44 protein-coding genes, 1 tRNA gene, 1 rRNA gene and 1 other RNA gene (1 of these 47 running past the window's edge) are annotated in these 46,931 nt (G+C 68.6%); 27 read left to right on the plus strand and 20 right to left on the minus strand.

Going from position 1 to position 46,931, the window contains the following annotated elements; all coding sequences use genetic code 11:
• Positions 1–955, minus strand: partial view of an SLC13 family permease gene (locus DWQ67_RS10975; protein ID WP_121485646.1) — the 5' portion only. 485 nt of this gene lie to the left of the window's left edge; only the first 955 of its 1,440 coding nucleotides appear in the window; it begins with the start codon at positions 953–955; its stop codon lies off the left edge, out of view.
• A 136-nt stretch (positions 956–1,091) separates the two neighbouring features.
• Between DWQ67_RS10975 and DWQ67_RS10980 the strand changes: the two genes are divergently transcribed.
• Entirely contained in the window at positions 1,092–1,844 is a 753-nt protein-coding gene (locus tag DWQ67_RS10980) for an IclR family transcriptional regulator (RefSeq protein WP_121485647.1), read from the plus strand.
• Between the two features lie 7 nt (positions 1,845–1,851).
• Here DWQ67_RS10980 and DWQ67_RS10985 read toward each other — a convergent pair whose 3' ends face one another.
• Entirely contained in the window at positions 1,852–2,610 is a 759-nt protein-coding gene (locus DWQ67_RS10985) for a DsbA family oxidoreductase (protein WP_158595440.1), read from the minus strand.
• Between the two features lie 224 nt (positions 2,611–2,834).
• On the opposite strand from DWQ67_RS10985, the gene aroD reads away from it, so the two are divergent.
• Together aroD and DWQ67_RS10995 are read left to right on the plus strand one after the other, a co-directional pair.
• Positions 2,835–3,692 carry a type I 3-dehydroquinate dehydratase gene (aroD, locus tag DWQ67_RS10990; RefSeq protein WP_121485649.1) on the plus strand — a complete coding sequence of 286 codons (858 nt, stop codon included), beginning with the start codon at positions 2,835–2,837 and terminating at the stop codon, positions 3,690–3,692.
• A 67-nt stretch (positions 3,693–3,759) separates the two neighbouring features.
• Positions 3,760–5,226 carry an ABC transporter permease gene (locus DWQ67_RS10995; RefSeq protein ID WP_121485650.1) on the plus strand — a complete coding sequence of 489 codons (1,467 nt, stop codon included), beginning with the start codon at positions 3,760–3,762 and terminating at the stop codon, positions 5,224–5,226.
• On the opposite strand, the gene DWQ67_RS11000 is transcribed toward DWQ67_RS10995, so the two are convergent.
• Both DWQ67_RS11000 and DWQ67_RS11005 read right to left on the minus strand, forming a co-directional pair.
• Positions 5,208–5,750: a LytR C-terminal domain-containing protein gene (locus DWQ67_RS11000; protein WP_158595441.1), complete on the minus strand. Its 543-nt coding sequence runs from the start codon at positions 5,748–5,750 to the stop codon at positions 5,208–5,210. The genes DWQ67_RS10995 and DWQ67_RS11000 overlap by 19 nt on opposite strands.
• A gap of 103 nt (positions 5,751–5,853) precedes the next feature.
• On the minus strand, positions 5,854–6,177 hold the full coding sequence (locus DWQ67_RS11005) for a type II toxin-antitoxin system VapB family antitoxin (RefSeq protein WP_121485652.1): 324 nt from the start codon (positions 6,175–6,177) through the stop codon (positions 5,854–5,856).
• Positions 6,178–6,472: 295 nt separating this feature from the next.
• Here DWQ67_RS11005 and DWQ67_RS11010 point away from each other — a divergent pair, with 295 nt between their 5' ends.
• The gene (locus DWQ67_RS11010; protein WP_121485653.1) at positions 6,473–7,528 is read left to right on the plus strand and encodes an isopenicillin N synthase family dioxygenase; all 1,056 of its coding nucleotides are present in this window, start codon (positions 6,473–6,475) and stop codon (positions 7,526–7,528) included.
• A gap of 145 nt (positions 7,529–7,673) precedes the next feature.
• Here the strand turns inward: DWQ67_RS11010 and DWQ67_RS11015 are convergent, their stop codons facing one another.
• From DWQ67_RS11015 to DWQ67_RS11025, 3 genes are all read right to left on the minus strand, one after another.
• The gene (locus DWQ67_RS11015) at positions 7,674–8,324 is read right to left on the minus strand and encodes a DUF4282 domain-containing protein (protein WP_158595442.1); all 651 of its coding nucleotides are present in this window, start codon (positions 8,322–8,324) and stop codon (positions 7,674–7,676) included.
• A 122-nt stretch (positions 8,325–8,446) separates the two neighbouring features.
• Positions 8,447–9,745, minus strand: a complete 1,299-nt coding sequence (locus DWQ67_RS11020) for a zf-HC2 domain-containing protein (protein WP_158595443.1) — start codon at positions 9,743–9,745, stop codon at positions 8,447–8,449.
• Positions 9,702–10,274, minus strand: a complete 573-nt coding sequence (locus tag DWQ67_RS11025; RefSeq protein WP_121485656.1) for an RNA polymerase sigma factor — start codon at positions 10,272–10,274, stop codon at positions 9,702–9,704. Before DWQ67_RS11025 ends, DWQ67_RS11020 begins: the two co-directional genes overlap by 44 nt.
• A gap of 580 nt (positions 10,275–10,854) precedes the next feature.
• On the opposite strand from DWQ67_RS11025, the gene DWQ67_RS11030 reads away from it, so the two are divergent.
• Positions 10,855–11,979: a fatty acid desaturase family protein gene (locus tag DWQ67_RS11030; RefSeq protein ID WP_121485657.1), complete on the plus strand. Its 1,125-nt coding sequence runs from the start codon at positions 10,855–10,857 to the stop codon at positions 11,977–11,979.
• 171 nt (positions 11,980–12,150) lie between these two features.
• Here DWQ67_RS11030 and DWQ67_RS11035 read toward each other — a convergent pair whose 3' ends face one another.
• Positions 12,151–13,719, minus strand: coding sequence for an Ig-like domain-containing protein (locus tag DWQ67_RS11035; protein WP_147433681.1), 1,569 nt, complete (start codon positions 13,717–13,719; stop codon positions 12,151–12,153).
• Positions 13,720–14,149: 430 nt separating this feature from the next.
• A tRNA-Ser gene (locus DWQ67_RS11040) sits at positions 14,150–14,234 on the minus strand.
• A gap of 116 nt (positions 14,235–14,350) precedes the next feature.
• Between DWQ67_RS11040 and ffs the strand changes: the two genes are divergently transcribed.
• Positions 14,351–14,447: signal recognition particle sRNA small type (ffs, locus tag DWQ67_RS11045), an RNA gene on the plus strand.
• A gap of 16 nt (positions 14,448–14,463) precedes the next feature.
• Entirely contained in the window at positions 14,464–15,363 is a 900-nt protein-coding gene (gene gluQRS / locus DWQ67_RS11050; protein WP_121485659.1) for a tRNA glutamyl-Q(34) synthetase GluQRS, read from the plus strand.
• 23 nt (positions 15,364–15,386) lie between these two features.
• Here the strand turns inward: gluQRS and DWQ67_RS11055 are convergent, their stop codons facing one another.
• Both DWQ67_RS11055 and DWQ67_RS11060 read right to left on the minus strand, forming a co-directional pair.
• Positions 15,387–16,013 (minus strand): CoA transferase subunit B, encoded by a 627-nt coding sequence (locus tag DWQ67_RS11055; protein ID WP_121485660.1) that lies wholly within the window; start codon positions 16,011–16,013, stop codon positions 15,387–15,389.
• A 2-nt stretch (positions 16,014–16,015) separates the two neighbouring features.
• Positions 16,016–16,807 carry a CoA transferase subunit A gene (locus tag DWQ67_RS11060; RefSeq protein WP_121485661.1) on the minus strand — a complete coding sequence of 264 codons (792 nt, stop codon included), beginning with the start codon at positions 16,805–16,807 and terminating at the stop codon, positions 16,016–16,018.
• Positions 16,808–17,213: 406 nt separating this feature from the next.
• Between DWQ67_RS11060 and DWQ67_RS11065 the strand changes: the two genes are divergently transcribed.
• The 3 genes from DWQ67_RS11065 to recR are packed head-to-tail and all read left to right on the plus strand — an operon-like array spanning position 17,214 to position 22,404.
• On the plus strand, positions 17,214–17,900 hold the full coding sequence (locus DWQ67_RS11065; protein WP_158595444.1) for a TetR/AcrR family transcriptional regulator: 687 nt from the start codon (positions 17,214–17,216) through the stop codon (positions 17,898–17,900).
• Positions 17,901–17,950: 50 nt separating this feature from the next.
• Positions 17,951–21,775 carry a DNA polymerase III subunit gamma and tau gene (locus DWQ67_RS11070; protein ID WP_121485663.1) on the plus strand — a complete coding sequence of 1,275 codons (3,825 nt, stop codon included), beginning with the start codon at positions 17,951–17,953 and terminating at the stop codon, positions 21,773–21,775.
• Positions 21,776–21,804: 29 nt separating this feature from the next.
• The gene (recR, locus tag DWQ67_RS11075; RefSeq protein ID WP_121485664.1) at positions 21,805–22,404 is read left to right on the plus strand and encodes a recombination mediator RecR; all 600 of its coding nucleotides are present in this window, start codon (positions 21,805–21,807) and stop codon (positions 22,402–22,404) included.
• Positions 22,405–22,420: 16 nt separating this feature from the next.
• Here recR and DWQ67_RS11080 read toward each other — a convergent pair whose 3' ends face one another.
• Positions 22,421–23,317 (minus strand): GAP family protein, encoded by an 897-nt coding sequence (locus tag DWQ67_RS11080; protein WP_121485665.1) that lies wholly within the window; start codon positions 23,315–23,317, stop codon positions 22,421–22,423.
• A 109-nt stretch (positions 23,318–23,426) separates the two neighbouring features.
• On the opposite strand from DWQ67_RS11080, the gene DWQ67_RS11085 reads away from it, so the two are divergent.
• Together DWQ67_RS11085 and DWQ67_RS11090 are read left to right on the plus strand one after the other, a co-directional pair.
• On the plus strand, positions 23,427–24,752 hold the full coding sequence (locus DWQ67_RS11085) for a sensor histidine kinase (RefSeq protein ID WP_147433682.1): 1,326 nt from the start codon (positions 23,427–23,429) through the stop codon (positions 24,750–24,752).
• Positions 24,749–25,402: a response regulator gene (locus DWQ67_RS11090; RefSeq protein ID WP_121485667.1), complete on the plus strand. Its 654-nt coding sequence runs from the start codon at positions 24,749–24,751 to the stop codon at positions 25,400–25,402. Before DWQ67_RS11085 ends, DWQ67_RS11090 begins: the two co-directional genes overlap by 4 nt.
• A gap of 42 nt (positions 25,403–25,444) precedes the next feature.
• On the opposite strand, the gene DWQ67_RS11095 is transcribed toward DWQ67_RS11090, so the two are convergent.
• On the minus strand, positions 25,445–26,350 hold the full coding sequence (locus DWQ67_RS11095) for a polysaccharide deacetylase family protein (protein WP_147433683.1): 906 nt from the start codon (positions 26,348–26,350) through the stop codon (positions 25,445–25,447).
• 432 nt (positions 26,351–26,782) lie between these two features.
• Here DWQ67_RS11095 and DWQ67_RS11100 point away from each other — a divergent pair, with 432 nt between their 5' ends.
• The 3 genes from DWQ67_RS11100 (at position 26,783) to DWQ67_RS11110 (ending at position 29,221) form a co-directional block, all read left to right on the plus strand.
• Positions 26,783–27,340, plus strand: a complete 558-nt coding sequence (locus tag DWQ67_RS11100; RefSeq protein WP_121485669.1) for a dihydrofolate reductase family protein — start codon at positions 26,783–26,785, stop codon at positions 27,338–27,340.
• Positions 27,341–27,343: 3 nt separating this feature from the next.
• Positions 27,344–27,766, plus strand: coding sequence for an ASCH domain-containing protein (locus DWQ67_RS11105; protein ID WP_233556061.1), 423 nt, complete (start codon positions 27,344–27,346; stop codon positions 27,764–27,766).
• Between the two features lie 168 nt (positions 27,767–27,934).
• Positions 27,935–29,221 carry an aspartate kinase gene (locus DWQ67_RS11110; RefSeq protein ID WP_121485708.1) on the plus strand — a complete coding sequence of 429 codons (1,287 nt, stop codon included), beginning with the start codon at positions 27,935–27,937 and terminating at the stop codon, positions 29,219–29,221.
• Between the two features lie 116 nt (positions 29,222–29,337).
• On the opposite strand, the gene DWQ67_RS11115 is transcribed toward DWQ67_RS11110, so the two are convergent.
• Entirely contained in the window at positions 29,338–29,637 is a 300-nt protein-coding gene (locus tag DWQ67_RS11115) for a hypothetical protein (protein ID WP_147433684.1), read from the minus strand.
• Between the two features lie 205 nt (positions 29,638–29,842).
• On the opposite strand from DWQ67_RS11115, the gene DWQ67_RS11120 reads away from it, so the two are divergent.
• The 3 genes from DWQ67_RS11120 (at position 29,843) to DWQ67_RS11130 (ending at position 33,237) form a co-directional block, all read left to right on the plus strand.
• A complete protein-coding gene (locus tag DWQ67_RS11120; RefSeq protein ID WP_121485671.1) occupies positions 29,843–31,249 on the plus strand; it encodes an aspartate ammonia-lyase in 1,407 nt (468 codons plus the stop codon).
• A 124-nt stretch (positions 31,250–31,373) separates the two neighbouring features.
• Positions 31,374–32,246 (plus strand): class I SAM-dependent methyltransferase, encoded by an 873-nt coding sequence (locus DWQ67_RS11125; protein WP_121485672.1) that lies wholly within the window; start codon positions 31,374–31,376, stop codon positions 32,244–32,246.
• Positions 32,247–32,313: 67 nt separating this feature from the next.
• On the plus strand, positions 32,314–33,237 hold the full coding sequence (locus tag DWQ67_RS11130; RefSeq protein ID WP_121485673.1) for a 3-methyladenine DNA glycosylase: 924 nt from the start codon (positions 32,314–32,316) through the stop codon (positions 33,235–33,237).
• 27 nt (positions 33,238–33,264) lie between these two features.
• Here the strand turns inward: DWQ67_RS11130 and DWQ67_RS11135 are convergent, their stop codons facing one another.
• Positions 33,265–34,635, minus strand: a complete 1,371-nt coding sequence (locus DWQ67_RS11135) for an FAD-binding oxidoreductase (RefSeq protein WP_121485674.1) — start codon at positions 34,633–34,635, stop codon at positions 33,265–33,267.
• A 183-nt stretch (positions 34,636–34,818) separates the two neighbouring features.
• Here DWQ67_RS11135 and DWQ67_RS11140 point away from each other — a divergent pair, with 183 nt between their 5' ends.
• Together DWQ67_RS11140 and DWQ67_RS11145 are read left to right on the plus strand one after the other, a co-directional pair.
• A complete protein-coding gene (locus DWQ67_RS11140) occupies positions 34,819–35,256 on the plus strand; it encodes a hypothetical protein (RefSeq protein ID WP_121485675.1) in 438 nt (145 codons plus the stop codon).
• Between the two features lie 70 nt (positions 35,257–35,326).
• Complete coding sequence (locus tag DWQ67_RS11145; protein ID WP_121485676.1) at positions 35,327–36,901, plus strand: Na+/H+ antiporter; 1,575 nt, start codon at positions 35,327–35,329, stop codon at positions 36,899–36,901.
• Between the two features lie 43 nt (positions 36,902–36,944).
• Here the strand turns inward: DWQ67_RS11145 and DWQ67_RS11150 are convergent, their stop codons facing one another.
• The gene (locus DWQ67_RS11150) at positions 36,945–37,598 is read right to left on the minus strand and encodes a TetR/AcrR family transcriptional regulator (protein ID WP_121485677.1); all 654 of its coding nucleotides are present in this window, start codon (positions 37,596–37,598) and stop codon (positions 36,945–36,947) included.
• A gap of 85 nt (positions 37,599–37,683) precedes the next feature.
• On the opposite strand from DWQ67_RS11150, the gene DWQ67_RS11155 reads away from it, so the two are divergent.
• From DWQ67_RS11155 to DWQ67_RS11170, 4 genes are all read left to right on the plus strand, one after another.
• Complete coding sequence (locus DWQ67_RS11155) at positions 37,684–38,280, plus strand: NAD(P)H-dependent oxidoreductase (RefSeq protein ID WP_121485678.1); 597 nt, start codon at positions 37,684–37,686, stop codon at positions 38,278–38,280.
• Positions 38,281–38,354: 74 nt separating this feature from the next.
• The gene (locus tag DWQ67_RS11160) at positions 38,355–39,617 is read left to right on the plus strand and encodes a winged helix-turn-helix domain-containing protein (RefSeq protein ID WP_233556062.1); all 1,263 of its coding nucleotides are present in this window, start codon (positions 38,355–38,357) and stop codon (positions 39,615–39,617) included.
• 4 nt (positions 39,618–39,621) lie between these two features.
• On the plus strand, positions 39,622–40,314 hold the full coding sequence (locus tag DWQ67_RS11165; RefSeq protein ID WP_121485680.1) for a DUF3159 domain-containing protein: 693 nt from the start codon (positions 39,622–39,624) through the stop codon (positions 40,312–40,314).
• 9 nt (positions 40,315–40,323) lie between these two features.
• Positions 40,324–41,028: a Type 1 glutamine amidotransferase-like domain-containing protein gene (locus DWQ67_RS11170; protein WP_121485681.1), complete on the plus strand. Its 705-nt coding sequence runs from the start codon at positions 40,324–40,326 to the stop codon at positions 41,026–41,028.
• A 7-nt stretch (positions 41,029–41,035) separates the two neighbouring features.
• Here DWQ67_RS11170 and DWQ67_RS11175 read toward each other — a convergent pair whose 3' ends face one another.
• The 3 genes from DWQ67_RS11175 to DWQ67_RS11185 form a co-directional block, all read right to left on the minus strand.
• Entirely contained in the window at positions 41,036–41,431 is a 396-nt protein-coding gene (locus DWQ67_RS11175) for a YchJ family protein (RefSeq protein WP_121485682.1), read from the minus strand.
• The gene (locus DWQ67_RS11180; RefSeq protein ID WP_121485683.1) at positions 41,428–41,736 is read right to left on the minus strand and encodes a hypothetical protein; all 309 of its coding nucleotides are present in this window, start codon (positions 41,734–41,736) and stop codon (positions 41,428–41,430) included. The genes DWQ67_RS11175 and DWQ67_RS11180 overlap by 4 nt, the downstream gene beginning before the upstream one ends.
• 156 nt (positions 41,737–41,892) lie before the next feature.
• Positions 41,893–42,621, minus strand: coding sequence for a hypothetical protein (locus DWQ67_RS11185; protein ID WP_121485684.1), 729 nt, complete (start codon positions 42,619–42,621; stop codon positions 41,893–41,895).
• Between the two features lie 340 nt (positions 42,622–42,961).
• On the opposite strand from DWQ67_RS11185, the gene purS reads away from it, so the two are divergent.
• The 3 genes from purS to purL are packed head-to-tail and all read left to right on the plus strand — an operon-like array spanning position 42,962 to position 46,284.
• Positions 42,962–43,219, plus strand: coding sequence for a phosphoribosylformylglycinamidine synthase subunit PurS (purS, locus tag DWQ67_RS11190; RefSeq protein WP_121485685.1), 258 nt, complete (start codon positions 42,962–42,964; stop codon positions 43,217–43,219).
• 3 nt (positions 43,220–43,222) lie between these two features.
• Entirely contained in the window at positions 43,223–43,981 is a 759-nt protein-coding gene (gene purQ, locus DWQ67_RS11195; RefSeq protein ID WP_121485686.1) for a phosphoribosylformylglycinamidine synthase subunit PurQ, read from the plus strand.
• A complete protein-coding gene (gene purL, locus DWQ67_RS11200; RefSeq protein WP_121485687.1) occupies positions 43,978–46,284 on the plus strand; it encodes a phosphoribosylformylglycinamidine synthase subunit PurL in 2,307 nt (768 codons plus the stop codon). Before purQ ends, purL begins: the two co-directional genes overlap by 4 nt.
• 337 nt (positions 46,285–46,621) lie before the next feature.
• Here purL and rrf read toward each other — a convergent pair.
• Positions 46,622–46,738, minus strand: a 5S ribosomal RNA gene (rrf, locus tag DWQ67_RS11205).
• Positions 46,739–46,931 lie beyond the last annotated feature (193 nt).

Here is a 46,931-nt window from a genome sequence, read left to right on the forward strand (position 1 = left end):
TCAGGACGGTCGCGAACGCAAAACACAGCACCCCAATATCCGGGTCAAGCCCCACCAGCGCCAGCACCACCACGGAGACAATCAGCCCACCCATACACAGCAGGGTCACCACTTGCTCCATCTTCAGTGGGGCCGGGCGTGAGCCCCGCCCCGCCGCCGCCGCGTCAGGCGACGCCGCGCTCTGAGCCGACCCTGCGGCGTCGCCCGGGGTAGTCATGCCCGACGCCGCGAGGGCGGAGGTCACGCGCGCATTGGCCGCGGCCAGGCCCTCGCGTTCAAAGGGGTGACCGGTGAGTGCGGGGCGCTGCGCCAGTTGCGGGCCGCGCCACCGTGCCGGCGCCGAGCCGCGCGTGCGGCGCCACAGATCGCGGCCGCCAAAGATGAGGTACGCGGCGATGATGAGCAGCACGTTGAAGGCGAAGGCCACCGCGAAGAGCACCAGTGGATTCAGGTCGATGTCCACAGAGTGGGCCGTGCCGTAGGTGACGATGCCAAAGAGTGAGGTCGGCGCGAACCCACCGGCGGAGACGCCGGAGCAGATGCTGATGCCCATCAGGAGCGGGTCGATGGCGTACTTGCGCGCCAGCGGCATGCCGATGGGGACCATGACCAGGCCGGCCAGCGGTGCGCCCATCGCGGAGATGCCGGTGGTGATGAGGAAAAACACGAACGGAAGGGCGAATGCGCGATCGCCCACGCGGCGGATGGCCGCGTCCACGATCCGGTCCACCGTGCCGTTGTCTTGCGCAATGGCAAAGAAGTACGTCACGCCCACCAGCAGCACAAGGATGGAGATGGGGAAGCCCTCCACCACCTCGGAGAGCTTCATCCCTGCGAGCCAGATGCCCACCCCGGCGGCTGCGGCAAACATCATCACGCCGAGGTGCACCTTGCGCAGGGTGGCAAGGGCGAATACCGCGACAAAGAGCGCCAGGGCTATCACTTGCTGGGTCATGATCGGCCTTCCTACGTGTGGTTCACGTGGTGAACCACTGGTTCATTCTTGCGAATTGAAGGTAAGGTAGATCACAGCCGCAGGGGACGCAAGAGCATCGTGAGGGGAATCTTGACCCTCGGAAGTGGAGGGGCGCATGGCAACGCAAAGCGTCGTGACGGCCATTCGCTGCCTTGAGTGCATCGCCGAGCACGGCAACATTGGCCTCTCGGAACTGGCCCGCAACACCGGACTCTCCAAGGCCACGCTGCTGCGCGCGCTGGCCACGCTGGAGGAATTGCGGTGGGTTCAGCAGTCGGCACCGCCGCTGTCCACCTGGTCACTCACGGTGCACGCGCACCGCGTCACGTCCCAAGGACAGGTGGGCTCAACCTTGCGAGAGGCCGCGATGGCGCAGCTGAACGGCCTGCAGTTGGACACGGGAGAGACCATTCACCTGTGCCAGCCGGACGGCGAAGTGCTGGTGGTCACCGAGCGCCTTGACTCATCCCACGCACTGCGCGCCTTCCTGGCGTTGGGCACGCGCATCCCCCTGCACGCCTCTGGCACCGGGTTGGCGTACCTGTCCGCGCAGAAGGAGGACTGGGTGCGCCGCTACCTAGACGGGCCGCTGGAGCGCCGGACCAGATTGTCCCTGGCCGAGCCCACAGAGGTGTGGGCGGAGCTGGCAGCCATCAGGGCGCGCGGCTACTCCGTGAACGAGGAGGGCCTCAGCCCAGGCATTACCTCCCTGGGTGCGCCCGTCCGCGACGCCGCAGGGGAGGCCGTGGCGGCCATCTCCATCTCCGGGCCCACCTCCCGCATCACGCCGGCGCGCTTTGAGGACTACGGCACAGCCGTGCGCGAATGCGCCGGGCGGATCAGCGCGGCCCTCGGCTACCGCGGCTGACGGGCGATCAGCAGCCGTTGGGGCCGCAGGTCTCGCCATCCTGACCCACAGCGCCGCCAAGAGGGGCCAGCTTGGGCTGAGGGTTCAGCTCGTCAAAGACCTGAGTGAGGGCCTGGGAGAACACCTCCTCCGGCTGGGCACCAGAGACGCCGTAGCGGTTATCGATCACGTAAAACGGCACGCCGGAGATGCCCAGGCGTGAGGCCTGCGAGATGTCCTCAGAGACCTCGGCACGGAAGGCCTCCGGATCCGCGAGCACCGCATCTGTCAGGTCTTGGGGAAGGCCGGCCGCGAGCACCACGGCGCGGAGCTGCTCCGGATCACCCACGTCCTTGCCCTGCTCAAAGTAGGCGGAGAAGAGCGCGTCCACGACCTGGGCCTGCACCCCGGCACCGGCGGCGGCCTGGATGAGGCGGTGCGCGGTGAAGGTGTTGGACGGGACGGCGGAGGCCTCGTCAAAGTGAATGCCGAGCTCAGACCCCATGTTCTGCAGGTGCTCCTGAGCCGCGCGCAGCTTCTCCGGATCCATGCCGCGGCTGGCCAGGTACTCGGGCTGGGTCATGGTGGAGCGCTCCGGCGCATTCGGATCCAGCTGGAAGGAGTGGAAGCGCACGTCCACGTCCTCCTTGAAGGGCAGGTCCTTCAGGACCTTGTCGAAGCGGCGCTCGCCCACCAGGCACCAGGGGCACGCCACATCCAGCCAAATGTCCACGCCAAGGCGGCGCGGCCCCTCGGTGGAGGCATCGGCGGAGGGCACGGTTGGCATCGGAGTCTCACTCATACCCTGGGCAACCGGCCGCCGGGCCGCGCTATTCCCGCTGACGCCGGGTCGGTGATGTGGCTCGCGCCACGGCAGGACAGCGCGACGGCGCAAAGACCCAAGGCACGACGGCGCGACGGCGCGACGGCGCGACGCGGTGTGCGCGGTTCGCCGCCGGTCGGGAACAATGGGGGGCACACCCTCAGGACCCCGCCAGCACAGGAGCGATCGTGGAGACACCCAGCACCGGCCCCGCGCACTCCCCCGCCCAACGCACCGGATCCACCGAGCCACACCAACCCAACCGCCCTGCCGACTCGGGCTGGCCCACCGAGCCCACCCCAGGCGTCGTGCGCATTGCGGGCGTGGAACTGGGCGCTGGCCGCCCCAAGATTGTGGTGCCGCTGATGCCCCGCGCGTCCTCGGAGGTGGCCGCGGCGGTCGCGGCGCTGCACGGCCAGCCCGTGGACGTGATCGAGTGGCGGGTGGATCACGTCACCGATCCCGAGCGCGCGGCGGCCGTGGGCGTGGCCCTGCGCACCGAGACGGGCCTGCCGGTGCTGATGACCTACCGCACAGATCGCGAGGGCGGCCAGGGCACGTTGGCAGATGCCGACTACGCCGCGTTGCTGCGGCGCCTGCTGCGACTGGATCTGGCGGATGCAGTGGACGTGGAGTACCGGCGCGATCCGGTGGCCGTCGCCTCGGTGGTGAACGCCGCTCATGCGGCGGGGCTGCCGGTAATCACCTCTTTCCACGACTTTGATTCGACGCCGGATCTCGAGTCGCTGCTCGGCACGCTGCGGGAGCAGGCCGCGTCCGGCGGGGACGTGTTGAAGATGGCGGTCACCCCCCGTACGGCACTGGACGTCGCCACGCTGCTGACCGCCTCCGCCACGGCCGCGAGCCACCTGCCCCAGCACCCCCTGATCAGCATCTCCATGGGTTCCCTTGGGCTCGTGAGCCGGGTGGCCGCGGAAACCTTTGGCTCCTGTGCCACGTTTGCCTCCGTGGGAGAGTCCTCTGCCCCCGGGCAGCTTCCGGCGGCCACGCTCGCGCCGTTGCTCGGCCTGTTCTCCCGCGACTAGCCAGCAGGTCCCGGGGCCGCCGGGCGGCCGGACTGCCGGGCACACCCTGGGAGTACCCTGAACTCCTATGGCACACGCGGAACAAGAACCTCAGACCAGCACCCCGGGCGCCCCTCAGGACGCCCCCGGAACCACCGCCGCGGCGGAGGTGGTGCATACGCCGCCGCAGAAAAAGTCCACGTATCGCCGTTGGTTTGGCACCTTGAATCCCTCACTGCAGCTGGTCTTGCTGCAGCTGTGGATGCCGGTCTTCATGGCCGTGATGTTTGTGGTGTGTTACGTGGGCGCGTTCCAGCACATTGCCCCGCACGATGTCCCTGTCGGGATCGTGGGCAGCGCCCAGGCCGCGCAGCCCTATCAGCAGATCGCGGATCAAAAAGCGCCGGGCGCCTTTGCCTTCAGCCAGGTGGCCACCGTGGAAGAGGCCAAGGAGAAGGTCCGTTCCGGTGAGTTCGGGGTGGCCTATGACCGCCCCAGCAACACCCTCATCGTGGCCGGCGCGCACCAGGCGCAGGCCGCCACGCTGTTGCCCACCCTTGTGACGCCGCTTCTGGGGGCGGATACCCCACCCAAGCACCAGGACATTGCCCCGCTCCCCGCGGGAGACATCGGCATGACACCCATGTACCTGATGCTCGCCTGGTGCATCTCCGGCTACTTGGCCGCCATGTTCATTGGCCTCATGGGCGGCCCGCTCAGCCGTCGCGTGCGTTTTGGCGTGATCTTTGGCGTGGGCCTGGGCCTTTCTGGCCTGATGGCGCTGCTGGTGGATCCCGTCATCGGCGCCATTCACGGCCACTTCTGGGCCTTGTGGGGGTTGGGCTGGGTGTGGTCCTCCGCGATTGGCCTGGCCGTGAACGGCCTCTCCTACTTCTGCGGGCGCTTCATCGCCGCACCGGCCATGACCATCTTCATCTTCCTCTCCATCCCCTCCTCCGGCGCCGCCTTGCCGCAGTGGCTCATGCCGGAGCCCTTCCGCTGGCTCAACCACGTGGTGGTGGGTTCCGGGATCACGGAGATGCTCAAGCGCATGGTTTACGACGTGGGCCCGGGTTACGGGCGCGGCTGGATCATGCTGGCCTGCTACGCGGTCTTTGGCCTGCTCCTGACGCTGGTGGGCAAGCGCTACTGGCAGCTGCGCCGCGTGCGCCGCATGCTGACCGGCCGCACCACCATGATGATGGACGCGCAGCGCGCCAGCGGCCGCGTCCACGAGCGCGAGACCGACTCGGTCTTGGCCTCCTTTGACCTTGCCAAGCGCGACGACGGCGCGATTGTCCGCGTGCCTGCGCACCCTCGCCACGGGGCCGGGTCTTCAGGCCACGAGCGGGCCGACGGCGCGCGGCAAGACAGCGCGCGGGCGGAAGCCGAGCGGGCGGACGGCGCGGCTCTCGCCGAGTCCATCGAGGAACCAAGTGGCCTGGGGATGTCCATGGGACGGCCGCTGGAGCACGAGCTACTCATGCGCCCGGACACCCGGCCAAACAGCCGGCCGGATACCCGTTCTGACGAGGATCAGCCCGAGAACACCTGACGCGAGCAGTCGAGGCGGCCTGGCGCGTGACTCACGCGTTTTTTGGACGTGAGCCCGTGGAAGCCATCGCCCAGGATGAGGTCAATGGAGCTCTCGCTGCGACCGGCCTGGATCACGATCTTGGCCCGGGGAAGCTGACGTTGCACGGCCAGGGCCTCCGCGGCTGAGTCCTGCCCGGCCACGATGAAGCCCTCCGCGGTGCTCACACGGTCCTCCAACTTGGCGTTGGCCACCGCGCCCTCCTGGAATCCCCGATCGCGCAGGGTCCGCGCCGTGGTGGCGCCGATTCCTTCGTGGATGCTCCCGTTATAGACGTTGACCTTGACCTGGTCAGCGTCGGCGGGTTGCACCATCTGCACCGGGCATACGACGCCGTCTCGGGCGCCCCACGAAGGATTCCAGAGGCCCGTCTTTTGCCAGGTGATGCCCAGTGCCACAGCGGCAAGGGAGAGCACCAGTAAAACAATCAGGATGATGCGGCGCATGCGCCGGGCACCGGCCGCGGCGACTGGATCAATCAGCACCGCCTCCGCTGGTCCAATGGGCGCCCCCGGGCTGACAAGCCCCACCGGCACGGCGGTCCCGTTCCGATCGGTCGGCCCGTTCTGATCGGTCGGCCCGGTCTGCTCAGCGGGCCCCACTGGCACCGCCCCGGGCATCCAGGTCCAGCACGCGGGCGTGCATGATGGAGCGGTGGTGCAGAGCGGTCCGGACGGCGCGGTGCAGCCCGTCCTCGAGGTAGTACTCGCCCTTGAAGAGCACCACATGGGGAAAGAGATCACCGTAGAAGGTGGAGTCCTCCGCCAGCAGCGCCGTGAGGTCAAGGGTGGCCTTGGTGGTCGTGAGATCTTCCAGGCGCACCTGCCGCGGCGGGGTGCCAGCCCAGTCGCGGGTGGTCACGAGGCCATGGTCCGGATATGGACGCCCCTCACCGACGGACTTGAAGATCATGAGTCAAGGTTACGTGGTTTGCGGCGCTGGCAGGTCTGCGCCGCCCGCGGCGAGTGCCCCCTCTGCGGAGAGTGCCCCCTGCGGCGAGTGTCACCTCCCCAGGCGCACGACGCCGCCCGGCGGATCCACCGGCTCCCTGTGTCACCCAGGCACCCCAGCCGGCCAAGCGCCGTCGGGCACCGTAGTGTCCTCCGGGCAGTGGACCGAGTCAAGGATTTGTCACGTTGGCTTAGCGGAACATCATCTATCGACACAGTTCTGCGAGTGTGACGCCGCGTGGGACCAACATGACAGCATGACGAATCTGACCGAGCCCACCGCAGCGGCACCCCGCTCGGAGCTTCCCGTCCTGGACCTTTCCACCGCCCGCGCGGCAGATGGCGGCTTCTCCCCCGCCTTCCTGGAGCAATTGCGCGACGCGGCCCACAACGTCGGCTTCTTCCAGCTCACCGGGTTTGGTGCTCGCCCCGAACAGGCGCAGGAACTGCTGGACATTGTGGGCGAGTTCTTCCGCCGCCCGCTAGAGGAGCGGATGGAACTGGACAACCGCGCCACGCCCACGTTCCGCGGCTACACCCGCCTGGGGGCCGAGGTCACCAAGGGGCGCGCTGACGCCCGCGAGCAGATTGACTACGGACCGGACCGCGAGCCCCCGGCCTCCGTGCCCGCCGGCTCCGAGTACATGAAACTGCAGGGGCACAACCGCTTCCCGGAGCAGTTCCCGGTGCTGGAGACCGTCGCCATGGACTGGGCCCAGCTCATGAGCGTGGTGGGCGCCGAGCTGCTGGCCGCCCTGACCGCTGCCCTCGGCCTGCCGGAGGATCACTTTGCCTCCGCCTTTGAACGCACCCCGGCGTGGATGGGCAAGCTGGTCCACTACGTCGGCGGCGATCAGGTGCCCGGCGCCGGCACGCAGGGCGTGGGCGCGCACGCGGATTACGGCTTTGTCACCCTGCTTTTGCAGGACTCCGTGGGTGGGCTGGAGGTGCAGCCGCACGGCCAGAGTGAGTGGATTGCGGTTCCCCCGGTGCCCGGCGCGCTGGTGGTCAATCTGGGCGAGATGCTGGAGGTCGCTACCAACGGCTACCTCATGGCCACCGTGCACCGCGTGACCTCCCCGCCGCCCGGCGTGGACCGCTACTCGGTGCCGTTCTTCTGGGCGCCTCGCCTTGACTCCACCGTGGATGCGGCGCAGCTCCCCGCGGAGTTGGCTGCCCAGGCGCGCGGCGTCAGCGACGACCCCAACAACCCGCTGCTGAGCAGCTACGGCGCCAACATGCTCAAGGGCTTCCTGCGCGCACACCCCGAGACGGCCGCGCGCCACTACTCGGAGCTGCTCTCCTCGCACTGACGCTTGGCCGGCTTCCGGCAGGCCGTGTTGCCGGGTGCCCGGCGGGCTGAGCTTTCGAATGCCCGACGACGCGGGGCCAGGTGGACTGTCCACCTGGCCCCGCGTCGTTGTTGCGTGAACGGACGCGACCGCTCAGTGGCTCTCTTTACTTCTCGGCGCGGTCCACCAGGATGGTGGTGTTCTGAGCCGTGCGAATCGTGGCGACCACAAACTCCAGCAGCACCCGCCACACCACCACGGTGATCAGTAGGCCAATGGCCCCGAAGAGCAACACGCCGAAGCCCACGGCCGGGCCCCTCAGGAAGGCCACGGCGGCGCCAAAGAGCAACGCCAGCGTGGAGACCACGATGGCGATGACGTACAGGACCCCAACGAATCTGGGCGTCACGAACTCGCGGAACTCCATGTCAAAGAGCGCCTGAAAGAAGTTGGGCCGGACGGCGCCCTGCGGCGGCTGCCCGTACGGGGAGGCCGGGCCGCCGAACGGCGCACCGTACCCGGGTCCACCCGGCCCGGCGGGTCCGGAGGGTCCGGAGGGTCCGGAGGGTCCGGAGGGTCCGGAGGGAAGCCCGGGACCCATCGCGGGGCCCTGGGAGCCCTGGTGGCCCGTGTAGCCCTGGTCCGGCTGCGCCGCGTAGGTGGGGTTCGTGCCATACGTTCCCTGCGGCGTCGACCCGTGGTCTGGAGCTCCCTGCGCAAAGGGGTTTGACTCCGGCGTCCTGCCATACCCGTCCGGGCGGTAGGGATCCTGCGGGGTGCCCTCGTCGGGACGGGGGTGCTGGCCGTGCTCGCTCATGCGTAAATCCTCCCAATAGTGCCGTCGACGCAGACGCGGTGGTGACTCATCCATCGGCCGCTCTCCCCGAGATACTGTCAGGAATTCCTCGCCGCGGGTACCACTTCGGGGGCAGGACCGGCTTAGGCGCAGGCGATCCAGGCGCGCGAGACGATCTGCCCCTCAACCGCCGGGGACTCCTTCTTGGGCTCCCCGCCCGCGGTCACGGAGAGCTGGTAGGTGCCGAACCGCAAATACTTCACTGTCTGCGCCCAGGTGCCGTCCGGCCGCACCTTGGCGACGTAGCGGCGCGTCTCCTTCCCCCACGGCGAGCACCACTTGGTGTAGCGGCCAGGCGTGACCTCAATGGTGACCATGCTGCCGACCGGCGCGGTGCCCTTGACCGTCACGGTGCCGGTGTAGGTCTCGATGCTGGGCAGTGTGAGCACCGGAGCCGCCCAGATGGGCGTCGGGGTCACAGTCGGGGTCACAGTCGGGGTCACGGTCGGAGTGACCGGAGGCGTGGTGGTGGGACTCGTGGGAGTCGACGTCGTTGGGGTGTGCTCGGTCGGTTCACTGGACGATGCCGACGTGGTCTTGGTCGACGGTCCGGGGTCTGGCGTCGGCTGGATGGTTGGTTCGGTCGTCGTCTCGGGCGCCGACGTGGGGCGGGGTACCACCGGGCTGGGCTCGGCGATACTGGACTCGGCGATACTGGGCACGGCGGGGCTGGACGCCAGCTCGTCCTGAGCGTCGGCGCGCGGCGGCACCACGGGCACCACGGGAGCGGGCACCAGCGCCGGCACGCTGACCTGCGCCGAACTGGCCGCCGGCGGCGCTGACTTGCGATCGGAAGGGCCAGCGGAAGGTGCGCTGGGGCGCTGAGGCGACGCCGCGGCGTCGGGCACCGAAGACTGGGGCTGCTGCGTCGAGGAGCCCGCCACAACCCGCGGGGAAGGCTCGGTGTGCGGGTTCACCGCATAGGCAACCACTGCGGTGGTCGCGGCGGCCGCCACGAGCGCGGCGCCCACCAGCCACAGCTGCGGACCTGCCACGGCTCCCAGCAGGGTCCCCGAGGACGCCGCCGACCCGGTGCCTGCAGAGGCACCGACGCTCGCGCCGACCCCGGCAGCGGCACCGGCTCCGGCCCATCCGCCGTACTTCGCGGCGGCCACCACGCCGAGCACGGCGGGCAGCAAAACGAATCCGAGCGAACGCGTCACCACGCGCAGCTCCTCAGACAAAATGCGGCAGTCAACGCAGCTTTCCAGGTGCCGATTGACCATGTCCTGCTCTTCGGCGCTGGCGGTCTCCGCGATAAACGCAGGAATGGCGGCGAGGCAGATGCGGCACTCGGCGGGCGCACCCACGGCCGCGACGTGCTGCGCAACCCACGCCTCACGCAGCGCCCGGCGCACCCACGGCCGCGACGTGCTGCGCAACCCACGCCTCACGCAGCGCCCGGCGCGCCCGGGTGGCCCGCGCGGAGACCGTGTTGGGCTTGAGGCCCAGCAGCAACGCGACCTCCCGCGGCTTGAGGCTTTCCACCTCCGTGTACCAAAGAATGGCCTGCGTCCGCTGCGGCAGGGACGCATAGGCGCTGGCCAGCACGCCCTGGCCCAGCTTGCGCTGAATCACCTGATCCGGCTGCTCAGCCGGGTCCTGCAGCTCCGCCGCACTGTCCAGGTCCGTGGTCCGCGGGTCCCTGAGGTCCTGCTTGGCCTGGTTGCGCACGATCGTGAAGTAATAGGGGCGGAAGGCGCCGGTGGGCCCACCCTGATTGCGCACCTGCTCGAGGACGCGAACAAAGGCCTCTGAGGCCAGCCCCTCGGGGTCCGTGACCCCGGGCTGCGCCGCAGCCGCGGTCACCCCGGAGCGATAGTGGCGCTTCCACAGCTCCGCGGCGGCAGGCGAATCCCCGTCATGCAAAAGGGCAAGCAGATCGTGGTCGCTAGCTCTGCGCAAAGACATGGATCACTCGGTTCGGGGGGACAGCGGGTGTATGGAGAAAGCGGACCACGCGGGGGGACACGTGGGTGATGCGTGGGGTGCATCTGAAGTTTTTGGTGGGTTCAGAAGCGTAGCCCCCAAGGCTAGTGCTCCGGCAATTCTACGGCGGCAGCTACGACACTTCTCAACCCATCCACCTACCAAGAGTGCATTTGGGCCAAAACGTGACACGGGCGGGTACTTTTTCTTGAAAGATATTTTGGAAGGGGGTTGCTGGTGCCGGCACAGCGCGGCCCAGGGGCGCCTGTGGACGCAGGCGGCACCGACCTCCGGGGCGCCCACAAAAGGCCGTGGTGTAACCTCAAAAGAACCGCAAATCGGCGTGATTGCCAGTGATTGACGGCCACAACGCTCCGCCGAGTATTCACGCTCGGCGTGACCTCCCACCGCTCAGAGCAGCGGCCGGCGCGGAAACCGCCACACGGTTGACGCCTTCACTCCCACCCCCCACGAGCCCTGGCTCTGCTCACCTGTTGCAGGGTGGCCGCTCCGCCTTCACTCGTCACCGAGTGCCCCGTCCTCCAAGGAGAGAAGCGCGATCATGAATCCCCAGCACACCGGCGAGCACCCCCAGCGCCGCGAAACCGCCGCCGTCGCGGCGTCGGGCTCCTTCGTAGACCAGGACTCCTACCCCGTGCACGCGCGCGCCTACTTAGAGGTGTCCCAGGCAGTGAAGGAGCGCGGACTCATGCGCCGCGCTCCCCTGTTCTACTGGGGCGTCGGGGCGGCCCTGCTGCTGGCCTTTGGCGGCTGCATCGCGGCCTTTGTCCTGGTGGGGCAATCCTGGTTCCAGCTGCTGATCGCTGCGGCCCTTGGGCTGCTGTTCACCCAAGCGGCGTTCATTGCCCACGAGGCCGCGCACCGCCAGATTCTCAGCTTTGGCCCGGCCAATGACCGCCTGGCCAAACTTCTGACCGGCTCACTTGGCCTGAGCTACTCCTGGTGGAACTCCAAGCACTCTCGCCACCACGCCAACCCCAACAAGGCCGGCAAGGATCCGGACATTGAGGCAGGCACCATCTCCTTCCTTGAGACGGACGCCGCCAAGACGCGCGGCCTGCACCGCCGGATTGCGGCCCGGCAAGGCTGGCTCTTCTTCCCCCTCCTGACGCTGGAGGGGCTCAACCTTCACGTCCAGAGCTACAAGCACCTGATGAGCCGCGGCCGGGTCAAGGGCCGGTGGATGGAACTGTCCATGATCACCGCCCGCTTCGCGTGCCTACTCATCCCGCTGCTGCTGCTCTTGCCGCTGGGCATGGCGTTCGCCTTCATCGGCGTGCAGCTCGCAGTCTTTGGCGTGTATATGGGCGCGTCCTTTGCCCCGAACCACAAGGGCATGCCGATCATCTCCCCCACGGCCAAGCTGGACTTCTTCTCCAAGCAGGTCCGCACCTCCCGCAACATCAAGGGCGGATGGTGGGCCACCGCCCTCCTGGGCGGGCTGAACTACCAAGTGGAGCACCACCTCTTCCCCAGCATGGCCCGGAATCACCTGGCGCAGACCCAGCAGATTGTGCGCGCCTACTGCCAGGAGCACAACGTTCCCTACACGGAGACCACCCTGGCCGAGTCCTACGCCATCGTGGTCCAGTACCTCAACCGCGTGGGCATTGCTGCCCGAGACCCCTTTGACTGCCCCACCGCGGCGCAGTTTGGGCGCCGCTGAGGGTTCCAGCGATAGCCCCGCGGGAGCAGGGCCAGGGAGCAGGCGGCAGGGGCAGGCGGCAGGCGGCAGGTGGCAGGTGGCAGACACAGTCAAAGGGGTGGCCGCAGATCTTTCGTCTCTTCAGACGTTGATCCGCGGCCACCCCTTTGCTGCTGCCGTGCCGGTGGTTCGTTACTGGTGGCGGCGGCGCTTGCCGAGCAGGAGCGAGCCTGCACCAGCCAGGACCAACAGAGCGGCGATCAACGCCATCACGGTCACGGCCGCACCCGTGTGCGCCAGCGGGGGCTCACTCGGCGTCGTCGACTGTGCGGCGTGGCTCGGCTGCGTCGGCTCGGCCGGCGTCGTGGGCTCCGTGGGAACCGTCGGTTCGGTCGGCTGCGTCGGCTCAGTCGGCGTCGTGGGCTGCGTGGGCTCAGTCGGCGTCGTGGGCTCGGTCGGAACCGTCGGCGGCACTGTGGGCTCCGGGGAGTTCGTGATGTCGCCAAAGGTGACGTTCAGGTGCGTCCCGTCCACCACCACCTTCTTGCCGACCTTGGCCTTGACGTAGCCGGCCGGGGCCTTGGTCTCCGTCAGGGTGTAGGTACCCCAGGCAATGCCGGTGATCTTGAGCTTGCCGACCGCCGGATCCTTGTCATTCTCACCGTTATCCACCACGGGAGCTGCGGTGCCGTCCGGCCCGGTGACGGACCACTCGGAACCCGCCAGCGCCTTGCCGTCCGGGTCCACCTTGTTCCACGTGACGACGCCGACCTTCTGGTCGCCGCCACCCTCGCCGTCGGCAGTCTGGTGCGTATAGGTCGTCTCAACGAAGTCCTTGCCATCGGCCTGGACCCTGTTGGAGAACTTGGTCCCCGCCACCGTGCCGGCCGGGATTGGCGTGGAGTACACCACGCGGTAGAGCTTGTCGGGGTCGGCGCCGTGGATGTTGAGGGTGTAGTTATTGGTACCAAAGTCCACGCTGTACTGACCGCTCGCGGAACCCTTGGACAGCGGCGTCCACGTGCCGGCCTGATACTGCGCCGGGGTGGCCGTCTCCACGCCGAAGCTGGTCTGATCCAGGCTCAGGCGCTGGTCATAGGTATCCACCAACGTGACGGGGTTTCCGCCCGGCGTCACCAGATCCTTGCCCAGAAGCGTGACCTGCCAGGCGATGCTCTTGCCATCCGCGGTCCGCCAGGCTGACTTGAAGCTGTCCTGGGGGATCTTCGGATCGTAGGGGCCAACACCGCCGTCAACGTGGCTCTTGACCTCGTGCTCAGTGCCCTCGTTCCACGTCCAGGTTTCCACGTCCGTCTCCTTCACAGCCTGCGCTGCGAAGCGCAGGGAGCCGGTGACGTTGTCGTGGGTCTCCACGTAGTCGGTGAAGGTGCAGACGATCTTGGTGTCCTGGACCTTGCAGGTACCGACCAAGGCGCCCGCCTTGTCCTTCAGGTCAAAGGAGGCAGGATTGCCCTTGATCACGTCCGGGAACGTGAGCTCAAAGGTGTCCCCCGCCTTGGCGTCCGCGGGTGCTTTCCACTCCGCCTGGATCTTGACGCCCTGGTACAGGTTGATGGGCTTGCCGTCCGGATTGCCGTTGGCATCCGGGTTGACGACCACCTTGGTGATCGCGTCAACGGTTGCGGCGTACGACGCCGCGGGGGCCACTCCCAGCAGAAGGAGGGTCAGCGCGGCGACAGCGGCGGAAAGCTTGCCCCAGCGCTTGGTAGTCCTTGAATGGTGTTCGAGTCTTGCCCTCACGAGGCACTCCGATGCTCGGCGACAGGTGTCGCATAGTTACCTAGGAAAGAGGCCGACGAATCAGCCTTGTGCAGGGTAGGAGTCGGGAGGGGGCGACTTCTGGTGTGGATGTGACGGGGATCACAAAATGGAGGTCATGGGCTGGCTCCCGCTCGCGGTGCGCCGCCGCCGACGCTCACTTCTCCCGTGGACCTCGCTTGACACGGCCGCGTGAAGAGTCCCCCAAAGAACCATGTTCAACCCCCAAGGTGAACTGTTTTTTGCAACACGACTGAACGCCATATAGGCGAAGCGGTGATGTTGCTCCCTGTACTGAAACTGAAGCATATTTCGGAACACCCCCTCCGACTAGGGGGAGTCTCACCAGGCAACACAAGGGCACAAAAAAAGACCCGGCTCCCACGATGATTCGTGGGAGCCGGGTCAAGCGCGGAGGATGGGGGATTTGAACCCCCGAGGGCGTGAACCCAACACGCGTTCCAGGCGTGCGCCATAGGCCGCTAGGCGAATCCTCCTTGGCTTGCCCGCGTGAAGCAGGCTTGAACAGCTTAACCTAAACACCACCGCACCTCCCAATCGGGGCGCCGCACCCTCCGATTCGGCCCCACCCGCGGGAGCCTCTATACTGATTCTTGGCCCCTCACGTGGTGTCATCTCGTCGAACTCCCCCAGGGCAGGAATGCAGCAAGGGTAGATGGGCTCTGGCAGGTGCGTGAGGGGTCTTTAACGTCCTCAGGAGGAATCATGGGTGCCGGCCGCTACGCCCCTAGCCCGTCCGGAGATCTGCATGTTGGCAATCTCCGTACCGCGATGCTGGCCTGGCTCTTTGCCCGCTGCAGCGATCGCGAGCTGATCCTGCGCATGGAGGACCTGGACACCGCACGCACCGTGGCCGGGTCAGAGCAGCGGCAACTGGAGGACCTCCAGGCCCTTGGCCTGACCTTTGACCGCGTCTCCCCGCGCCAGTCCGAGCGCCTCGAGGTCTACACGCAGGCTTTGGACACGCTGCGCCAACGCGGCCTGCTCTACGAATGCTTCTGCACCCGGCGCGACATCTTGGATGCCCCGCGCGCCCCGCACACGCCGCCCGGGGCGTACCCCGGCACCTGCCGCAACCTTTCCGAGCAGGAGCGGGCCACGCGCCGTCGGGCACGCCCTGCCGCCTGGCGCCTGCGCACCGACGGCGGCCAGAACACGGTGCAGGATCGCCTGCTTGGCCCCATCACGAGCGCGATTGACGACGTGGTCGTGGTGCGCAACGACGGGACGCCCGCGTACAACCTGGCCGTGGTGGTGGATGATCACCTCTCCGGCGTGAATCAGGTGGTCCGCGCGGACGACCTGGCATCCTCCTCCCCGCGCCAGGCGCACCTGCGGGGCCTGCTCTACGGCGACGCGGCGCGCGATGAGGTGGAGTACGCGCACGTTCCGTTGGTGATCAACGCGCAGGGCGCACGGCTGGCCAAGCGGGACGGCGCGGTGACGCTGCGTTCCCTGCTCGACGCCGGGTACTCGGCTGAGCGGGTGCGGCACCTGCTCCTTGGCTCGCTTGGGCTGCCGGCCGATTCGCTCGAAAGCGCGCTGGGTGCCTTTGACGCCGACGCGCTCCCGAGCGAACCGTGGGTGTTCACTCCGCCCAGCTGAGCCGGCGCGCGGCGCCACACGCTCTACAGCAGCCGGGCGCCCGTGGCGGCGCGCACCGCTTCCTCGGTGACCCCCGGGGCGCACTCGATCAGCCGCAGCCCCTCCTCTGTCACATCGATCACGGCCAGGTCAGTGATGATCCGGTCCACCACACCGCGCCCGGTCAGCGGCAGCGAACACTCCTGAACCACCTTGGCGGTGCCGTCCTTGGCCACGTGCTCCATCAGCACGATCACCCGCCGGGCGCCGTGCACCAGGTCCATGGCACCGCCGGGGCCCTTGACCATCTTTCCCGGGATCATCCAATTGGCCAGGTCCCCGGCCGCGGAGACCTGCATGGCACCCAGGATCGCGGCGTCGATCTTGCCGGCGCGGATCATGCCAAAGCTCATGGCGGAGTCAAAGAAACTGGCGCCCGGGAGCACCGTGACCGTCTCCTTGCCCGCGTTGATCAGGTCCGGATCCACCTGATCCTCCGTGGGGTACGGCCCCACACCCAAGATCCCATTCTCAGATTGCAGCACCACGGTGCGGCCCTCCGGCAGGTAGTTGGGCACCAGCGTGGGCAGCCCAATCCCCAGGTTCACGTACTCGCTGTCCTGCAATTCCTGCGCCGCGCGTGCGGCCATCTGCTCGCGTGTCAGTGCCATGTTCAGGCCTCGCTTCCGGCTGCGGGCGCCGGCTGGCGCACCGTTCGCTTCTCAATGCGCTTCTCGATCTGCCCCACCTCCACCACGCGGTGCACGTACACCCCGGGGAGATGGACGGCGTCCGGGTTGATGCGCCCCGGCTCCACGAGCTTCTCCACCTGGGCGATGCAGACCTTGCCTGCCATCGCGGCCACAGGGGAAAACTGCCGGGCCGCCTCGTGGAACACCAGGTTGCCGTGGGTGTCCCCGATCGCGGCGTGGATCAGCGCGTAGTCCGCAACGATCGCCTCCTCCAGGACGTACTCCCCCGCCTCCCCGCCGGGTGAAAAGGTGCGCACCTCCTTAGGCTCGCTGGCCTGCACCACATTCCCCGCGGCGTCGTACCGCTGAGGCAGCCCGCCCTCCGCGACCTGCGTGCCCGTGCCGGTGCGGGTGTAGAAGGCGGCGACGCCGGAACCGCCGGCACGCAGCTTCTCCGCGAGGGTCCCCTGCGGCATGAGTTCCAGCTCCAATTCCCCAGAGAGATACTGGCGCGCAAACTCCTTGTTTTCGCCGACGTAAGAGGCATGGACCTTGGCGATGCGGCCGGCGGAGAGCAGCACGCCAAGCCCCCAACCATCCACGCCGCAGTTGTTGGAGGTGATCTCCAGGTCTTTGGTTCCCTGCGCCAGAACCGCCTCAATCAGCTGAATCGGATTTCCGGAGAGGCCAAAGCCGCCCACAGCCAGTGAGGCGCCATCTGGGATGTCCGCCACCGCCTGGGCCGCGCTCGCCACCGTTTTGTCCATTGCCATGAGGCGTTCCTCCTTGGGTCCTGTGCTCCCGATGCGCTGGGACGGGCTCGGGGCGTGCACCCCGGGTTCTCGGTGGCGCACATCACACACTCTTGCCGCCCGCGCCGCCGATGTCACGTCCGGGGCGGTTTTGGGTGGGGCCGCGGCCGAGTTGGCGCCTCTCACGGCCCTGCTTGCGGCGCGGCTTGCGGCGCGGCGCCCCCTTGGCTGGCGCCCGCGCGGGTGAGTAGCACGCAAGCGGTTGCGGATGCAAAAAATTGTTATGAAAGCCCCTTCCCACTGCCTGAACTGAACGGTACAGTTCACAAATGAGCAGAAGGTTCCCGGGCAGGCAACATTTGGGAGAGCCCGGGGGTCTTCGCAAGCTCAAGTTATCGCCGGATAGGGTGCGCACCCTCTGATGGCGATGGAGTCACGCCCCGAAGCACAGCGCCCGTCCCCCAGCCCTGAGGGCGGGGATCGCTCGGAGGCAACGCGCGCACGGATCCTGACCATGGCCACCGAGGTGTTCCTGGAACACGGGGGCTCCGTCAGCATGGACCGGATGGCCGCGGAAATTGATGTTTCCAAGGTGACCATCTACAAACACTTCGGCTCCAAACTGGCGCTCCTCTTTGCGTGCATTGAACACAGGCTGGACATCAGCGTCGAGTTCTTCAACTCACTCGGCGGCTCCGGATTGGCCGCGTACCCGACTCTGCGCGTCGCCTTCGAGTCCATGACCTACCAGTGGATCGAAGCGCTGGCGCAGCCCGGCTACCTGTCGCTGCGCACCATGGTGTACTCGGAGGCGCTGCGCTCCCCAGAGATTGCGCAGCTCTGGGCAGAACGCGGGCCAAGCACCGCCAATCGGCTGGCGGAACGGCTGCTGAAGGGCCTGGTCAAGGCCGGACTGCTCAAGATCGATGACATGGAACTGGCCGTGATCGAGATCAGCACGGTCATGCTTGGCCCCGACCTGTTGCGCGCCCAGCTGGGCAGGCCGCCCACGCCGGAGCTCACTCAACGCCTGGTGAAACACGCGGTGGAGATGTACCTGACGGCGTATGCCACGGTCCCCATGGACGCCCCGCTTCACACGCCTCACGACTGATCATCCACAGCCCCTCAGCGAGGTGTCGGCCGAGTCGGTAGGCTGGTCTGGTGACTACCGCCCTGTACCGCCGCTACCGCCCCGACACCTTTGAAGAGGTCATCGGGCAGGACCACGTCACGGTTCCGCTGCGCACGGCGCTGAAGAAGAACCGCGTGAACCACGCGTACCTCTTCTCCGGTCCCCGCGGCTGCGGCAAGACCACCTCCGCACGCATCCTGGCCAGGTGCCTGAACTGCGAGCAGGGCCCCACCCCCACCCCCTGCGGCGTGTGTGACTCCTGCGTTGACTTGGCCACCGGGGGCGCCGGTTCGCTGGATGTCATCGAGATTGACGCGGCCAGCCACGGCGGCGTGGATGACGCCCGCGACCTGCGGGAGCGCGCCACCTTTGCCCCGGCCAGGGACCGGTTCAAGATCTTCATCATTGACGAGGCCCACATGGTCACGTCCGCCGGATTTAACGCGCTGCTCAAGATCGTGGAAGAGCCGCCGGAGCACATCAAGTTCATCTTCGCCACGACCGAGCCTGAGAAGGTCATCGGCACCATCCGCTCACGCACCCACCACTACCCGTTCCGGCTCATCCCGCCGGAGCCCATGATGGCGTACGTGCAGCACCTGTCTGACGAGGAGCACATCGCCGTGGCTCCGGGCGTGCTGCCCCTGGTGGTGCGCGCCGGCGGCGGTTCCGGCCGCGACACCCTGTCCGTTCTTGATCAGCTCATGGCCGGCGCCAGCCAAGAGGGTATTTCTTACGATTTGGCGGTGTCCCTGCTGGGATACACGCACGCGGAGCTGCTGGATGATGTGGTGGACGCGCTGGCGGCTCAGGACGCGGCCACCGTCTTTGGCGCCGTGGATCGCGTGATCCAGTCGGGTCTGGATCCGCGCCGCTTTGTTGAGGATTTGCTGGAGCGCTTCCGCGACCTGATCGTGGTGCGCGCCATTCCTGAGAACGCCGCGCAGGTGTTGCACGGTGTGCCGCAGGACCAGCTGGAGCGCATGTCAGCGCAGGCCGTCGTTCTTGGCCCCTCGGAGCTTTCGCGCTGGGGAGACGTCACCAATACGGCCCTGTCAGAGATGACCGGCGCCACGAGCCCCCGCCTGCACCTTGAGCTGTTGTGCGCGCGCCTCATGCTGCCCTCCGCGGATCACGAGGAGCGCGGCGTGGCCGCGCGCGTGGACCGCCTGGAGCGCCATCTCAGCTTTGGAGGCGCCCCGGTGGAGGCCGGTACGCCTGCCACGTCGACGCGCGAGGGTGCAGCGGGCCCGGTTCAGGGCGCGGGGACGGGGGCACCTGCCAGTGCCCCGCCCGACGCCGTGGGGTCCGGTTGGGGCGGCCCCTCCGGTGCCGCCGCGGCACGGCAGGCGCTGCGCTCCGCCCAAGGCACGGGTCAGGGCACGGATCTGGGCACCGGCCAAGGCACGGATCAGCGCACGGGTCAGGGCACCGGCCAAGCCGGCGGCCACGCTGACGGCGAGGCTCCCGGGGCTCAGCCCCCAGAGGCTGCCTCGCAGGCTCCGGCGGCTCCGTCCCCGGTTGCACCCCAGAACGCGGACCCAGCGGTGGCTCCGGCTCCGACACCGGCACCGGCGGCACCCGCTCCGGCCAGCCCGGCAGCAGCAGCTCCGGCACCCGCACCCGCACCCGCACCCGCACCGAACCAGGAGCGCACCGCTCCCGTGCCGGAGCGTGCCGCCGCGCCCGTACCCAAGGGCGCGGACGCCGTCGAGCAGGTTGCCCCTGCACCCGAGTCGCCCCAGCGCGCCTCCACGCAGCCCGCCACCGAGCATCCCGCCACCGAGCAGCCCAACGCGCCGGAGTCGAACGACGAGCCGGTCGCGGCGGTGTCAGACTTTGTGCCCTCCGCCGAGGAACTCTCGGAGTTGCAGGACGACGAGGGCGAGTTTGAGCCGGTCGACTACGACGACGGTGCGCCGTTTGTCGCAGACCCGGCCGTGGCCGCCGCCGCTGCAGCGCCGGCCCCTGCGGCTCCTGCCCCCTCCGCGACGGAGCCCGTGTCCGGCACCGATTCTGCCGAGGCCAAGCCAGGCTCTGACGAAGAGGCCGAGCCTCCGCGCAAGCCGATTCCGCCGGTCAACCCGGACGTGGCGCAGAAGCTGGAGGATGCGGTGTTGCCCTCCGGCAGCGAGCCCGCCCCCGCCATGAACGCCGCCATGGCGCAATACCTTGGCCTGCAGCCGCAGCAGGGCGGGACCGTTCAGCAACCAGCCGCGCCAGTCGCGCCGTCGACGCCGGCCCCGGCGCCCGCGCCCGCGCCGACACGACCTCAGGCGTCCACCCCCGAACCGCAGTCAGCGGCCCGGGAAGGCCAGCACCCGGCCTCGGCGTCCGCGCCGACACAACCTCAGGCGTCCGCCTCCGGATCCGGGCAGAACCCCTCGCAGGGTTCCGCGGCGGAGCCCGATTCCGCGCAGCTGCCGCATCCACAGGGCGGGCAAGGATCGGTGGAGATGTTCCGCCGGGCCTGGCCGCAGATCATGGACCACCTCAAGGACTCGCGCAGATTCGTGTGGTCCATGGTCAACCCGAACGTCTCCATCGCCGGCTTCGATGGCCGGACCCTGGTCCTTGCCTTTGCCAACCAGGGGCCCATGTTGGCCTTCCGGCAGCGACCGGAGGCCGTGGATCTGGTGCGCGCCAGCATCCGCGAGGTGCTGGGCGTTGACCCCGCGATTGACGTGACCTCGGGAGGTTCCGGTCCCTCGGGTGATGGCGGCCCAAAAGCTGACGGCCGGCCCACGCCGGCCGTAGCCGAACAGCCCGCGCCCGCCGGGGCGTCTGCGCCAGCCAAGGAGTCCGCGCCCGCTGAAGTGGCAGCGCGCCCCGTGGAGGAACCTGCCGCGCCGGCCGTGCCCACGAAACCGGCCTCCGGCACTGATGTCCACGCGGCCACGGCCGATGCGCCCGAGCCGCAGGCGGAACCGAAGCCACAGGCGGAGCCGAAGCAACAGGCGGTAGCACCCAGCCCCGCCGCGACCCCGGTTGTGCCAAAGCCCGCCGCGCCGAAGCCCGCGGTAGCGGCGACCCCGGCTGCGCCGAAGCCCGCTGCGCCGAAGCCAGTTGCACCTTCGCCCACCGCCTCTGCACCGGCACCGGCGCCAGTTCCGGCTCCGACGCCGGCGCCGGCATCTTCTGCGAGCGGACGGGTGATCGACCCGAGCCTGATCATCGACCGCGAGGAACCGTGGGATGACTGGGCGGACGGCCCCGCGCCCGAGGACGAGGCATGGGCTGCACCGCCGCGCCGTGGCGGGCAGCAGGCCTCCAACGACTCCGTGCCGTCCACGCCCGAACCCGCGGCAGCGCCTCAGCCTGCGGCACCTCAGCCGGCCACTTCACAGCCGGAACCTTCACAGCCGACGGCACCCGCACCCGCGGCACCGGCGCCCGCGGCACCGGCGCCCGCGGCACCCCGGCCCAACACGGCGCCGTCGAGCACAGCGCCGTCCGGCGTCGGCACCGAAGCCCCCGCCGCCCCGGTACCCGGCCGCGGCGGCTGGGACCAGGCGCCCACGGCGGGCTGGGGCGCGGCCCCGGAGGAAGTGGAGGCCCCGGCCCCGGCTCGGCCCAGCCGCTCGGGCCCGCGCAGCAAGTACCAGCAGCTCATGGACCAAGCCAAGAGCGCGGGCCCCGCCGACGCCTGGGGTTCAGCGCCCAGCGCGAACACGGGAGCCGAACGTCAGGGCCCACCCGTAGACTTGAACCCGGACGAGTTTGTTCCCAGCGATGATGATGAGGAGCTGGAGAACTCGACCACGTTCGGCCGTGCGGCGTTGGAGCGAATGCTCGACGCCAAACTGATCGAGGAACTGGATCACCACGGCCATCCCCTGCCGCAACGCAGGTGAATTTCCCTGTCATGAGAGAGCGGTGAGCGGTGTACGAGGGTGCGGTTCAGGACCTCATTGACGAGCTGGGACGCTTGCCGGGCATTGGCCCCAAGTCCGCTCAGCGCATCGCCTTCCACATCCTGGAGGCGGACAAGGACGATATGCAGCGCCTTGCGGAGTCCATCCAGACGGTGAAGGACAAGGTGCACTTCTGCGAGGTCTGCTTCAACGTGACCGAGCAAGATCGCTGCGCCATCTGCCGCGATGATCGCCGCGACGAGACCGTGCTGTGCGTCGTGGAGGAATCCAAGGACGTCATGGTCATTGAGCGCACGCGCAGCTTCCGCGGCAAGTACCACGTGCTGGGCGGCTCCATTAATCCCATGGCCGGCATCGGCCCGGAACAGCTGCACATCCGCGAGCTGCTCACGCGCCTCTCCGATGACCGGCTGCAAGAGGTCATCATCGCCACCGACCCCAACCTGGAGGGTGAGGCCACGGCGACCTACCTGGCCCGCACCCTCAAGACCCTGGGCATTCAGGTCACGCGCCTGGCCTCCGGCCTACCGGTCGGCGGGGACCTTGAATACGCAGACGAGGTCACGCTCGGCCGGGCCTTTGAGGGTCGACGCAGCTTGATTGGCTAAGTGCCCCGCGTCCCGTTCAGCGCTGGAAGATGTTCTCAAAGAACTCGCCGACCCCTACGCCGCCCGGTCCGGACGAGGCCCACCGCACCGCCAGAATGCCCACAATCGCGGCCACCCACTTGGCGGACTCGCTCATGTACTCCCCCAGTTTGGTGCCGATGCGGCCAAACCAGGAGTCGGCCCGGCTACCCAACAGCATCCGTGTGCCAAACAACACCAGCGCCGGCAGCATCATCACCACGCAATAGCCCGCCAAGGTCAGCACCTGCGTAGCCAACGGCATCCCCGAGGCCACCAGAATGCCAGAGGCGGCCAGGTACGGAAGCATGGTGGGGACCTCTAGCAGCCCCGCCACCAGCGCCAACCCCACCAGTGCCGCCGGGGTGCGCAGCGCGGCGTCGATCCGGCTGCCCCACCCACCCTGGACCGCGGCCAGACGCGCGGCCGCGTCGTCTGGCGCATCCCCAGCCTGGGCGCCAGCGGCAGCGCCAGCGGCAACGCCCACGACTCCGGGGCCGCTGACGGATCCGACCCGGCTGGCTTCCTTGGCGCGGAGGGCCGCGGACTTCTTCTCCGCGGCCTTCGCCCGGTCCGCTTTGCTCCACGGCCCGGAGAATCCGTAGGCAATCAGCGCGATGCCCACGGCGAGCGCCGCCCAGCGAAAGCCGCCGGACTGCACCAGGGCCCGCACCCACTCCCCATAGCGCTCCACCACCACATGCCCGCCGGTCAGCAACGCCACCCCCAGCGCAAAGTAGAAGCCCCCAAGGACGGCCAGATACAGGCCCACCTTGCGAGCCAACCCCGCCGTTCCACGCCGCAAAAGCAGCCACAACGGGATCACGAGGGTGCCAAGGCTGGTGCTGTCGATCAGGGCAAGAATGACGAGCTGGAGGCCGGTTTCCGGGTTCATGTCTCCAGCCTGTCCGGCGCGAGCACGCGGGCGTCAGACCGGAAGGACTGGCACCGTCTCATCCCTTAGTACCGATCCGCCGCCGGCCCGGTCGGGTTCAATGGTCACTATGGACGCCTCACCCGCTCAGCCGGCACCGTCGGCATGGGGCACACCCGCCCCGCGTGCCTCGGTGACTGCCTCCGCGCCTGCCGCCGTGCCTGCCCCCGCGCCCTGGTGGTCCACCACCCGCGGAGACCTTTTCCTGGCGGGCACGGATGCGCTGCTGGTGGCCTCCACCGCGCTCACCGGTGTTGGCGTGCTGTCCTGGGGCCAGGCCCATTCGCCCTGGCTGCCCATGGCGCTGGCGCTTCCGGGCCTGCTCGGCGTGAGCCTTCGACACCGGCATCTGACCTGGGCGGTGGCACTCATCGGCGCCTCGACGGTGGCCACGGCGGTGCTGGGGCACTCCGTGGCGGCCTTTGTGTTGCTCTTCGAGTTCTTTTTCACCCTGACGCTGCTGGGCTCCGAGCGCGTTCGCGCCGCCACTCGAGTCCTGGCCTGCGCACTGACGGCGGCCTTCGTCGTGGGGACCGTCGCCTCTGGGGGCGGGCTGGGCCAGGCACTGACGGCCGCGCTCGGAGGCGCCCTTTGCCTGGGACTGCCGGTCGCCTGGGCGTCCGACCTTCGAGTCTCCGACCGGCTCCGCGCAGTGGAAGCCAGGCGCGCCGATGAGGCGGCCTCCTCCGCCGCGGCCCATACCGAGCTGGCCCTGGTCAGGGAGCGCACCCGCATGGCCGGAGAGCTCCACGATTCCGTCTCCGGCCACTTGAGTGCCATTGCTCTGCAGTCTCAGGCCGCCCTGAACGCCTCTGACCCGGCGGTGCGGGACGCGGTGCTTGGCCAGATCCGTAGCGCCTCGGTGGAAGCCCTTGCCCACATGCGCTCCCTGATCGATGTGCTGCACGCGGGCGGGCAGCAGGCCGAGCCGCTTGGCACGCTGGCGGACCTCCCCGCCCTTGCTGAGCGGGCCAGGGCCGCGGGCCATCAGGTCACCCTGCGCGTGAGTGAGCCGCTTCCGGGGCTCAGCCGCGCGGCGGAGGCCGCTGCCTTCCGTGCCGCCAGCGAGGGCGTCACCAACGCGCTCAAACACGCGCCCCGCCGCGCCGTCGAGCTGGTGGTTGGCCCTGTTCCCGGCGGCCTTGAGTTGCGCGTCGCCAACCGGGGCGCGCCGGGCGGCGGTCCCGGTGTGGGGGCCCCTGGCCATCAGCACCCCCTGCCCGACGACGCGGGGTCGGGTGCCGCCGCCACCCCGCCTGGGGGCGGGAATGGGTTGGGGCTGCGCCAGCTGGCGGCGCGGCTGGATTCCGTCGGCGGCACGCTGCGTGCCGGTCCGGAAGCGGAGGGCTGGGTGCTCTCCGCCCGGGTGCCCACCCTGGAGGAGGAGGCAACGTGACCACAGTGCTGCTCGTGGATGATCATTCCGCCGTGCGCGCGGGGCTTCGACTGTTGCTGGAGGCCACGGGAATCGTCGTGGTGGGCGAGGCGGCGGAGGGGACCACCGGCGTCTCCATGGCCCGCACCCTGCGCCCCGACGTGGTGCTCATGGACGTGAGGATGCCGGGCATGGATGGGATCGAGGCCACCCGCCGAATCGTGGAGGAATCCCTCTCCAAGGTCCTGATCGTCACCACCTTTGAACTGGACGAGTACGTCCAAGGCGCCGTCCGCGCGGGTGCCGCCGGCTACGTGCTCAAGTCCGCGGAGGCTGAGGTGCTTGCCGGGGCCATCGCCCAGGTGGCTGCGGGCCGCGGATTCATTGACCCCGGTGTGGTTCCGACGCTGTTGCGGCAGGCCGCGGCGAGCGGGGCGACAGGCGGCGCGACAGGCGGGGCGGCGAGCACCTGGCCACCCCTGGGCCTGACCGAACGCGAGCTTGACGTCCTGCGCGCGCTGGGAGCGGGCCTGGGCAACCGGGACATCGCCAAGCACCTTGGCCTCGCCGAGACCACCGTCAAGACGCACGTCTCCAACGCCCTGGCCAAGCTGGGGCTGCGCTCGCGCGTGCAGGCCGCCCTCTGGTGGAGCGAAAACGCCCCGGGCTAGGTGAAGCTAGACATAGCTAGTGTCGCCCGCGCTGACACCGGACTACGGGCGCTTGCCCCAGCCGTAACCCACACCGTCCTTGGGGTGCGAGCCAATGAGCTCAGAGATCGTCACCAGGTGAATGCCCTTGGCCTGCAGATTCTTGACGATCTGCGGCACCGCCGCGGCGCTCTGCGGGTGGATGTCATGCATCAGGACAATGTCGCCGGCCTTGGCCTGGGAGGCCGCCTTGATGGTGGCCTGTTTGTTGCGCGTCTTCCAATCCAGGGTGTCCACTCCCCAGTACGCCAGCGGGCGGTGCAGCGTGTTCTTCTGCGCCTTGGTCAGGGCGCCCTCCGGCGGGCGCACGAACCGCGGCGTGACGCCGGTCAGGGACTTCACTTCCTGGTCCACGCGGGAGAATTCGCGCCGCACCTGGGCCATGCTCAGACCCTCCAGATTGGGGTGGTCCCAGGAGTGGTTGCCCAGCTCCATGCCGGCCTTGACCTGCGCCTTCACCAGGCCGGGGTGCGCCTTCACCTGCGTGCCCACCAGAAAGAAGGTGGCGCGTGCGCCGGCCGACTCCAGCGTGTTCAGCACCTGCTGGGTGTACGGGCCGGGCCCGTCGTCGAAGGTGAGGGCCACGCACTTGACCTTGGCGCAGTTCACGCTGCCCGCTGGCAGCGGCTGGCCGGGCTTGGTGCTCGGCGACTGCTTGCCTGAGCCCTCCGTCTGCGACGGGGAGGACTTGCCGGACGGGGCCGGCTTGTTGGACGCTCCTGGCTTGCTCGACGTCGATGGCGAACCGGAGGCGGAGCCGTCAGGTGTCGCGTCGGTGCCAGTCCCGGACGGCGTGCCGCTACCGGAGGTCGGGCCCTCGGTCGGCGCCTTACTGGGAACCGTGGAGGCAGATCCCGTGCCGGTCGGCGCCGGCACATCGCTTGGCTGGCTGCTGGCACTCGGCGACACGGCACGGGGCTGCGCAGTGAGCGCCCTGCTCCCAGCATCAGAGGGCGCACAACCTGCCAGCATCACCCCCGTGAGGGTGAGTGCTGCACAGGAAAGGAGGGCTCGGCGCTGGCTGTAAGTCACGCCTTCACGTTATGGACCAAAGCATCGCGGCACGCCGACGTATGGGGTCCCGCCACAGCTTCGTATCCCAACTTTGAGGTCGCGGAGAGGAAACCTCAACACTTCCGACAGGTGCCACACACGAGCGCCTCAGACTCGGCCCAACAGGCCCTCTCCCCTGCGACTTTCCCGGCCCCCTCGCTCCCACCACACGGGGCGCCTACGCTAGGACCCTCCGACCCAGCGCTGAGGGCGCAAGCCCACACAGCGCCGTCGGGCGCTCTGCCTCTGCTTTGCCCCAGGATTCACTTTTGCTCGAAAGGCACCCTCATGAGCCGCAAAATCACCGCCGGCCTCTTCATGTCCGTGGACGGCGTCGCGGAGGCACCGGACACCTTCCAGCATGATTCCTTTGACGCGGAACTTGGCGCCGGGCTGGGCGCGTTTGTGGGGTCCACAACCGATGCGGTGCTGGGCCGTGTGGGCTACACAGCATGGTCAAGCTACTGGCCGGGCAAGGACGAGCCGGATGACTTTGGTGCGTTCATCAACCCGATCCGCAAGCACGTGGCCTCCACGACCCTGTCCGGGCCGCTGGAATGGAACAACTCCACCCTGATTCAGGGGGACCTGGCCACCTACCTGCGCGAGCTCAAGAACAACGGAGAACAAGGCAACATCGCGGTCGTGGGCGGGATCAACATTGTGCGCAGCGTGTTCTTTGCCGGGCTGTTGGATGAACTCCAGCTCATGATCCACCCGGTCATCGCCGGCACGGGACGGCACCTGTTCCAGGACCAAGACCCACAGACCCGGCTGACGCTGGTGGACTCCACCATCACGTCCAAGGGCAACGCCCTGCTGACCTACTCCCGCCGCGAGGGCTGATCCATGACCATGACTGAGGCGGAGCTGGCGACGCTCCCGGTGTCAGAGTTTGCCTTCCCCGGACCGCTGCGAGACCAGCTGGTCGCCGCCATCCTTGACGGTTCCAAGACCACCACCGCGAGCCTGTTTGAGCAGTACCAGGTGCCTGGCGAGGAGCTGCCGCAGGCCGCCCGGCTGGAGGCGGTGATTGACTCCGAGGGTCGCCGCGTGGCCGCCATCGAGACCACACAGGTGCTGGTGGTGCCGCTGGGCCAGGTCCCGCTGGAACACGCCATCGCCGAGGGCGAAGGCTACACATCGGTGGCCGAGTGGAGGGCGGGGCATGAGCGCTTCTGGACCTCCGCCGAGCTGGCCACCGAACTGGGCCACACGCCGCAGCTCAGCGACTCCACGATGGTGGTGCTAGAGACGTTCCGGGTGGTGTAGCCGGGGCGCACCGGGCCTGAAGGCCAAGTGCCCGCGCGTCCACCCAGCGTCACAGACCAGGGAACTCTCCGCGGCCCGTCCTAAACTCAAGGGCGGCGGGATGCGCAGAGTTCCTTCTGTGTGCTGTTCATCCCGGCCATTCCTCAAACCCAGCGGAGTAGCGAGTCCATGAGCCTCATTGTCCAGAAGTTTGGCGGGTCATCGGTGTCCAACGCCGAGGGCATCAACCGCGTGGCCACACGCGTGCTGGAGACCAAACGGGCCGGCGATGACGTGGTGGTGGTGGTCTCCGCCATGGGAGACACCACGGATGACCTGCTAGACCTTGCCTCCCAGGTGACGCCGGAGGCGCCCGCCCGCGAGATGGACATGCTCCTCTCCTCCGGCGAGCGCATCTCCATGGCGCTGCTGGCCATGGCCATTGACGCGCAGGGTGGCACCGCGGTTTCCTTTACCGGCTCCCAGGCCGGCATGATCACCGACGCGCTGCACGGCCGCGCGCGCATCGTTGAGGTCTCCCCGTCCCGTGTTCGCCGCGCCATTGACCGCGGCATGATCGCGATCGTGGCCGGCTTCCAGGGCATGTCCAAGGACTCCAACAACATCACCACCATGGGCCGCGGCGGCTCCGACACCACAGCGGTGGCCCTCGCCGCCGCCCTCAACGCCGATGTGTGCGAGATCTACACGGACGTGGACGGCATCTACTCCGCCGACCCGCGCGTGGTCCCCTCCGCACACAAACTGGATCGCGTCTCCTCAGAGGAGATGCTGGAACTGGCCGCGTCCGGGGCCAAGATTTTGCACCTGCGTTGTGTGGAGTACGCCCGCCGCTTTGGCGTGCCCCTGCACGTGCGCAGCTCCTTTAGCCATCACGAGGGGACCTGGATCATTCCTAGCCCCGACGACAAGATCCATCTCCAGGAAGGTGAACCCTTGGAACAGCCCATCGTCGCCGGGGTCGCGCATGACCTCTCCGAGGCCAAGGTCACCGTGGTCGGTGTCCCCGATATCCCGGGCAAGGCCGCAGAGATCTTTGGGGTCATCGCCGGCGCCAACGCCAACATCGACATGATTGTGCAAAACGTCTCCACGGCCGGATCCGGCCAGACGGACATCTCCTTCACGGTCCCCATCGTGGAGGGCAAGGACGCCCTGGCCGCGCTGCGTGCCGCGCAGGGCTCCATCGGCTTCGCCGACATTGAGTACGACGAGCAGATCGGCAAGCTCTCCCTGGTGGGCGCCGGCATGCGCTCCAACCCCGGCGTCTCCCACACCTTCTTTGAGGCGCTGCACCAGGCGGGCATCAACGTGGACATGATCTCCACCTCGGAGATCCGGATCTCCATCGTCACGCACGCTGATCGCCTGGCCACGGCCGTTGAAGCGGTGCACAAGGCCTTTGGGCTGGACACCGAAGAGCAGGCCACCGTGTACGGCGGCACCGGGCGGTAGCTCCGGGCACGTTGGTCAGGCCGGGCGCTGAAGCGCTCGACGTCGTTGCCTCACCCCCGGCGGGCGGGTGCAGGTGAGCGGCGGGTGCAGGTGCGCGGCGCCGCGCCGCACCACCTCTAGCGGCGCTTGCCCCGCGTCGCGTCATGCTCTGCGGCCTTTTGGCGCACCGTCATCATGCGAGATCCAACCGCCACGGCCCAGACCAGCACGGCCACGCCGATGATGGCCCAGAAACCCCACTCCGTCTTCCATTCCAGCAGCACGGCGGCGATGAGCGCCATGGCCCAGCCGATCATCACGAAGAGGCGCAGCATGTTGCCGTGAGCCCAGCCGGCCGTGGTGATGCGCGGGATCAGGATGACCACAAACGCCATCGCGATCAGCAACAGTCCAACCATCGCCATGATGAGGTCCACCAAAGCAGGCTCCTAAAGAAAAGGGGTCCGGGCAGACACCCGGTCGCCACATCCTCCCACGCGCGCCCAAGCCAAGCGAGCGGCGTCGGGCTAGGCTTGAGCTGGCGTGCCGGAGACCCCGGCGTCGCTCGCGCCACAGACGACGCACCGCCCCTCCGTGAACACGCGGGCGGCTCCCTTTCCACGACATCTCGAGGAGAAGTCGATGACCGCACCCGCCACTGAGGGCACCCGTATCGAGACCGACAGCCTGGGCAGCCGCGAGGTTCCCTCCGATGTGCTGTGGGGCATTAGCACCCTGCGCGCGGTGGAGAACTTCCCCATCACGGGCCGTCAGATCGGCGGGATCCGCCACCTGGTCTGGGCCCTTGGCGCCGTGAAGCTCGCCGCTGCCCGCGCCAATAATCAGCTGGGCCTGCTGGATGACGCCCGCGCGCAGGCCATCGAGGCCGCCGCGATTGAGGTCATGGACGGCCGCTGGGATGAGCACTTTGTGGTGGACCGCGTGCAGGGCGGCGCCGGCACCTCCACGAACATGAACGCCAACGAGGTCATTGCGCACCGGGCGGATCAGATCCTGGCAGACCCGGCGCTGCGCGTGGATCCCATCGATCACGTGAACCGCTGCCAGAGCACCAATGACGTGTACCCGTCCGCGCTCAAGCTGGCCCTGTTCCGTTCCATGGAGCCGCTGATCACCGCACATGTGTCGCTGCAGAAGGCGTTCCAGGAGAAGGCGCGGGAGTTCGCGACCATCACCAAGATTGGCCGCACGCAGCTCCAGGACGCGGTGCCCATGACGCTTGGCCAGGAGTTTGGCGCGTTCGCGGACACCCTCGCGGAGGACTCCATCCTGTTGGAGACCATGTCCCCGAATCTGCTGGAGCTGAACCTGGGTGCCACGGCGATCGGCACCGGAATCACCGCCCCGCGCGAGTACCGCCCGGCCGTCCTTGAGGCCCTCGCGGAGATCACCAACATCCACATCATCGGCGCCCCCAACCTCATCGAGGCCACGAGCGATACCGGCGTGTTTGTGCTGATTTCCGGCGGTCTCAAGCGCGCCGCCGTGAAGCTCTCCAAGATCTGCAACGACCTGCGCTTGCTCTCCTCCGGCCCCCAGGCGGGCTTCTGCGAGATCAACCTTCCCGCGGTCCAGGCCGGTTCCTCCATCATGCCGGGCAAGGTCAATCCGGTGATCCCTGAGGTGGTGAATCAGGTGGCGTTCCGCATTGTTGGCGCGGACAACACCGTGGCCTTCGCGGTGGAGGCGGGTCAGCTGCAGCTCAATGCCTTTGAGCCGGTCATGGCGGACGTCCTCTTTGACGCGGTGGAGTCCCTGACCAACGCCTGCGCCACCCTGGAGACCAAGTGCGTGGTGGGCATTACCGCCAATGAGGACGTGCTGGCCCGCCGCGTGGCCGAGTCCGTTTCCGTGGTCACCGCGCTCTCCCCGCTGCTGGGTTACGCCAAGTCCGCTGAGCTGATGCACCGCGCGTTGTTGGAGAAGCGTTCGCTGCTGGAGCTCGCGATCGAGGACGGCGTCCTGGATGCCGAGACCATCAAGCGCGCGTTGGCGGACGCCACGGGCCACACGGTGGCCGGCGAGTAGTTCCAGGCAAGCACTGAGGTGCCCGACGCCGTGTGGCGGGGTTTTTCGCGAAACCCTGCCACGCGGCGTCGGGCACTTTTTTTGAACCCTGGCGCGCCCGCCCCCGCCGGGGCACGATGGGGTGATGACCGAGGAATTTCGTTACGAGAACGTCAGCCACGCGGATGCCTTTGCCGCCAACTTGGCGAACTGGGAGGATCGCGTGCCGATTCACCTGGAGCAATATGGGCTGGAGGCCTTTGACGATCCGCAGCATCGCTCCACCGTGGTGACCCAGGATGTGCCCGTCTTGGAGCGCTTTGCCGGGCCGCTGCGTGGGCAGTCGCTGGTGCATCTGCAGTGCCACATCGGCTCCGACACCGTCTCCCTTGCGCGGTCGGGCGCGCGCGTGACCGGCGTGGATTTCTCCGCCTCCGCGCTGGAGGCGGCGCGCGGGCTGGCCCACCGCACCGGGGCGGACGCGACGTTCGTTGAGTCAAACGTGTATGGCGCAGCTGAGGCGGTGAAGGCCGCCGGGGTGGGGCCGGCGGACGTGGTGTATACCTCCATCGGGACCATCGGCTGGCTGCCGGATCTCTTTGCCTGGGCCCGGGAAATCTTTGCCCTGCTGCGCCCGGGTGGGACGTTCATGATTCGCGATGGCCACCCGTTTGCGCTGGTCTTTGACCCGGACGCCCCGGAGCCGCTCACCCCGCGCTTCCACTACTTTGCCGGGAGTCAGGCGGAGCGCTGGCAGGATTCCACCACCTATGTTGGCGATGGCAGCCAGGTGGTTGAACACGCCACTACCTACTCGTGGCCGCACCCCGTCTCGGAGATCCTGCAGGCCATCCTGGCCGCCGGGCTCAAGCTGGAGCACTTTGACGAGGGCAAGGAGCTTCCCTGGGAGCTGATCCCCACCATGAGCAAGCTGCCCAATGGGGACTACGTGCTGCCCCAGGCCTACGCGCAGTCCGTGCCGCTGACGTTCACGCTGGTGGCGCACCGCCCGGCGTGATCCGGCCTGAGCCGGGCGGGCGCCCGCCCAGGTGGGCGCCCCCGGCCCGCCGTGGGATCATGGACGCATGCCCACCCCAGATGTGACCCTCCTCAGCGAGCCCCAGTGGCGCGCCGCGGAGGCCGCGCACCGCGAGCGGGTCTCCGTCTACTCGGAGCCGTACCGGGCCCGGCGTTCCTCGCAACAGGCGCACCCGGTGCACGATTTTCTCTTTACGTACTACTCGCTTGCCCCGGGCCAGTTGGAACGCTGGCACCCGGGAGCCGGAGTGGTGCTGCTGGGCCGGGCCGCCGTGGACCAGCGGCAGGGGTGGAAGCATTACCAGGTGATTCAGGACGCCGACGGGGCGGGCACGCCGGGCGTCTGCGTGGACCTGGAGGCCTTTGCCCGGGACCGGGATTCCATGATCGCCTTTGCCTCCGCGATCCTGGTCGGGACGGCCTCTCGCCCCGGCAACTTCTCCTGCTTTGGCCTGCACGAGTGGGCCATGGCGTACCGCTCGGATCTGCACGGCGTGCGCCACGAGTACCTTCCCCTGCGCCTGGGCGGGGCCGGGACGGACGCGGTGGTGGAGCAGCACCAGATCCGATGCACGCACTTTGACGCGTTCCGCTTTTACGCCCCGGAGGCGGCGCCGCTGAACCAGCTTCAGCCCACCCGGCAGACCCAGCGCAAGCTGGAGCAGCCCGGCTGCCTGCACGCCAACATGGACCTCTACAAGTGGGGTTACAAGCTGCTGCCCGCGGTCAGCTCGGAGCTGGTGACGGACGCCTTTGAGCTCTCCTGGCGCGTGCGCACCATGGACATGCAGGCCTCGCCCTACGACCTGAGCGAGTGGGGCTACTCCCCCATCCGCATCGAGGATCCGCAGGGCAAGGCAGAGTATGTCGCGGCGCAGCGCGGCTTTGCCGAGGAGGCCGCCGCGTTGCGCGCGCGGCTGCTGCAGGCCTTGCGGGAGTCGGCCTTACTGCCAGCGCCCGACGCCGCGTAGCCGGGTTGGGTGCCCCACTCGCGGCCCCTAGTCCAGCACCTTGCCCGGATTGAGCACCCGCTCGGGGTCAAAGGCGGAACGCACGCGGGACTGCAGCGCCATTTGCACCCCTCCCAGCTCATCCCCCAGCCAGCGCTTCTTGAGCACGCCCACGCCGTGCTCGCCAGTCAGCGTTCCGCCCAGTTCAAGGGCCACCCCGAAGATTTCCGAGGCGGCGTCCCAGACGTTCTGCGGGATCTGATCGCCGAACGGGATGATGAAGATGGGGTGCAGATTCCCGTCCCCCGCGTGCGCAGCTGTGGGGACCTCCACGCCAAACTTCGCTTCGATCTCGCGGATCCGGGCGAAGGCCTGCGCCATCTTTGAGCGCGGCACTGCGATGTCCTCCACCAGCGTGCTGCCTGCACGCTCAAAGGCCGGAAAGCAGGCGCGGCGGAACGCCAGCATCCCCTCCGCCTGCTCATGCGTGGCCGCGCGGGCGACGCTGCGCGCGCCGGGGGCAAGGAGATCCGCGAGCGCATGCGCCTCCTCAGACGCCCCCGCGCCGTCGGTCTGGATCAGCAGATACGCACCTCCCCCGTCCGTGGGATCCACTCCCAGGTAATCCACGACGTAGCGGATGGTCGGCTCGTCCATCAGCTCCATGATGGCCGGTTGTAGCCCGGAGGCCACCACGGCCTGCGCCGCGCGCACTGCCGCGCCCACGTCGTCGAACACAGCAGACAGCGTGACCTCCGCGGCCGTGCGGGCCGGGCGCAGCTTCAACGTGGCCTCCGCGATGACGCCCAACGTCCCCTCGGAGCCCACCATGAGGGCCGTGAGGTCGTAGCCGGTCACACCCTTCACGGTGTTGTGGCCCATGCGCACCAGAGAGCCGTCCGCCAGGACCACGTCCAGCGCCAGGACTGACTCCCTGGTGACCCCATACTTGGCGCAGAGCAGCCCACCGGCGTTGGTGGCGATATTGCCTCCCACCGAGGAGATGTCCTTGGAGGCGGGATCCGGCGGCCACCACAACCCCTGCTGCGCCAGCATCTGGTTGAGCGCGCCGTTGAGGATGCCGGGCTGCACGCGCGCGGTCAGGTCCTGGGCAGAGACCTCCAGGATGGCGTTGAGGTGTTCAAGGCAGAGCACCACCTGATCCTCACCGGCGGTGGCGCCGCCGGCCACACCGGAGCCGGCGCCCCGCACCACGATGGAGCCCCCGGCGCCGGAGACCGCACGGCAGACCGCCTGAATCTGCGCGGTGCTGGTGGGGTGCACCACGGCCGCCGGGACGCCGCTGGCCGGGTAGCCGGAGCGGTCGGTGAGGTGCGTGGCGATCAGCTCGGCGTCGGTCTGGGCCAGACCCGGCGCCTCCCGTTCCAGCGCGGTGAGCACGTCCTGATGCAGCGACATGGCGGTGTCCTTCCTCTGGCTCCCTGAGCCCTGGTGGTGCGGAATCCAATGCCCCCCGGTGTGACCACGCTAACCCTGAACCGGCGCCGTGAGGAAGCGCGGGTACCGTTGTTGGGACGCACCGCGCCGCCTGCCGGGCGGCGTCCCCCCGCGAACACCGTCCGATGCCTCCGAAAGGCCACCATGCGCCGTCGTGCACCCCACCGCCCGCTCGCTTTGACCCTGGCCGTTGCCGCCCCGGCGGCGCTGGCCCTGGCCGGATGTTCCGAGGCCAAGCCGCAGCAGGCGTGGGAGCTGACGTATGAGGTGACCGTGGTGGGCGCCTCCTCCCCGCGCATGCAGGGCGTGTCATATATGCACTCGCAGGAGCCGGGCAAGAAGCCGGTGCGCGTGGATGCCGGCACGGTGCAGACCACGCCGGACGCACACGCGCCGGGCACCGGGCAGTGGTCAACCAAGGAGTCCGTGACGGACGGTGAGTTGGCGGAGGTGGTGGCCACCGGCGAGGTGGATGGCACCGCGAGCTGTCGCATTGTGCTCTCCGATGGGAAGGTGCTGGCCACCGCCACCAGCGAGGTGGGCAAGACGGTGACCTGCTCGGCCAAGACACCTGTGCGGTAGAAGACACCTGTGCGCTAACGCTCGCAGTCCGTGAAAGACTGCGAGAACGCGAGGAACAGGGGTCGCAGTTATGGAATTCATGGTCCTACTCATCGCGCTGCTCTTCGGAACGGTGCTGATGGTCGGGGTGGGCGAGCGGCTCAGATTGCCCTATCCCGTGCTGATGTTGCTCTTTTCTGCGGCCCTGGCTTTGGTGCCCGGCCTGCCAGAGATTCACATTGAGCCAGAGCTTATTCTGCCCATTTTCCTGCCTCCCTTGCTCTTTGCCGCGGCCCAGCGCTCCAGCTGGTCCGTTTTTCGCGTGCGCTGGAAGTCCCTGATCCTGCTCGCCGTGCTGCTCGTGGCCGTCACCGCGTTTGCCGTGGCAGGAATCGCCAATTGGCTGGTTCCCACGCTGAGCTTCACCGGCGCCCTGGCGCTTGGCGCCCTCTCCGCCCCACCGGACCCCGTCGCGGTGGAGGCCGTGGCCGGCAAGGTGAATATGCCGCGCCGACTGCTGGCCCTGCTGCAAACCGAGGGGCTCTTTAACGACGCCATCGCGATCGTCATCTTCACCGTCGCCGTGCACGCGACCGTGGCCGGAACCGGCATCACCATCGCCCTGGTGGGCCAGTTCCTCATCAGCGCGGCCGGCGCGGTGGTGCTCGGCTTCCTCATGGCGTGGGTCGTGGGCGCCCTGAACCGCTTTGTCCCCAACATGGTGGCCCGCTCCGCCGTCACCATCGTGGCGCCGTACGCCGTCTATATCCTCAGCGAGGAATTCCACTTCTCCGGCGTGGTCGCCGTGGTCGTCACCGCGTTGGAAATGGGCCGGCGCGCACGCCCGCAGGACTCGCAGGAACGCCTCACCCGTCAGTCCTTCTGGAGCGTCACCGAGTTGCTCATCACGGGCGCCGCCTTTGGCCTGGTGGGCATGGAGATGCGCTACGTGCTCCAGGACGAGGGCCGCGACATTCTGCGCTTTGTGCCCGGCGTGATTGCCGTGTGTCTAACCGTGGTGGTGGTGCGGCTGATCTGGTTCTGGATCATCTACAGGATTGGCGGCACCGAATCCAAGGCCCGCACCCCAGGCTCCCTCAAGGACGTGTTGGTGCTGACGTGGTGCGGCATGCGCGGCCTGGCGACTCTTGCCCTGGCACTGGCCCTGCCCCTCACCACGGCCGCCGGGGACCCCTTCCCGGATCGCAACTTCATAGTCACCGCCGCGGCCGGCGTGCTGCTGCTGACCACGCTGGTACTGCCGGGGCTGACGCTGCCCACGCTCATGCGTTCGCTCAAACTCGCGGTGCATGATCCGGAGGAGGTGCGCCAGGAACGCAAGCTGGCCCGTCGCGCCGAGCAGGTCGCCATCGAGACCATCCGCAACTCCGAGGCCGCCACCAAACTGCCGCAGAAGCGCCGTGACGCCCTGGAACGCCGGCTCTCCTCGCTGCACACCATCCTGGAGGCGGATTACCAGGACGACCCCGAGAAGATGCTCCACCTCAAGGACGTGCTGGAGGCCATGGATGCCGTGCAGCGCGAGGCCCTGGACGCCGCCCGGCGCGAGGTAATGGCCGCCCGCAAGACCAAGGGCATGGACCCGGAGGCCGTGGACCGGGTGCTGCGGCGCCTGGATTTGCGCACCATCACGCTGGATCGTTAGCGGGCAGGCGCGGCCGCCGTGTCAGCGGGTCGCGACTGGCGCGTCAGCGGACGCCGACCCCCAGCGAGCCGGCCACCAGGGTGGTCAGCGCGGCCGTGGCCTCCGCCTCGCTGACGCGACCGGAGACCGCGCCATCAGAGACGGCGCGGGCCGCGCCAAGGATGCCTTCAAGGAGGGAGGGATCCATAGCGCCCGACGGCGTGTGGGGGCCCAGGAGCGCCACCACCAGTTCGGTGTAGCGCGCGTCAATCTCCCGACGGCGCTCGCGCAGGTTCGGATCCCCATCCAGCGCCGCCGCGACGCCGGGGAGTTCGCGCCCCTGCGTCAACGCGCAGGAGATGTAGCTCTGGGCCAGCTGCCCGGCGGCCAGGCGGGCTGCTTCGTGGCCCGCGCCGGCGCCGTGGGGCTGGTGCTGGGCAATGAAGCGCTCCAGCACCGAGCATTGCTCTTCCTCGTACTGCTCATAGAGGCGAAGCAGGAGTCCGCCGCGGGTCCCGAAGTGGTCGTAGGCAATGGGCTTGGTGACCCCAGCCGTCTCTGCGACCCGAGCCAGGGTGAGCGCGTCGCTGCCCTGGTGCCGGAGGATTTCGCGGGCGTGGTGAAGCATCTGCTCGCCACGTTCTGCGCGGGAGAGGCGCTTGCGCTCGGGCGCGCCCATCTCCCTGCCCGGATCCGTTTCTACGCCGCTCGTTTCCATGCTTTGAGCCTAGCCCTTGCGGAGGCTACTTATCGTAAGTTACGTTAAGTAAGTTACGGAAAGTAGCCTCCACCGAAGGAGCACCATGTCAGTCCTCGTGATTCACAGCCACCCGGACCCCGAGTCCCTCACCGCGCAGACGGCCGGCACCATCGCCACCTCGCTGACCCAACGCTCCATCGACGTGGAGCGCGCGGACTTGCATGCCGAAGGATTCGACCCGCGCTTTTCCACGGCAGACCTGGCCGCCTACCGGGCCGGCAGCACGCCGCCTGCCTCCATCGGGGCAGAACAGGCCAGGGTGGATCGCCACGGCGACCTGGTCTTGGTCTATCCCGTGTTCTGGTGGTCCATGCCCGGCCAACTCAAGGGCTGGATTGACCGGGTCTTTGGCAACGGCTGGGCGTACGCGGAGCAGCCCGGCGTGCACGGCCACCAGAAGCTGCTCGGCGACCTTCGCGTGCACCTGGTAGAGCTGGCCGCCACCGATGACGCCACGTACGAACGGCACGGATATGCCGAGGCCATGCGGACGCAGATTGCCCACGGGATTTTTGACTACTGCGGCGCCACCGTGGTGAGCCAGATCCGCCTCGAGAGCGCCCCCACGGAGGCCGCCACCGCCCTGGCGGCCGCCCGCGATTGGGCGCGGGACCTGGCCCTGCCGGTGGCCGTGCACTGATCTCTCCCGGGGGCGGCAGCCGCGTCCGCGCGATCACCGAGCGAGCCGTCGCCCCCGCGCTGTAGCCTGCCAGGGTGAGCCAGCCACACGCCGTCGGGCAGGGGAACTCCCCCGCCGCCATGGAACTCAGCGCCAACCAGGCCCGCCGCGCGGCACTCGCGGCGCAGGGGTTTAGCGCCAGCCAACGCACCAAGGTGCGCCGGCCCTTTGATGGTGCGCTGGATGCGCTGCACGTGCTCCAACTGGACTCGGTGAATGTCTTTGCCCGCAGCCACTACCTCCCCATGTTTTCCCGCCACGGCGGCTATGACCGGGAGCGTCTGGACGCGCATCTGTGGCGCAGCGGCGAGTTCACCGAGTACTGGGCACACGAGGCCGCGCTGATTCCGGTGGCGGACCGCCCGCTCTTTGGCTGGCGCATGGAGCAGTTTCGCCAGCGGGCGGAGCTCCAGGGCCTCACGGAGGGCCTGGCCGCTGAGATCACCTACGTCCGCCAGCGCCTGGCGGCGGAGGGCCCCATGAGTTCCGGGGACCTGGAGCGCGAACCGCGCGGCGGGCGCGGCACCTGGTGGGATTGGAGCCAGACCAAGCGCGCGGTGGAACACCTCTTTGGCACGGGCGAGGTGGTCAGCGCCGAACGCGTGGGCTTCCAGCGCCGCTACGCCCTGGCGGAGCAGTTCCTGCCGGAGCACGCGCTCGGGACCGCCCCTGCCCACGAGGCGCACGTGCGGCTGGTGGAAAAGGCCGCGCTGCGCCTGGGCGTGGGCACCGCGCCGGATCTGGCGGACTACCACCGGCTCAAGCGCGGGCCGGCGCAGGCCGCAATTGACCAGCTGGAGCAGGAGGGCGTGCTGATCCCGGCCGCAGTGGAGGGCTGGAAGACCAAGGCCGGCCAACCCGAGCGCGCCTGGGTGCACCGCGACGCGCACATCCCCTCGCGGCTGGCACCGGACGCACTGCTGACCCCCTTTGACCCGCTGGTCTGGTTCCGGCCGCGCGCCGAGCGGCTCTTTCACTTCCACTACCGGATCGAGATCTACACGCCCAAGGAGAAGCGCCAATACGGCTATTACTGCCTGCCGCTCATGGTCGGCGGGCGCATGGCGGGGCGCATTGACCTCAAGGCGGATCGCGCCGGGGCCGCGCTCTTGGTTCAGGCGGCTTGGCAGGAACCTTCCGCCCCCAAACACACGCCCGACGTCGCTCAGCGGCTCCTCAGCCAGGCCGCCGCTTGGCATGGCCTCACCGAGGTTCGCTCCGCCGGCGTGGGAAATCTGCCACTCCCCGCTCGCTGGGACCCCCAGTTCGGGGACCACCAGGACGCCGTGGAAGACTAAGACCATGACCTCTCCCCCCGCCGAATCGCTCTCTCAGCTACTGGGCGGCAAGCGGGCGGCACTGGAGGCCTCAGTCCCTCCCGTCGCGTTCCTCCTGGGCTGGTTGCTCAGCAACGAGAGCCTCTGGTGGGGTTGCGGCGCAGCCGTCGCCGCGGCGGTGGTGGTCGCAGTACTTGGCCTTGCGCGCGGAGACAAACCCCGCGCCGTCGTGCTGGGACTTTTGCTCGTGGTGGTGTCCGCTCTGATTGCCGGACGCACCGGGAACGCGGCGGACTTTTTCCTGTTGCGCCTGCTCTCCAACGCGGCGAGCGCGCTGGCGTGGGCCGCGTCCATCGCGCTGCGGTGGCCGCTGCTTGGCGTGGTGCTCGGGGCCGTGATCGGGACCAAGGCCACGTGGCGCAAGGACCCGGTGTTGCTGCGGGCGTACTCGCGCGCGTCGTGGGTGTGGGTGCTGCAGTACCTGGTCCGGATCGCCGTCTTTGTCCCGCTCTACCTGGCCGGGCAGACCACCGCGCTGGGCATTGCCCAGGTGGCGCTGACGTACCCGCTCATTGTGGTGTGCCTGGCCGTGTCCGGGTGGGTGCTCTTCCGCACTATCCCCGCCGGCCACCCCGGCGTGCGGCACCCGCAGCTCGTGGGGCCCAAGGACGCCGGGTCAGATGCCTCGGGACCCCAGGATGCGGACCGCACCGCGTAGCGTTGGGGCATGGACGGCACCCTTCTGACCCTTGGCGGCGGCGGATTCCTCATGTCTGCGGACGGATCCTCGCTCATTGACGACCTGGCCCTGGAGCTCACGGCGACCACGCGGCCGCGCGTGTGCTTCATCCCCACCGCCAGCGGCGATGCGGCCAGCGCCACGGAGCGCTTTGAGGCGGCCTTCCCGGCCAGCCGCGCGCAGACCAGCGTGCTCTCGCTCTTCAACATGGGCCCCTACGGCTACACCGACCCCCACATGCTGCTGGAGCAGGACCTGATCTATGTGGGCGGCGGCTCCACGGCCAACCTGCTTGCCCTGTGGCGCCTGCACGGCCTGGTGCCCATCCTGGAGCAGGCGGCGGCCGGCACGGTGCTCGCTGGGATCTCCGCCGGCATGAACTGCTGGTTCGAGGCCAGCTCCACCGACTCCTATGGCCCGCTGGCGCCCCTGAACGACGGCCTGGGTTTCCTCCCCGGCGGCGCCTGCCCGCACTATCTGGGCGAGCCCACTCGGCGCAAAAAGCTGATGGAGTGGGTGGGTTCCGGCCAGCTTCCGGACACCCTTGCGCTGGACGACGGCGCGGCGGCCCTCTGGGTGGACGGCGAACTGGTGCGGGTGGTCACCGAACGTGACGGAGCAGTGGCACTGCGCGTGCGTCGCGTGGGTGACTGCGCCGTGGAGGAGCCGCTGGAGACCCACGCCTTGGGCTGAAGGGGGCTTAGTCCACGTCTCCGTCGACGTAGAACCACGCGCCGTCCTGGCGCACAAAGCGGCTGCGTTCGTGCTGGCTCCCGCGCCCGCCTGGGCCGCGGTAGGTGGCGGTGAACTCCACGATCCCGCTGTGATCAAAGGGGCCGCCGGGCACCACATCATCGATGGAGAGGTGCAGCCAACGCGTCTGGGCGTCTAGCTCAAGGTGGGCCGGCCTGGTGGAGTGGTGCCACGTGCGCAGCAGCGACGCGGCATCCCCCACGGCAAAGGCGGAGTAGCGGCTGCGCATGAGGGCCTCCGCGGTGGGAGCGGCCGCCGCGTTTGCCCCCAGGTAGCGGGCACAGCACGCGCCAAAGGACTCGCCCGTGCCGCAAGGGCACCGGGCGTCAGACGCCAGGGTCACGGGCGGTCGTCAGTGGACGCTGCGGGGTCCGCGGGGGTGGGGTCAGAGGGTGCGGGCTCCGCGGTGCGCGTGTGCGAGGTGACCGAGGCCGCGTCGTCGTTGCCTGCGACATGACCGTCGGTGTCCGGCAAGGGCGTGACCGGGGTGGCTACAGGGTGGAGCACTTCGCCGGCCTCGGCAACGAGCCGATCCCGGCGTGTGCGCGCCACGAGCCATGCGGCACCCGTCGCCGCACCCGCTCCGAGCGCGAGCAGGAACCAGACCGCGGGCCTGGGCTTGTGGTGGGGCTGATGCTGGGTGGACATATGTCCACAGTATGCGCTCGCGCCGAGATCCGCTTGGCCATGGCGTCATGAAGGCCCTGGAACCGTGCTCAGGCGCGGCCCTTCTGTGGGTATACCGGTCCTTCTGTGGGTGTACCGGTCCTCGAGGGCCGTCCCGAGGGGCGGCGCGGGCGGGTTCTACTCCATCGCGTGCGGGTCCCCCGCGTCTCCCACCAGGGAGGAGGCCGCCTCCCATTGGCTCATCTCGCACCCATTACGCAGCGTGTAGCGCCGGGTCACGTGCTTGCCCTGGACGGTCCCGGAGACGGTGGCCACGGAGTCTCCACCGTAGATCTCGGTGCAGCGTTGCCCCCTGGCAGGGGTCCTGGGCGGGGGCTTGGGCGGTGTCGCCATGAGCCCCCGGGGATGCAACGCATAGGCGCACGCGGCGACTGGGTCCGGCACATCGGAACCCGCCAGGGGCTGCGTCCCGCGGCAGACCAGCCGAGCGGTGGAGCGGGCCTCCTTGGCCTCCGGATTCCTCGGGCCAAACGGATCAACGACCACGCGCAGGCTGATGTCCGGGGTGCCCGTGGCGGTGGGTGGGGCGGGCTCAGGCGCCTCGGACGGGTCTGTGTTGCTTGCCTCCCCGGTCCCCGACGGGTCCGCCTCACCAGGCGGGTCGCTCGTGTCGCCTTCGCCCTGGCCTTCCGAGCCGCCAGCGGACGGGCTGCCGGTGGACGGGCTGCCGGACGGCTCCTGCGTGGGAGCCGCGATGGCTGAGGTAGACGCAGCACCTGAGGAATCAGCGGCAGGCGGGCCACTGCAGGCCGCCACCAACAGAACAAGGAATGCGAGCGCGAACGCGCAGAACGGGCGCGCCACCCTGAGCCGCAGGGCCTGCCGAAACTGGCGGGGCTCACGCACCTGCCAAGCCTCACGAACCTTCCAGCGCACTCGGGGCCGCCGGGGCGCCGCTGGGAGGCGGCGCGTGCGCGCGCCGCGTTCTCTCGTCATCCCTCAAGGTAGGCCGGTTGCGCGCCAGAGTCGACCCCACGGCGTCGGGCACTGGTTTGAGCTTTTCTCCCCAACCCGGCCGCCTCGCAGATCCCCGGGTGCTCGTGGCGGGTGAGACCCTCACCACCCGGGTTCGTGCTGAGGCCCAGGCCCGATAGACTCTGAGGGCAAGCTCGCGGAGCGCCCACCGGCGTGAGACGGCACGGTGTGAGACGAGCGCCCATTCCTACGCGTACCCAGGAGAACCCGGATGCCCCGGATCGTCGTCGACGTCATGCCCAAACCCGAGATCCTCGACCCGCAGGGCAAGGCCATTGTCGGCTCCCTGCCCCGCCTCGGTTTCACCGCCTTTGCCGGCGTGCGCCAGGGCAAGCGCTTTGAGCTGAGCGTGGATGGTGAGGTCACGGAAGAGATCCTGGCCCAGGCCCGCGAGGCCGCTGCCACGCTGCTCTCCAACCCGGTCATTGAGGACGTCGTCGCGGTCACCGTGGTCGACGACGCGGAGTAGGTCATGCCGCGCACCACCGAATTCCCGTTCCTGGTGGACACCACCATCCCCACGTTCCCGGACAGCGGCATCAAGATCGGCGTGGTGACCTTCCCCGGCACGCTGGATGACCGCGACGCCGCCCGCGCCGCCCGCCTGGCCGGCGCTACCGTGGTGCCGCTGTGGCACGCCGACACGGACCTGCAGGACGTGGACGCCGTGATCATCCCCGGCGGATTCTCCTACGGCGACTACCTGCGCGCCGGGGCCATCTCCCGCTTTGCGCCGATGATGTCCAAGATCATCGACGCCGCCAACTCGGACGCCAAGCTGCCCGTGCTCGGCATTTGCAACGGCTTCCAGATCCTGACCGAGTCGCACCTGCTGCCCGGTTCCATGATCAAAAACGATCACCTGCACTTCATCTGCCGCGATCAGCAGCTCAAGGTGGAGAACGTGAACACGCGCTGGACCGGGCTGTATGAGCAGGACCAGCTCATCACCGTGCCGCTGAAGAACCAGGACGGTCAGTACATCGCTGACGAGAAGACCCTGGACATGCTGGAGGCGGAGCAGCGCGTGGTCTTCCGCTATGAGGGGGACAACCCCAACGGTTCCCGCCGCGACATCGCCGGCATCTCCAACGAGGCAGGCAACGTGGTGGGCCTCATGCCGCACCCGGAGCACGCCGTGGAACTGGGCTTTGGCCCCGACCACACGGGCCGCGACGGCATCACCTTCTTCACCTCCGTCATCAAGCACCTCCTGGAGGCCGGCAAGTGAGCGCACCGAAGTTCAACATCGACACCGTGGCCAACGCCGCCGCCACTCCCCACGAGGAGCAGCCCTGGGCTGAGCTTGGCCTGAAGCAGGACGAGTACCAGGACATCGTGAAGCTGCTGGGGCGCCGCCCCTCCGCCGCGGAGCTGGCCATGTACTCCGTCATGTGGAGCGAGCACTGCTCCTACAAGTCCTCCAAGATTCACCTGAAGAAGTTCGGCGCCAAGCTGGATGAGCAGATGAAGAAGGACATGATGGTGGGCATCGGCGAGAACGCCGGCGTCACCGATCTGGGCGATGGCTGGGCCGTGACCTTCAAGGTCGAGTCCCACAACCACCCCTCGTTCGTGGAGCCCTACCAGGGCGCCGCGACCGGCATTGGCGGCATTGTCCGCGACATCATCTCCATGGGCGCCCGCCCGGTGGCGGTCATGGATCCGCTGCGTTTTGGCGCCATTGATCACCCGGATACCGCCCGCCTGGTGCACGGCATCGTCTCCGGAATTGGCGGCTACGGCAACTCGCTTGGCCTGCCCAACATTGGCGGCGAGACGGTCTTTGACCCCATCTACCAGGCCAACCCCCTGGTCAACGCGCTGGCCGTTGGCGTGCTGCGCCACGAGGACCTGCGCCTGGCCAACGCCTCTGGCGTGGGCAACCGCGTGGTGCTCTTCGGGGCCCGCACGGGCGGCGACGGCATCGGCGGCGCGTCCGTCCTTGCGTCCGAGTCCTTTGATGACACCAAGCCCTCCAAGCGCCCCGCCGTGCAGGTGGGAGATCCGTTCGCGGAGAAGGTGCTGATTGAGTGCTGCCTTGAGCTGTTCAAGGGCGAGCTGGTGGAGGGCATCCAGGACCTGGGCGCCGCCGGCATCTCTTGCGCCACGAGCGAGCTGGCCTCCAATGGCGAGGGCGGCATGCAGGTGGAGCTCACCTCTGTGCTGTTGCGCGACCCGACCCTGACCCCGGGAGAGATCCTGATGTCGGAGTCCCAGGAGCGCATGATGGCCGTGGTGACGCCGGAGAAGGCCGCCGCCTTCGAGGCCGTCATGGCCAAGTGGGACGTGGAGTACTCCTGGCTGGGAGAGGTCACCGATACCGGCCGCCTCATCATCACCTGGGACGGCGAGACCATCGTGGACGTGGATCCGCGCACCGTGGCTCACGACGGCCCCACCTATGATCGCCCGCAGCAGCGCCCCGCACGTCAGGACGCCCTGCAGGCGGACACCTTCCGCTCCTCCACCGCTGGCGCCTCCCTCCCGGAGACTGGGCTGGAGCTGCGGGCGGCGCTGCTGGAGCTGATGGCCTCCCCCAATCTGTGCGACAAGTCCTGGATCACCAACCAGTACGACCGCTACGTGGGCGGCAACACTGCCCTGGCGATGCCCGACGACGCGGGCGTGGTTCGCGTGGACGAGGCCACTGGCATGGGCGTGGGTCTCGCAACGGACGCCAACGGCCGCTACGCCTACCTTGATCCCTACGCCGGCGCACAGCTGGCCCTGGCCGAGTCCTACCGCAACGTCGCCACCACCGGCGCCGTGCCGATGGCCGTGACCGACTGCCTCAACTTCGGCTCCCCGGAGGACCCGGAGGTTATGTGGCAGTTTGTGCAGGCCATCGACGGGCTCTCCGACGCGTGCCTTGCACTGCAGGTCCCGGTCACCGGCGGCAACGTGTCCCTCTACAACCAGACCGGCACCACGGCCATCCACCCCACCCCCGTGGTGGGCGTGCTTGGCCGCTTCGACGACGTGGCCCGCCGCACGCCGTCCGGCTGGCGCGCCGAGCACGACGGCCAGGCCATCTACCTGCTTGGCACCACCAGCGACGAGCTGGATGGCTCCGAGTTCGCCAACGTTCGCGGGCACCTGGGCGGCCTGCCGCCCAAGGTGGACCTGGACGGCGAGAAGCTGCTGGGTCAGCTGCTGGTCTCCGGTTCCCGGGACGGCATGTTCGACGCCGCTCACGACCTTTCCGAGGGCGGCCTGGCTGCCGCTTTGACGGAGATGGTGCTGCGCCACGGTGTTGGCGCCCGAGTGAACCTTGGCCCGCTGCTTGCGCGCGATGGCGTGGACGCGTTCACGGCGCTGTTCTCCGAGTCGCAGGGGCGTGCGTTGGTCTCGCTCCCGCGTTCCGAGGAGGAGCGCTTTGTGGCCATGGCCGGCGTGCGCGGCTACCCCGCCGTGCGCGTGGGCATCGTGGACGCCGAGGCTGACGCACTGGAGTTCCAGGACCTGTTCACCGTCACGGTGGACGAGCTGAGCCAGGCAAACACCGGCACGCTGGCCAAGCACTTCGGCTAAGGGTGGCGTTGAAAGGCTAAACGCGGCTGGCTTGGGCCAGAGACCATAACGGCCCGCCACTTCCCACGGGGGAGGTGGCGGGCCGTTGGCGTTCAAGGAGACGGTGCGCTGCTGGTTCCTGGGGCCCGCGTCGGTGGGCTGCTGGTGGCATGGCTGTCGCGCTGCGGTGGCAGCCAGCCACCGCTGCCGCCCGCTCGCCGGCCGCCACGGTGGGCTGACCGCTGACTGGCTGTGTGGGTGGCGGCCGGGGATTGTTTTTGGGCATGAGAAAGGCCCCGCGCCTCTCCGAACCCTGTTGGGGGTTTGGGGGCTGCGGGGCCTCACTTTGTGTGGTTGTGTCCGGCGGCGTCCTACTCTCCCACAACCTCCCGGTTGCAGTACCATCGGCGCTGTAGGGCTTAGCTTCCGGGTTCGGGATGGGACCGGGCGTTTCCCCTACGCTATGACCGCCGTAACTCTTTCACTCCGCCACAACCCTTCGCATCGCTGCTGTCGGGTGTGGTGGTGGTCTGTGTGTTACTTGCGTGTGCGTGGTGACACAATATTTAGTTGTGGTGGTTCTGTATGAAGTTTTGGGGTTGCGAAGGTTGTTGTTTCGTAACCGAATAGTGGACGCGTGCAGAGCTTGCTTGAACTGTTTTGAAGCC

This window comes from Galactobacter caseinivorans (assembly GCF_003640665.1).
GTDB classification, from domain to species: domain Bacteria; phylum Actinomycetota; class Actinomycetes; order Actinomycetales; family Micrococcaceae; genus Galactobacter; species Galactobacter caseinivorans.

Excerpts from the sequence above, each read along its gene's own strand:
- DWQ67_RS11165 (WP_121485680.1), top strand. The coding sequence starts at position 39,622 with ATGACCTCTCCCCCCGCCGAATCGCTCTCTCAGCTACTGGGCGGCAAG.
- DWQ67_RS11015 (WP_158595442.1), bottom strand. The coding sequence starts at position 8,324 with ATGAGCGAGCACGGCCAGCACCCCCGTCCCGACGAGGGCACCCCGCAG.
- DWQ67_RS11180 (WP_121485683.1), bottom strand. The coding sequence starts at position 41,736 with ATGTCCACCCAGCATCAGCCCCACCACAAGCCCAGGCCCGCGGTCTGG.
- DWQ67_RS11145 (WP_121485676.1), top strand. The coding sequence starts at position 35,327 with ATGGAATTCATGGTCCTACTCATCGCGCTGCTCTTCGGAACGGTGCTG.
- DWQ67_RS11130 (WP_121485673.1), top strand. The coding sequence starts at position 32,314 with ATGCCCACCCCAGATGTGACCCTCCTCAGCGAGCCCCAGTGGCGCGCC.
- purS (WP_121485685.1), top strand. The coding sequence starts at position 42,962 with ATGCCCCGGATCGTCGTCGACGTCATGCCCAAACCCGAGATCCTCGAC.
- purQ (WP_121485686.1), top strand. The coding sequence starts at position 43,223 with ATGCCGCGCACCACCGAATTCCCGTTCCTGGTGGACACCACCATCCCC.
- DWQ67_RS11080 (WP_121485665.1), bottom strand. The coding sequence starts at position 23,317 with ATGAACCCGGAAACCGGCCTCCAGCTCGTCATTCTTGCCCTGATCGAC.
- DWQ67_RS11170 (WP_121485681.1), top strand. The coding sequence starts at position 40,324 with ATGGACGGCACCCTTCTGACCCTTGGCGGCGGCGGATTCCTCATGTCT.
- DWQ67_RS11135 (WP_121485674.1), bottom strand. The coding sequence starts at position 34,635 with ATGTCGCTGCATCAGGACGTGCTCACCGCGCTGGAACGGGAGGCGCCG.
- DWQ67_RS10980 (WP_121485647.1), top strand. The coding sequence starts at position 1,092 with ATGGCAACGCAAAGCGTCGTGACGGCCATTCGCTGCCTTGAGTGCATC.
- DWQ67_RS11085 (WP_147433682.1), top strand. The coding sequence starts at position 23,427 with ATGGACGCCTCACCCGCTCAGCCGGCACCGTCGGCATGGGGCACACCC.
- DWQ67_RS11120 (WP_121485671.1), top strand. The coding sequence starts at position 29,843 with ATGACCGCACCCGCCACTGAGGGCACCCGTATCGAGACCGACAGCCTG.
- DWQ67_RS11105 (WP_233556061.1), top strand. The coding sequence starts at position 27,344 with ATGACCATGACTGAGGCGGAGCTGGCGACGCTCCCGGTGTCAGAGTTT.
- DWQ67_RS11065 (WP_158595444.1), top strand. The coding sequence starts at position 17,214 with ATGGAGTCACGCCCCGAAGCACAGCGCCCGTCCCCCAGCCCTGAGGGC.
- DWQ67_RS11110 (WP_121485708.1), top strand. The coding sequence starts at position 27,935 with ATGAGCCTCATTGTCCAGAAGTTTGGCGGGTCATCGGTGTCCAACGCC.
- DWQ67_RS11125 (WP_121485672.1), top strand. The coding sequence starts at position 31,374 with ATGACCGAGGAATTTCGTTACGAGAACGTCAGCCACGCGGATGCCTTT.
- DWQ67_RS11005 (WP_121485652.1), bottom strand. The coding sequence starts at position 6,177 with ATGATCTTCAAGTCCGTCGGTGAGGGGCGTCCATATCCGGACCATGGC.
- DWQ67_RS11025 (WP_121485656.1), bottom strand. The coding sequence starts at position 10,274 with ATGTCTTTGCGCAGAGCTAGCGACCACGATCTGCTTGCCCTTTTGCAT.
- DWQ67_RS11150 (WP_121485677.1), bottom strand. The coding sequence starts at position 37,598 with ATGGAAACGAGCGGCGTAGAAACGGATCCGGGCAGGGAGATGGGCGCG.
- DWQ67_RS11155 (WP_121485678.1), top strand. The coding sequence starts at position 37,684 with ATGTCAGTCCTCGTGATTCACAGCCACCCGGACCCCGAGTCCCTCACC.
- DWQ67_RS11140 (WP_121485675.1), top strand. The coding sequence starts at position 34,819 with ATGCGCCGTCGTGCACCCCACCGCCCGCTCGCTTTGACCCTGGCCGTT.
- DWQ67_RS11030 (WP_121485657.1), top strand. The coding sequence starts at position 10,855 with ATGAATCCCCAGCACACCGGCGAGCACCCCCAGCGCCGCGAAACCGCC.
- DWQ67_RS10995 (WP_121485650.1), top strand. The coding sequence starts at position 3,760 with ATGGCACACGCGGAACAAGAACCTCAGACCAGCACCCCGGGCGCCCCT.
- DWQ67_RS11100 (WP_121485669.1), top strand. The coding sequence starts at position 26,783 with ATGAGCCGCAAAATCACCGCCGGCCTCTTCATGTCCGTGGACGGCGTC.
- DWQ67_RS10985 (WP_158595440.1), bottom strand. The coding sequence starts at position 2,610 with ATGCCAACCGTGCCCTCCGCCGATGCCTCCACCGAGGGGCCGCGCCGC.
- gluQRS (WP_121485659.1), top strand. The coding sequence starts at position 14,464 with ATGGGTGCCGGCCGCTACGCCCCTAGCCCGTCCGGAGATCTGCATGTT.
- DWQ67_RS11010 (WP_121485653.1), top strand. The coding sequence starts at position 6,473 with ATGACGAATCTGACCGAGCCCACCGCAGCGGCACCCCGCTCGGAGCTT.
- DWQ67_RS11060 (WP_121485661.1), bottom strand. The coding sequence starts at position 16,807 with ATGGCAATGGACAAAACGGTGGCGAGCGCGGCCCAGGCGGTGGCGGAC.
- DWQ67_RS11055 (WP_121485660.1), bottom strand. The coding sequence starts at position 16,013 with ATGGCACTGACACGCGAGCAGATGGCCGCACGCGCGGCGCAGGAATTG.